This is a genomic window from Bradyrhizobium sp. SZCCHNR1051, from assembly GCF_032489615.1.
Lineage (GTDB): Bacteria > Pseudomonadota > Alphaproteobacteria > Rhizobiales > Xanthobacteraceae > Bradyrhizobium.
In genome coordinates this window covers 112516-155837 of sequence record NZ_JAUEYJ010000024.1, presented here as the reverse complement: position 1 = coordinate 155837, position 43322 = coordinate 112516, and the positions used below count along the sequence as shown (strand labels likewise).

The following is a 43322-nucleotide window of genomic DNA, read 5'->3' as shown; positions in this document are numbered from 1 at the left end:
CTCCAACAGCTCGCTGAAATTGTGGCGGTGAGCCGACAGGAAGGAAACGATGAGAGCCTGCTCCAGTTCGACGAGCACCGTGCGTGGCAGCTCTGTCGCCGCCGCATCCAACTGATGAGCGAGGAACATCGCCAGATCGCGCAAGACCAGAGCGTTCGGCTGCACCGCAGCCGCTATGGGATCAAACTTGAGGACACCGGCTGGCTTTGCACCGAGCAGCGTCGTCAATGTCTGCTCCAACGCCCTCGCGCTTATTCGAAGAATGAGCTGCTCATAACCTGGCTCGAACACAATCTTGTTGGGCTCGCCCGGCGCAACTATGCAGGACTGCCGCTCGGTTACCGCGATCGCCGTGCCATTCAGAATGGTCACAGCGCTGCCTTTAAGGCCAATTTGCAGGCGCGCGAAGTCGCTCTCCGGGAACTCGACGACTGACCTTGCGCCGCCATATGCACAAAAGCCGAGGCCGATGCTCGCAAGCTGAAGGTAGTTGCCCACCCCCTGGAAGCCATCTGCGTTGGAGACTGCGAATCCAGTTGCCCCGTAGACCGTACGCAACGCGTGCTCCATCGCCTCCGGATCGTCTGTACGAATGACGGGAGCGCGGCTCAGCAGGCTCACGGATCGGTCGAGGTTCATCGGAGGATCGGTCCCCACTCTTATATGGCTTTTGCCAAAATATTGGAGCGTACGTCTTCGGGGCTGATCCAAGTCAACCTCCGAAACACTTTCGTCAGGCGGCAGGCGCCGCAGTTCCATCAGGTTCCCGTTTCTCACATGTTAATTCGAAAGGGTAATTGGCTAGTGATGCAGCTAATTCTGAGCAAAGTTTGCAGAGACTGGACTTGAGAATGACTTCAAAATCGCTGCGCGACGCGCTTCAATCTCGTTGAGATGAACAGGCCGCAGGTCTTCTCTGCGGCCGCAAGAGAGGAGACGAACGTGGCGGCACGGGACCAGTATTTCAGCCCGACGACGTGGAACTCATGAGGTCCGTGCTGGACGAGGCGGTGATCATCCTGCCCACTGACACACCGCCAGTGTCTCACGTTTCCTATGGGACACAGTCCTCATGATTGGCTCTCAAGCTTGAGCGGGCGTCGTTCGCGTGCTGCTCGACGGCTTTGAGGGAATGGGGATCAGGTGATCAAGACAAGCGCCGCCCAACCGTCGACGCTGGGCGCTTGAGATACTCGATATTGCAAAGCAGGTCACCGAAGCGATGAACTTATGACCTTGTCACAACGCGAGCCTGGCAACGTCCACACGCCTGTCGATATGAGGCGATATGAAGTGAGTCCTTATCATGCTTATCAAGACGGTCACGTTGCATTCTATTACTTATCTTGTAGGGATTACCAGTTCAGTGGCAGTGCACCAGGTCATCCCCTCGCCGGGCACAGCGATCATCTTCCAGTCTGGCACGACTGCAATACGTTATCAGCAGGTCGCCAATCGCTCGACCAAAAGCGATAAGTTGCCAATCAGGCACGCAAATCGTCAACTCAACGTGCCAGGTTCTAAATTCGGAACCGACTGCAAACCGCCAATTGATGTCCCTGGGCGCTGCTTTGCAGACGCCGAAGGGATCCGCAAGGTCGAGTTGTCCGCTCCCGGCCCCCTTCGTGGCATACCGATTGCTTTGAACCAAATCGGTCCTGATGCGACGGGTCTGGTGTAGTCGTGGTGCAGAAAAAAATGACCGATATTCGAAGCGGCGACCTGTCCAATCAGGCTGTATTGAAATCGCTAAGTAGACTCCGCGCAGCAAAGCTGCGCCTCGATCGGCCGACGTCGCTCCAATCGACAGAGGCCACCCTGTTGTCGCAGATCGCGCTTTGCGACGTTCTATTGGACGAAATTCAGTCGATCGCTTGCAGCCTAAAGCGGCCGAGGCCGTACCCCGGTGAGCCGACGGCTGGTCGGAACCGGGCACGGCTGTGGTACCGTTCCTCAAACATGGGGTGCAGCGCCGGCACGCGGCGCAGCGATGCCGCCTTCCACCGCTGGAGACGGGGCCGCGTGCCGTCGATTGACGAGGCCGGTGCGGCCGATGGGTCCCAGGGTCCCCCACGCGCATCGCGGCCGCTCGCCGCAGAGTCTCGCAGCCTCCCAAAACTCCGCTGTCTTCCCGGCGTACGCAGGGACCCATAACCACGGGGGATTGGTGACATGAGATGGCCCGACGTCCGCAGCCCAACGGCCTTTACGGAGGATAGGTCCCGGGTCGGCGCCCCGCCGCCGCTTCGCGCCGTCGTGGCTTGCTCGGGACGACAACGGAGGTTGGCGGGAGAGCGGAGACGCGGATCAGTCGTCACGTAGCCCGGATGAGCGCAGCGACATCCGGGTTCACCGACACGGCACGTGAGACCCCGCATGTCGCTGGCGCCGACGCGCGTCCCGCGCGCCGGCTATCGCTCATGCGGGCTACGCGCCGCACCCAGACAGATCCGCCAGATCCGCGCGAGAAGCGCACCATCTCTCCCCCGTCATGGCGCGCGCAATGAAGCAATCCAGACTGCCGCCGCGGGACGATTCTGGATTGCTTCGCTGCGCTTGCAACGACGATTGGCGCGACGGTCCCGTGCATCAAGCTGTCATTCGCACCGGGCGGTGGGCACGTCGCTGCGCGGCTTTCGCCGCGTAGCGCCTACACGACTACAACTACACATTCTCCAGATGGCACGCCACCCACTGGTCCTCGCCCTTCAGACGCAGCTCGGGCGCCTCCACTCGGCAGCGGTCGAATGCGAGCGGGCAGCGGGTGTTGAAGCGGCAGCCCTTGGGCGGGTTGACGGGGCTGGGAACATCGCCCTTGAGAATGATCGGGGTGCGCTCGGCGCCGGGCTCGGGAATTGGGACGGCTGAGAGAAGCGCCCTGGTGTAGGGATGGCCGGGGGACGCGAAGATCTGGCGGCGCGGGGCGAGCTCGACGATGCGGCCGAGATACATCACGGCGACGCGGTGCGTCATGTGCTCGACGATGGCGAGGTCGTGGCTGATGAAGAGGAGCGCGAGGCCGAACTCGCGCTGCAAATCCTGCAGCAGGTTGACGATCTGCGCCTTGACGGAGACGTCGAGCGCCGACACCGCCTCGTCACAAACGATCAGGTCGGGCTTGGCGGCGAGCGCGCGTGCAATGCCGATGCGCTGGCGCTGGCCGCCGGAGAATTCGTGCGGGCGGCGGTTCACGGCGTCGCGCGGCAGCCGGACGATCTCCATCAGCTCGGCAATGCGCGCATCGCGCTCGGCCGCAGTCTTGGCGAGGCCGAAATTGTTGATCGGCTCGGCGAGGATGTCGCGGATGCGCATCCGCGGATTGAGGCTGGAGAACGGATCCTGGAACACGACCTGCACGCGGCGGCGCATCTCGCGCAGGCGGTGCGGGCCGAGATCGTCGATGCGCAGGCCGTCGAGCACGATCTGTCCGGCCGTGATGTCGAACAGCCGCAGGATGGCGCGGCCGACGGTCGACTTGCCGCAGCCGGATTCGCCGACCAGCGACAGGGTCTCGCCGCGCGCGATCTCGAACGACACGCCGTCGACGGCGTGCACCCGGCTCTTGGCTCGGCCGAACAGGCCGCTGCGGATCGGAAAATGCTTCTTGAGGTCGTTGACCTGCAGCAACGGAGCGCTCATGCGGCGGCCTGCTCCTTGGCGGCGAAGTGACAGGCAGCGATGTGGTGCGGCGCCTTCTGCTCCAGCCCCGGCGCATATTGCCGGCACACATCGGTGGCGAGCGCGCAGCGGCCGGCGAACACGCAGCCCTCGATGCGCTGCTTGAGGTCCGGCACCTGGCCGGGAATCTCCGCGAGCCGCTTGATCTCGCCCGATAGCGACGAGCCGAGCTTGGGCAGCGCGCCGAGCAGGCCCTGCGTGTAGGGATGGCGGGGGCTGCGGAACAGCTCCCTCACCGGCGCTTCTTCGACCTTGCGGCCGGCATACATCACCATCACCCGCTCGGCGACCTCGGCGACGACGCCGAGATCATGGGTGATCAGGATGATCGCGGCGCCGACGCGCTGCTTCAGTTCCAGCATCAGCTTGAGGATCTGCGCCTGGATGGTGACGTCGAGCGCGGTGGTCGGCTCGTCCGCGATCAGGAGCTTTGGATTGCAGGCCAGCGCCATCGCGATCATCACACGCTGGCGCATGCCGCCCGACAGCTGGTGCGGATATTCGCGCACGCGCCGTGCCGGCTCAGGGATGCCGACCAGGGTCAGCATCTCCACCGCGCGCGCTTCCGCCTGCGCCTGGTCGAGCCCCTGATGCAGCCGCAAGGTCTCGCCGATCTGGCGGCCGACGGTGAGCACGGGGTTGAGGCTGGTCATCGGCTCCTGGAAGATCATCGAGATGTCGTTGCCGCGAAGGCTGCGCATTTCGCGGTCGGAGAGCGTCAGGATCTCCCGGCCCTCGAGGCGGATGGAGCCGGCGATCTTGCCGGGCGGCTCCGGGATCAGGCGCATCATCGACATCGACGTGACCGACTTGCCGCAGCCGGATTCACCGACGATGGCGAGCGTCTCGCCGGGATTGACGTGGAACGACACGCCGTCGACGGCGCGGTTGATGCCGGTGGGGGTGCGGAAATGAACCTGCAGGTTCTCGACCTCGAGCAATGGCATCATTTGAGCTCCCGGCGATCTCTGACTGCGCTGCTCATGGACTCTTCGCCATGCGCGGGTCGAGCGCGTCGCGCAGGCCGTCGCCGACGAGATTTACCGCGAGCACCGTCACCGACAGGAACGCCGCCGGGAAGAACACGATGTAGGGCTTGACCTGCCACAGCGCGCGGCCTTCGGCCATGATGTTGCCCCAGGACGGGATGGTCGGCGGCGTGCCGGCGCCGATGAAGGAGAGGATGGCCTCGGTGATCATGGCGCTGGCGCAGATATACGTCGCCTGCACCAGCATCGGCGCGGTCGTGTTCGGCAGGATGTGGCGCAGGATGACCATCGGCGTGCGCGTGCCCGAGGCGACGGCGCCATCGACATAGGGCTGCTCTCGCAACGACAGCACGACGCCGCGCACCAGCCGCGCCACGCGCGGGATCTCGGCGATGGTGATGGCGAGGATGACGTTGCCGACGCTGCCGCGCGTCAGCGCCATCAGCGCCACCGCCAGCAAGATCGGCGGGATCGACATCAGCCCGTCCATGCAGCGCATCAGCACGCCGTCGGCCCAGCGCACGAAGCCGGCGACGAGGCCGATGGTCAGCCCGATCAAGGAGGCGCCAAGCGCCACCGCGAGGCCAACCGTGAGCGAGACACGGGTGCCATAGAGCACGCGGGAATAGATGTCGCGGCCGAGCGCATCGGTGCCGAACCAGAAATCCGCCGACGGCAGCCGCGTGCGCTTGGCCGGCGCGATCGCGGTGGGATCGACGGTGAAGAGGAATGGCGCGAACACGCCGATGATGACGAGCAGAAGCAGCAGTGCGCCGCCGATCGCCACCGTCGGATGGTTGCGCAGGAAGCCGATGGCGCCGCGCCGGATCTTCGGCGCAACCATCAGGTCGGGCAGAACAGGCGCGAGGACGAGGCCCGGCGGCGGCGATGTGGATGTCGTGGCGGTCAATAGCGGATCCTCGGGTCGACCAGGGTGTAGGTGATGTCGATCAGGAGATTGACGAGCACGTAGACGAAGCTGAACAGCAGCACGATGCCCTGGATCACCGGATAGTCACGGCGCAGGATGGCATCGATGGTGAGCCGGCCGAGACCAGGGATCGCGAACACGCTCTCGGTGACGACGGCGCCGCCGATCAGAAGCGCGATGCCGATGCCGACCACGGTGACGATCGGCACCGCGGCATTCTTCAGCGCATGAATGAACAGGATGCCGCCCTGCCCCAGCCCCTTGGCGCGGGCGGTGCGGATATAGTCCTGCTGCAGCACCTCGAGCATGGCGGCGCGGGTGATGCGCGCGATCAACGCGATGTAGACGCAGCCGAGCGCGATCGCGGGCAGGATCAGGTTCTGCAGCCACGGCCAGACGCCTTGGGCCAGCGGCGTGTAGCCCTGCACCGGAAGCCAGTCGAACTTCAGCGCGAACACGTAGGCCAGGATGTAGCCGACCACGAACACCGGCACCGAGAAGCCGAACACGGCAAAGGCCATGATGATGCGGTCGATCCAGGTCCCTGCCTTCCACGCAGCGATGACGCCGAGCGGCACCGCGACGATGATGGTGAGGACCAAAGTCACCATCATCAGTGACAAGGTCGGCTCGATCCGCTGGGCGATCAGGGCCGACACCGGCAGGTTGGTGAAGATCGAGGTGCCCAGATCGAAGTGCAGCAGACGCCATACCCAGCTGCCGAACTGGACCAGAAATGGCTGGTCCAGTCCGAGATTGGCGCGGATGCGCTCGACGTCGGCCGGACTCGCCTGGTCGCCTGCGATGACAACGGCCGGATCGCCCGGCGCGATGTACAGCAGGCTGAAGACGAACAGCGCGACGATCGCCATCACCGGCAGCGTCGACAGGACTCGTCGGAGCGCATAAGCGAGCATGAGACGTCTTTCGCTTTACGCCGTCTTCGACACGCCCCAGAACAGCGGGATCGGCCCCTTGGTCACGCCGGAGACGTTCTTGCGCCACGCGGTGTAGCCGAGGAAGAAGCCGGTCGGCGCGAACACGACGTCGTCGAGCGCGGCCTTGTTGATGCGCGCGGCAACCGCCTTCTCCTCGTCGAGCGACTTGGCGGCGAACCAGTTGGTGATCTCCTTTTCCACGGGCTCGCTGGTCGGCCAGCCGAACCAGGCCTTGTCGCCATTGGCGCGCAGCGCGGTGTAGGCGGCCGGGTTGATGCAGTCGGCGCCTGCGTGCCAGGTGTGGAACATGTGCCAGCCGCCTTGCGAAGGCGGCGTCTTCTGCGCGCGGCGGGCGCCGACGGTGCCCCAATCGGTGGCGACGAAGTCGACGGTCATGCCGAGCTTCTTCAGGAGATCGGCGGTAACGTCGCCGAACGCCTTGGTGATCGGCTGGTCCTGCGCGACGACGCAGGTGATCGGCTCACCCTTATAGCCGGCCTCCTCGAGCAGCTTCTTGGCCGCCGCGAAATCGCGTTTGCCTTTGAGGATGTCGCCGCCCGCCTCGGTATAGAGCGGCGTGTCCGGCGTGAAGAAGCCGGGCAGCGGCTTCCACAGCGCGTTGTCGTCGCCGACCAGAGCGCGCATATAATCTTCCTGGCTCATCGCCATCAGGATCGCCTGGCGCGCCTTCACGTTGTTGAACGGCGCATGCAGGTGGTTCATGCGGAACGAGCCGACATTGCCCAAGGGATCGCCGATGTCGACGCCGATGTTCTTGTTGCCCTTCAGCACCGGCACGAGATCGGTGATCGGGTTCTCCCACCAGTCGACCTCGCCGTTCTGCAACGCGGCGGCCGCGGTCGCGGGATCCGGCATGATCACCCATTCGACGCGATCGACCAGCACCTGCTTGCCGCCGGCGAGCCACACCGGCTTCTCCTGGCGCGGCACGTAGTCGGTGAACTTCTCGAACACGGCCTTGGCGCCCGGCACCCACTCGCCCTTGACGAACTTGAACGGGCCAGAACCGACATATTCCGACATCTGCTTGAACGGGTCGGTCTGCGCAATGCGCTCGGGCATGATGAAGGCGCAGGGCGCATTGCCCTTGCCGAGCGCGAACAGCATCTTCGGATAGGGCTGCTTCAACACCCATTTGAAGGTCTTGTCGTCGACGGCCGTGAGCTCGTTCTGCAGCGCCTTCAGCATCAGCCCCATCGGATCGCGCGCCGACCAGCGCGTGAGGCTGGCGACGACGTCCTTGGCGAGCACCGGCTCGCCGTCGTGGAATTTCAGGCCGGGACGCAGCTTGAAGGTCCAGGTCAGGCCGTCGTCGGACACCTGCTCGGATTCCACCATCTGGCGCTGCGGCACGAACTGGTCGTCGATGCCGTACAGCGTATCCCACACCATCGCGGCCGCGTTGCGCACGACATATTGCGTGCCCCAGATCGGATCGAAATTGGCGAGATTGGCCTGCGGCACAAAACGCAAGGTGCGCGCGGCAGCGCCTTGTGCGATCGCCGGCGCCGCAAACCCCGTCAGCGCCAAGCCACTCGCGCCCGCCAATCCCTTCAATACCGTTCTGCGATCCATGTTCTCTCCTGATGCAACTTGCCTGAGTTCAATTGCCGAAATTGTAAGCAAGGCCCATGCCATGCGCGCGAAGGGGATTCATTTGAACGCAAATGAGGCATGAGGCGCAAGGGCGCAGGTGCCGTAGGGTGGGCAAAGGCGATGCGATAATCCCTCCACGTCCGAGGTCACCGTGGCGCCGTGCCCACCATCGCGCCGCACACTCCGCCGCAAGACGGTGCACACGGCGCCATTGCGGTCTCACATTTGGAAACAGCACGGCTGCGCCTTTGCCCACCCTACGCAGTGTGCCAGCTGGCCGCATCACGGCTTGCGCACCGGCGAGCCATCCGCCATCAGCCGCTCGCCCTTGCGTTCGACGATCATGCCATAGGCTTGCGGCTGGCGGTGGACGTCGAAATTGAAGATCGTCTGCTTATAGGATCTGCACAAATCGAGGTCACAGCGCGCCAGCGCGATCTCGTCGCCCTTGGTGGCGCAGGCCGCCACGATCTCGCCCGAGGGTGCGATGATGCAGCTGCCGGCGATGTGGTCGATGCCCTCCTCGATGCCGCCCTTGGCGACGCCGATCACCCAGGTGCTGTTCTGATAGGCACCGGACTGCATCACCAGGCGGTTGTGGAACAGCGAAAGGTCGTCATGCTCCGGTGCGGGCGGATTGTGCACCGGCGTGTTGTAGCCGATCAGCACCATCTCGACGCCCTGCAGCCCCATCACGCGATAGGTCTCGGGCCAGCGGCGGTCGTTGCAGATCGCCATGCCGATGACGCCGCCAAAGGCGCTGGCGACGCCGAAACTTTTGCCCGGCTCGAAATACCGCTTTTCCAGATGTTGGAACTTGCGCCACGGCTCGTGCTCGGCATGTCCCGGCAGATGCACCTTGCGGTATTTCGAGACGATCGCGCCGGTCTTGTCGACGAGAATGGCCGTGTTGTAGCGGTGCACGATGTCGTCTTCGACCGTCAGCTCGGCGTAACCCAGGCAGAAGCCGATGCGCAGATCCTTTGCGAGCGCGAACAAGGCCTGCGTCTCCGGCCCCGGCATCTCGCGCTCGAAATAGAGGTCGATCTCGGCCTGATCGGCCATGTACCAGCGCGGGAAGAACGTCGTCAGCGCCAGCTCGGGATAGACGATCAGGTCGCAGCCATTGGCGTGCGCCTGCCGCATCAACGCCATCAGTCGCGCAACCACCGCGGTGCGTGTTTCGTTCTTGGCAATCGGGCCGAGCTGACCAATGGCAACGTTGACGAAGCGCGGCATGTTTCCGTTCCTTATTTCGGAACTAAGTGATCGTTCCGTGGCGCGCAGCTCTTGCACCGATCATGCCATGCCGGCTCAATCGCGCAAGCCCGGCGCGTAGCCGAACGCCACGGCCGGCTCGGCCGCGGTCTCGACCCACACGCTCTTCACCTGCGTGTATTCGTAGAGCGCCTCGACGCCGGAGGAGCGGCCATGGCCGCTGTTGTTGTAGCCGCCGAACGGCGAGGCGACGTTGATGGTCTTGTAGGCGTTGATCCAGAACGTCCCGGCCTTGACCTGTGCTGCGACGCGATGCGCGCGCGCGACATCCCTGGTCCACACCGCGCCCGCGAGGCCGAACTCGCTATCATTGGCGATCGCGATCGCCTCCGCCTCGGTGTCGAAGCGGATCGCGGCGACGACCGGACCGAACACCTCCTTGCGCGCGATGCCCATGGCGTTGGTGACGTTCTTGAGCACGGTCGGCTTGACGAAATATCCGCCGTCCTGCGCCACGCCAGTTGCGCCAGCGACGACCTCGGCCCCCTCGGCCGCGCCTTCACGGATCATCGACAGCACGTGATCATATTGCTTGGCGTTGTTGATCGGACCGATCTCGGTGTCCGCCGACAGCGGATCGCCGCATCTGATCTTCGCCGCGCCTTTCGCGACCAGATCGACGAAGCGGTCATAGACCGCGCCCTGCACCAGCAGCCTGGAGCCGGCGACGCAGCTCTGTCCGGCGCCGCCGAAGATCGCGGCCTGCGCGCCGACGGCGGCGCGTTCGAGATCGGCATCGGCGAACACGATGTTGGCGGACTTGCCGCCGAGCTCGAGCACCGACGGCAACAGCCTGCGCGCCGCAGCCTCGCCGATCAGCCGCCCGGTCGGCACCGAACCGACAAACACGACCTTTTTGACCGCAGGCTGCGCCAGCGCCGCCTGCCCCGTGGTGTGGCCGAAACCCGCGAGCACGTTGACGACGCCCTTCGGCAGGCCCGCGCGTTCGGCGATGCTTGCCAGCGCCAGCGACGTCAGCGGCGTCAGCTCCGAGGGCTTGAGCAGCACGGCGTTGCCCATGCTGATGGCGGGCGCGATTTGCCAGCCCGCGGTGAAGACTGGCGCGTTCCACGGCGTGATCTGCAGCACCACGCCCATCGGCTCGCGACGCGTGTAGTTGAGATGGCTCGAAGGCACCGGGATGACGTCGCCGTGGAATTTGTCGGCCCAGCCGGCATAGTACTCGAACATCTCCGCGACCTTGGCGACTTCGCCCCTGGTGTCGCGGATCGGCTTGCCGGCGGACAGTGATTCCAGATGCGCCAGCGGCTCGGCCGCTGCGAGGATCGCCCGTGCCACCGCCTGCATCACGCGGCCGCGGCCCGCGGCGGTCAGATTCGCCCACTCCGCCTGCCCCGCCACAGCAGCTGCCGCCGCCTTGGCCGCCACATCGGCCCCGGCATCGGCATAGGTGAACAGCAATCTGCCGGTGGCGGGATCATTCACCGAGACCGTCGCGCCATCGCCGACGATGAGGTCACCGCCGACATGGGAGCCAACGGCCTCCAAGTCAGGCCAGAACGGTAGCGTCGCGGCGCGCAGGCGGGGATCGATGAAATGGGTCATGGCGGCAGGCTCACGGCTTCGCCATCGAACCGAGCCGCAGCTCGACGATGCGGTTGAAATCATCAGTGTCGGCAATGCTGGCGGCGCTGTCCGCCCAGATGCGCGCGGTGTCGGCGGCCATCGGCAGCGACAGTCCGAGCTCACCGATGAGCTGCGCCGCGAGCCTGACGTCCTTGCGCATCAGCTGCATGGTGAAGCCGGAATCGAAGGCGCCGTTGAGAATCCAATTGGGCACGTTGACGAGCGTGACGCCGGAGCGGCCCGAGCCGGCATTCAGACCTTCCAGCAGCCGCTCGGCATCGACGCCCGCCGCATCGGCGATGCGCAGCGCCTCCGCGGCGGTGAGCAGGTGCGCGGCGCAGAGGAGATTGTTGACGATCTTGGCGACGTTGCCGGCGCCGACGCCGCCGACATGGACGCGCTTGGCGCTCATGCGATCCAGCACCGGCATCACACGCGCCAGATCCGCGTCGTCGGCGCCGATCACCATGGTCATCGTGCCGCTCGCCGCGCCCTTCGGTCCGCCGCTGACGGGCGCATCGACGAAGCCCATGCCGCGCGCCTTGAGAAGGGCTGCGAGCCGGCGCGAGGTCTCGGGATGCGAGGTCGAGGTGTCGACGATGATGACACCGGCCCTGGCCTGCGCGAGGATGCCGCCGGCGCCCTCCACGACATCGGCGACGATGCCGGCGGTCGGCAGCGACAGGATGACGATGTCGGCGGCGGCGATCACGCCGCCAATGCCGTCGGCAATCGCGATGCCCTCGGCCGCCAGCGCCGCGCGCGTCGCGGCGAGCGCGTCATAGCCGGTGACGGCAAAGCCGGCGCCCTTCAGCGTCAGCGCCATGCCGCGCCCCATCTTGCCAAGTCCGATGATGCCGATCGCCGTCACGTGGCCTCCTGCCAGGATTTGCCTCGGCAGCGTAGCCGCACCAATCCGGAGCAGACATCAGCGCCCTCCGCCGCTAGTGTTGCCCTGAGGTCAACAGTTTCCGAAGCCATGTCCGCCCTGCTCGATCACCACCGCCTGCACTATCTGCACGAGGCGATCCGCCTCGGCTCGGTACGCGCCGCCGCGGAAGCGCTCGACGTCAACGCGTCGGTGATCAGCCGGCAGATCGCACTGCTGGAGAAGGAGCTCGGCCTGACCCTGCTCGAGCGGCTCAGCCGCGGCATCCGCGCCACCGAGGCCGGCGCGCTGCTGGTCGAGCGCTTCCGACAATGGCAGGCCGACCAGGCCGACACCGTCGCGAAGTTGCGCGAACTGCAGGGCCTCAAGCGCGGCCATGTCGACATCGTGCTCGGTGAGGGTTTCGTCAGCGACCTGATGTCCGGCCCGCTCGGCCGGTTCTGGCAGCGCCATCCCGACCTCACCATGGCGTTCGATCTCGCCGGCACCAACGAGGTCGTCAATGCCGTTGCCGAGGATCGCCATCACATCGGGCTGGTGTTCAATCCGGGCGCCGATCCCCGCATCCGGATCGCCACCGCGAGCCGGCAGCCGCTGTGCGCGATCATGCCGCCGGATCACGCGCTGGCGCGGCTCGGCCGTCCCTTGCGCCTGCGCGAGCTCGCCGACCACCCGCTCGGACTGATGCATCCGAGCTACGGCACGCGCCAGATCGTGGCGATGGCGGAGGCCGCCGAACGTATCGCTCTGTCGCCGAAGCTGACCACCAGCTCGATCAACGTGCTCCGCCACTTCGTCAAGAGCGGCCTCGGCCTGACGCTCTTGCCCGCCTTCTCGATCGCCGCCGATCTTGCCGACGGCTCACTCGCTGCCGTGCCGGTCGACAACCGCCTGCTGGCCTCGAGCGAAGCCTGCGTCATCACCCGGCGCGGCCGCGAGCTGCCGCATGCCGCCGGTCACCTGCTGCGCTTCCTGAGTGGCCAGATGCGGGCGTTCCGGGTCGGCGGAGCCGCCGGCAAGACCAGGACGCGCGGCGCCGGACGTTGATCCGCGCAGATCACCGCGGATCGTTTTCCGTTGCGCTCGCACGTGGGTTGCGATTGGATGTTGCAACCTCGGGAATCGACCTCATGCGCAACGTTCTCGCGATCGCGTTCGGCCTGTGGGCGGCGACAGCGGCCCAGGCCGAGACCTGCCAGTTCATCGGCAACCAGATCCTGTGCGACGACGGGACCTCGGGGCAGCGGATCGGCAACAACACCTATTGGAACGACGGCTCCTCGTCACAGCAGATCGGGCGCTTCACCTACAACAACGACGGCAGTAGCTCGCAGCAGATCGGCAACCACACCTACTACAGCGACGGCACGTCGGCGCATACGATCGGAAACACGACCTATTTCAGCGACGGCAGGACGTGCCGACGGATGGGCAACCGCGTCTCTTGCGACTAGGCGATTCGGCCAATGTGACCGACGCTGCAACGGCTTCTCGGAGCTGGAAATATTTGAAATAAAGGGAATTGAACCCTTGCATCGGGGCACGTCGGCTCCGGTCGACGGTCGTTCAACTGGCGTTTCACGAAGGTAGCCATCATGGAGTTCCGCTTTTCTTCAACGATCGAAGACGAGGCCTCACACGTCCGCTTCCAACTTGGAAATCTCGAATTCTTTCGAACCGAGAAATATGATGTGACCTGGCCAGATGCACTCAAAGCGGAGATCGAGCAAGGTATAGCTCAGTTTTCAGATGAGAGACTGCGCGACGCGATCGTGCGTCACGACTTGCCGGGCGCCAGTTTGGAGCGCGTCGTGCAGCCATGGCGGCGGGTGGAGGATCGATTTGCTTCCGATTTCGTTGCGCAGCTTACGCGACAGTTGCCAAAGGTCGTGCGCGTCCATGTCACCAAGTTTGGTCCGGGCGGGTCGCACAATGGCGCATCGATGGCGCCGCGGTTGGTCGTAAGCTATCCGGAAATGAAGGGATTGGATTTCAACAGCGTTCTCGTCCATGAGTTCATCGAAGTCTTGCTTTGGACAAGGTTCCGCAGCGAAGAAGCCAGACTGGGAAAGAGAGCCGCTCATGCCATCAAGGAAGCTGTCGTCGACAAGTTCTGCTCCTGCGACAACCTGATACCCGTCGTTGGGAGCTACAGAAGACAAGCGAGCTATTCCCAACTGCCTCCGGATTGGGAAGGTTGGCTACCAGCTAAAGGGCTGACGTGGAGTTCGTAGCGACCAGGCCAAATCTAGTGCGGCGTCATGCTGGCTGGCGTTGACGCAGCGGTGGTGACGGCTAACAAGTAAGAGGTCACAGTTCGGGCCGGCAAACAGTCAACCACCCGACGAATTCACTCCACGACCAAACCTTGACCGAAAACCCGGCGCGATGAATTCTTGCGGCGAGCCGGGTTTCGTTTGTTACCAAAACATCAGACTCGTCCGCAGCCGTTGCAGCTATCAGCGCGTCTTCCGCGTGCTTCGTATTTCCTGCCATGTGCGCGACGATTGAGGCGTTGACTGCATTGCGGCCCCAACTGCATTCATCCCACTCTGAAACGTCCCAAATTGCGCCGGTTGTCGATACCTTCCCAGCCAGTCCGTATATCTCCAACAAAGCAGCGCGCTTCGGCTCTGGAGCCAGCGACAGCTCATCGCGCTGAACGTGGGTGCTAACGAGCGTCAATTGACCGTCCGCGATGCGCTCCTGAATCGCTCCGATCACAACCTGATCGGCCGCAACCAGATCATGCACATTACTGTCCAGCATGATTCTCATGGATCAGTGTTCTATTTGAAAATGAATCGTCAGGTAAAATGGTTGCCACCATACTTGCCACCAAAGAGAACCTACCTTTGGCTAAGTGGCTGAAAATACTGGAGCGGGTGAAGGGAATCGAACCCTCGTATTCAGCTTGGAAGGCTGCTGCTCTACCATTGAGCTACACCCGCATCTCGGCGTTCCCTAACATGGTCCGCGGCGGGTCTCAACCTCTTCGGGGCGGGGTTTCGAAGCGGATGGGTCCCGGATCTGGCCTGATGGAACGGCCCGAAGCGATGGCAGCGCGCGACACCGAGACCGCGGCACGCCGGCGGCGGCCCGGTTCCGTAATCTGCCCCCTACCCTCGCCGGCCGGACCGTCCTATATTGGCGTGACCATCAACAACGAAAGGAGGTGATCCAGTGTCTTTCACCAAGCGCTGTCACCTCGCTGGGATCGCCCGCTGAGCGGCTCTTCATGAGCGACGTTTAAGGGCGTGATTCGTCAGCGGATTGCGCCATCGCGGCTTGGCAATGGGGCGGTCTCGGCCCTGGACCAGCGAGTTCAAGAACGGAAGCGCGGCGGGTCTCACGGCTCGCCGCGTTTTTTATGGCACCTCCGCCCGTTCCCCGGCGGACGGTGCCGGGGGCGCCGGCTCACTGCGGACGAACCGCCGCGCCAGGAAGCCGCCGAAGCCGAGCATCCAGAAATACTGCACGTACTCCGGTGCAAGCGCTGCGATCACGATGCCCGGCACGAACACGATGACGGGAAAGATCGCGCCGGCGATCTCGGCATGGCGGCCGCTTGGAAGCGCGAGCCACCACAGCGCGGCGTTCAGCGACGCAATGATCGTCAGATGCAGGCCATAGAGGACGGCCACCGCGCTGCTCAGCCTGTAGCCGCCGTAGAGCCCGTTGGTCACCGGCAGCAGCACGATCGACAACAGGAAGAACAGATTCAGGATGACCACGGGCCGGCCCGCAAACGGCTGCCGGGCCAGCCGCCGGTGGTGGCTGATCCAGAACACGCCGGCGATGATGAAGCTGAGGACCAGCCCGGCGAGACGGCCGGAATAGGTATGCGCCAGGTCGATCCAGCCGGGCATATGCGCGAAATTGGGCTTCGGCAGGTCGTAGGCGAGAAGCGTCATCGCCACACCGAAGATGGTGTTGGACAGCGATTCCAGCCGGCGCATCTCGAACAGGTGGGACTGAGGCTCTGTCATGTCGAATCGGAAGCGACCGCGGCGGGGAACGGAGATAAAGACTCACGTTCTATAGCAGCTCCGGCGCCGCACCGCCCGACCTCGCTGCCGCCCTTGGGCGGCAGCGGTCACTTCACTCGCCACCCTCCAGACCACAATCGGCGATCGAGCGTCAGCCCTCACCGGCACGCATAGATGTGGCCATCGAAGCCGCGATAGCTGCGCGTCGCCGGGTTGTAGCTGCGGAACTGGACGCAGGCCGGCACACCCGCTGTGCGCAGCCGGGGCTTGTCCTCCGGATGCAGCCGGGCCGCGGTCGGGGTTGCGGCCGCAGGCCTCGCCATCACGATCATCGGCCGGCTGGCGACCATGCGCGATGTCCTGCCGCCATCCTTGACCGCTGCATCCCTGACGGCGACCACAACGGCCTGCGCCTGGGCCGCCTTGCCGGATGACGGCTTGCCCGATGAGGCCCTGGCTGGGGATGGCGTCGTCGCGGGCGGATTGGCCGCGGCCGTCTTGGCGGAGGACGGCTTGGCAGAGGACGGCTTGGCAGAGGACGGCTTGGTCGCTGCTGCCGCCGTCGACGGCGATTTCACGGACGGCTTGGTCAGGGACGGCTTGCCGGCGACTGGCTCTGCTGCGGCGGCCTTCGGAGCCGCATCCTGCTTGTCCGTAACTGCGGCCTGCTTCGGCTCAGCCGAGGCGGTGGATGTCGTCGCTGCCGCCTCCGCAGCCGCGGCAGGCTTGACCTCGGGACCGGCCGAAATGTCGGCGCTGGCAGCCTGGCTCGGAACGGACGGTCCGGGATTGACCGACGCGGTCTTGTCGTCTGCAGGGATCTTGTCCTCGGCAACGGGCGCCTCGGCCGGCTTCTTGATCAGTTTCTTGCATTCCAGCGGGAACACCAGCTCGCCCGACGCCGTCAACCCGATCGGCTCGCATCCGCCGAACGGCCCGCTGTCCTTGCCCTGATCCTTGGCCACCTCGCCTGCGGATGGTGAGGAGCCGCCCGGCTCGGCGCTTCGCGCAAGCGAACCGCCAACTACAATCTGAAATAGAACAACGCCGCACAACAATCCGGCCCGGCCGGCCTTCCGCCCCAATGTACGCATGACACGCTCGCTCGACGCATGAACTCCGACAAGGCCATCACGCCATTGAGGCAAGTCTGTGAAGGCAAGCCGCGGATTCCCGCTGCGATGTCAATTCGATGGCATTGTGTCCTGTTTGCACGACCGGACAGTGTTTGGCGTCCCGCATTGCAGTTGCAATTGGAGCGTGCCAGGGTCCGTCGCACGCGCCGCGGCTCGGCCATTCAAGACGGCAGCGCATACGAGCTTGCGGACGGCCATCTTGAGTTCGACTGACTATCGTCCCGACATCGACTGCCTACGTGCCTTCGCGGTCACGTCGGTGATCGCGTTCCATTACGACATCTCGCCGTTCCGCAGCGGCTATGTCGGCGTTGACGTGTTCTTCGTCATCTCGGGCTTCCTCATCACGCGGATCATTCATGCCGAGGCGCAGGCCGGCACGTTCTCGTTCGCGGCCTTCTACCGGCGCCGCGCCCGGCGCATCCTGCCCGCGGCGTTCGCGATGGTCTGCGCCACACTGCTCGGTGCGAGCCTGATCCAGCTGCCGCGAGAGACGGTGTCAACCGCCCATCAGGCGCTGGCCGTCCTGACCTTCTGCTCCAACATCCTGTTCTGGTTGCAACAGGGCTATTTTGACGCCGCGGCCATCACCAAGCCGCTGCTCCACACCTGGTCGCTTGGCGTCGAGGAGCAGTATTATCTGCTGTTTCCAGCGCTGGCGCTGGCCGTCTTTGCACTCCGTCGCTCGCTGATGCTGGCGAGCCTCGGCGCCGTCTGCGCGGTCTCGCTCCTGCTCTGCGTGGTCCAGACCCGGATCCAGCCGGCGGCCGCGTTCTATCTGCTACCGGCGCGCGCCTGGCAGCTCGCGCTTGGCGCGCTGCTTGCCGTCGAGTCCGTTCCGGCACTCCGCGGTCAGTGGATGAGGATCGCGGTGGCCGCGCTGGGATGGATCGCGCTCGGCGCCTCCGCCAACGTGTTCTCGCCGCGCACGCCCTATCCCGGCGTCGCCGCGCTGCTGCCCTGCCTCGGAGCGGCCGCAGTGATCTGGGCCAATCCCACCCCGAGCAAGGCCGTGCTGACGGCCTTCAAGCCGATGATCATGGTCGGGCTGTGGTCCTACTCGCTCTACCTCTGGCACTGGCCAGTGGTCTCGTTCGCGGCCGCCATCTGGGGCCCGCCGAGCTCGATCATGGACAAGCTCGCGCTGCTCGGCGCCTGCGCAACGCTGGCGCTGACGAGCTTCTATCTGATCGAGCAGCCCGCCCGACGTGCCGCATGGCCGGTCACCGCACGTGCGCTCATGGCGATCGGCGCGACCGCGATCGGGGCCTGCGCGATCATGATCTGGTCCGCGGGTTTCCCCGCGCGCTTCTCGCCGCAGCAGCGGGCCTTGGTCGACTTCCTCAGCTACGACCACAAGACCGTCTATGAGGAGGGGACCTGCTTTCTCTACCCGGGCCAGACGTTCGACATGTTGCAGCCTGCCTGCCTCGCCGAAGGGACGCGCCCCAACATCCTGCTGTGGGGCGACAGCCATGCCGCACACCTCGCTCACGGCCTGAAGCGCGCGCTGCCTCAGGCTACGCTGTTGCGCGCGACGCTAGCGCAATGCGTTCCCCACGACGAGCCGGGACAATCGGCCGCCTGCGCCGACTTCAATGGCCGGCTGCCCGGACTGGTGCGCGCTCTCGCGCCCGACATCGTGATCCTGTCTGGCAACTGGACGCGCACGGCCATGGCGCCCACCGCACGCGAGAACCTGCTCGCCACGATCAACGCGATCACGCGGGCCGGCAGCCGCGTGGTGGTGATCGGGCCGAGCCCGCAATTCGATCGTCCACTGCCGGATCTCCTCATCGCGGCATCACGCTTCGGCATCTCCCCGGACGGGCACATGTTGGATACGTTCAGCGGCATCGACGGCTTTCTGCAAGCCCTGCTAAAGGACTTCCCGCAGACCGACTACGTGTCGCTGCTCACTCTTCTCTGCCCCGGCAAGGATTGCGTTCTGCAGACATCCAGCGGCGCACCGCTTGCCTGGGACGACGGCCATTTCACCGCACAAGGGTCCGAGCTTGCCGCCGCGCGCATCGTCGCGGCCTCGCCCACACTCGCGCCCTTCGCGCCCAAGAGCGAATAGCGCCACCTAATCGTCCGACAAGAACCTCGCGAACACCGGCGCGGCGCGCTCGCCCATGCGCTGGGCCCCTGCCACGGTGAAATGGCCGGCATCCTGGAACAGCCACACGCCACCCTCCACGACCGGGCAATCCTGGTCGCAATAGACCTCCGAGGGCCTGAGCAGCGTCACCTTGGCCAACGGCCTGATCGCCTCCGACAGGACGGCATCGATGATGCGGTTGGTCGCCACCGCCTCGCCCTTCGGCACGGCATCGCACGGCTTGGCGGGCGCATGCCAGCGCGGCCCCGGCAGCATGCGTAGCTGATCGAAGGCGCAATTCACCGGACGGACCTGGCCGCCGACGACGAGGAAATGCCGGCCCGGCCGGTCGAGCAGACGGATCGTCTCGGCAAGATGAGCGGCGACCGCGGCGTTGCGGGCCTGCGCTGCCGGCCCATCGCCGAGATCGAGATAATGCTGCCACGCCTGCCCGATCACCACGAAATCGGCCTGCGACTGCCGGATCCGCGGCAGCTCGCTGTCGCGCAACTCTGCGCACACCTGGGCCCGAGGTCCCTCCGCGGTGAGCCCGGCGAGGGTGGGACATCCGCTCATGGTGGAGACGTGCCCGATCATGCCGCGCGCCTTCAGCGTCGCATCGAGCGCGGCGACATATTGCTGGACATAGGAATCGCCGAGCAGCTCGACGCCGCGCGTGCCGTCGAGATCGCCGAACGCGCAGAGACGGCCGAAGGTGCGGCCGCATTTGTTGAGGCCGAAGCCCTGCAGCTGGAACAGCGCGAGCTGGTCGTCGGGCAGTCGCGACACGACGCCATTGGCGCGGAACGTCACATGGGTGAGCGCGGCACCGACGATGAGCACGGTCGCAAAGCTCGCCACCTGCGCGCCCCTCGGCCACGGCAGCCGCCGCAGCGGCCGCTCGACGATGACGAACGTCAGCGTGGTCAGCACCGCCATCAGCGCGAGCTGCGCCGCCAGTCCCGCCGCGGTCTGCGCCGCATCGCCGAAGATGAAGCGGACGAAGAAGATCACTGGCCAGTGCACGAGATACAGCGAATAGGAGGCGGCGCCGACGACGCGAACCGGGCGGACCATCACCAGCGATGTCGGCGCGTTGGCCGCGATGATGACAGCGGTGGCGATGCAGGGCAGCAGCGCGGCGACGCCCGCAAGGGACTGATAGCGGCCGATCACGAGGAGGCTGCCGGCCAGGACGACATCGCCACAGGCGGCGGCGAGCAGGCGTGCGCGCGGCGACGCTGCCAGGCGGGCCTCGAGCGGAATGGCGAGCGCGCCGAGCGCGAATTCGAACACCCGGAACGGCGTCAGGAAGAACACGGCCTCTGGATCGCGCGGCAACCAGAGTGCGGTCGCGGCAAAGGACAACAACCCGATCGCGGCAATGGCACGGAACACATGCCGACGCGTACCGGCCCACATCAGGAGCAGCGGCGCCAGCGCGTAGAATTGAACCTCCGCCGACAGCGACCACAAATGCAGCAGCGGCAACTGATCCGCGCTCGGCGCGAAATAGGCGCTGGCCTCGCGCCAATATTGGATGTTGGCGATGGAGAGCAGCCCGTGGGTCGCCTCCTTGGCGAGCTGGCGCAGGGCCTCCGGCGACAGGAACAGCCAGCCGACCGCGAACGTCGCCGCTGTCGTCGTGACCAGCGCCGGCAGGATGCGCCGTGCCCTGCGCAGATAGAACTCCGACAGCGAGAACCGCTGCGCGGCGACGTCGCGCAGGATCTGCCCGGTGATGAGATAGCCGGAGATGACGAAGAAGATGTCGACGCCGGCATAGCCGGCCTCGAAACCCGTGATCTTCAGATGGAAGAGAATGACGATGACGACAGCGATCGCCCGAAGGGCATCGATGTCAGCCCGATGACTGCGTTCCAATGTCGTCCACTCCGCGCATTCCTCGAGGCGGACGAGTTGCGCAGACACGAATGGCAACAGCGGGAAACAGTCATGACGTCATCGGACCCATCCGATGACACCGCGCCGGCGATGCCGTGGCGGACGTGAAGGAAGTTTGCTGAAGTCGGCCGCAAGTTCGGCAATCCGTTGAACGATCAGCTCGAATACGGCAATCTGGCGGCGCTGAGGGACCATGCGGGGCTGAGGACGGTGATGAACCTGTTGCGAGGAGAATGGCGGGCAGCGTTCGCGGGAATAGCCGTCGCGGCGCTGCTGGCGGCGGCCACCTCAGCCGCGGCGCAAGCCCAGACGCCTGCTCCCGCGCCCGGTCCCGCTCAGACCACGGTCGAACGCAATGCCAAGGGCGTCGCCGGCAAGCCGATCCAGGTCGGGATCTATCTCAACGTCCAGCCCGACTGCTCGTCCGGCCCCCTTCCCTCCATCCGTCTGCTGACGGCGCCGGGCAACGGCACCGTCACGATCAAGCGCGGCAAGGTCAGCGCGACCAACTACAAGCAGTGCCTCGCCCTGGAAGTGCCGGGCTTCATCGCCTTCTATCAGTCGAAGGCCGACTTCGCCGGCACCGACACGGTCACGCTCGAGGTCAAGTTCCCGCAGGGCCGCACCGAAGTGCAGCGGATCATGATCAACGTCGGCGTCGGGCCGGCGGGGCAGAAGATCTGAGCCGCAGCGCATCGGCGACGCCGCCTCCATGAGAAAAGGGCCACCTCATGGGCGGCCCTTTGCTTCTGCTTGTCCCAAGCCGGCCGGGTCAGACGTGGACCTGCGTCTGGGCGTGGCTGTTGTCGATGATCATCTTGATCACGTCGTCGCCGGCCGTGAGGTTGCCGCCGGTGTCCTTGATCGTCGCGACGTTGGTCCAGCCGGAGCCGGCGTTAATCTGCAGCGTCAGGTCGCCGTTGTTCAGAACGCCACTGCCGTTGGCCGAGGCCAGGCTGGTGTGCCCGCCGCTGTCGACGAAGCGCACCGCGTCGGCATGGTTGCCGGACACGCTGGCCAAGAGGCCCGAGAGGTCGATGACGTCGCCGGAGGTCCCGGTCTGGAAATCCAGGATGGTGTCGAGCCCGCCGCCGGCGAGATCACCGGTGTTCCACTTGAACGTGTCGGACCCGCCGTTGCCGGTCAGCTTATCCGAGCCGGCGCCGCCGATCAGGACGTCGTTGCTCGAGGAACCGTTGATGACATCGTCATAGGCCGAGCCGATGACGCCTTCCATGTTCTTGTAGGTGTCCTGGCCGATCCCGGACAAGGTCGGGCCGGTGGTGTTGCTGCTGCTCTGCGTCAGCGTGAAGGTGATGCCGGCCGTCGCATCGGAGAAGTCGAGCAGGTCGATGCCGACGCCGCCATCGATGGTGTCGTTGCCGCCACCGCCGCGGATAATGTCGTCGCCGTCGCCGCCATTGATCGTGTTGGCAGCACTGCTGCCGATCAGGATGTCGTCGCCCGAGCCACCGGTCACGCGCTCGATATTGGCGATTGAGCCGAAGCCGGTGGCCGTGCCGGCTCCGAGATTGACCGTCACGTCCTCGCCGGTGATGTAGGTCAGCGTATCGCCGTTGTGGCCGCCGAGATCGGCGGTCACCGCCTCGATATTGCTGAGCTTGGTCCCGTTGACGTCGGTGATCACGCCGCCGGCAACCGTGACATAGATCAGATCCTGCGACGACGTCCCCTCGATGACGAACGTGTCGGCGCCGATGCCGCCGTCGACCGTGTCGACGCCGTCGTTGACGCCCCAATAGAAGGTGTCGTTGCCGGAGCCGCCGATGGTGACGTCGTTGCCGCTGCCGCCGCGGATGGAGTCGTTGCCGGCGCCGCCGTTGATATAGTCGTTGCCGGAGCCGCCGAGCAGCGTGTCGTTGCCACCGAGGCCGTAGATGCCGTCATCGTCGGCGCCGCCGTTGAAGTTGTTGCCGCCGCTCGACCCGATCATCACGTCGTAGCCGTTGTTGGCATTGGCCTCGAGCGTGTTGTCGACCGTGGCGGTGATCGCGTCGCCGTCGTTGGCACTGTAGCCGGACAGCCACGGCGCCGAGCCGACCACCCACGACTTGTCCGACAGCGAGTTGATGGTGAGATTGAGCGCACCATTGTCGAGCGCGTTGAAGGCGAGATAGGTCGACACAGACGACACCGAATCGGTGGCCGTCACCTTGTAGACGTACAGGCCCGCATCGCTGTTGTTCGGATCGCCGGTGAACTGGTTTCCGGTCCGATGGATCCAGCTGTCGTCGCCGGTCGAGCTGTAGACGAGGCTGTAGGTGTAGGTGACCGTCCCCGTTCCGCCTGAGAACAGCGTTGCCGCATTCAGGCTGATCACGTTCGGCGAGTCGGTGTTCTGCGACAGCGCATAGCGTCCGTCGGCGCTCGTGGTGTCCACGACGGCCAGCGGCGCCGGCTCGTTCGTGCCGTTGATGGTCACGTCGATGACCTGGCTGGCCGTGCCGTCGACCGACTTCACGGTCAGCGTGTCGTGCTTGACGTCGCCATTGTTGAGCGCCTGGACGTTGGCCGCCGAATTGTTCAGCGTATAGCCCCAGGCCCCGGTCACCGCGTTGAAGGTGAAGGTGCCATACGTCCCCGCCAGTGAAGCGGGCGTCTGGAACTGGGCTTCCCCGCTATCGACGTCGGTAGCCGTCAGGGTCCCGCCGGCCGTCAGCGTGCCGTCCTCCTTGACCGTCCCGCTTGCCGTGCCCGCGATCGACGCCGCATCGTTGACGCCGTTCACCGTGACGGTGACGGTCTGCGTCGTCGTCCCGCCGTGACCGTCGTCGATCTTCACCGTGTAGGTCTGATCGATATGGTCGCTGGCGCGCAGCGACTGGATGTCGGCGTCGTTGACGGTGAACGTCCAGTTCACCTTGTGGCCGGTATTGTCGACCGTGGCGTTGAACGAGCCGTAGTAGTTGCTGCCGGCCGGTGTCGTGTAGGTCACGGTCTGGGCATCGCCGTCTACGTCGGTGAAGGCGATCGCGCCGGACGCCCGCTCCACGCCCGGTGTCACGACCGTGCTGGGTTGCACCGAGATGTCGTCGATGACGGCACCACCTGCGCTCGCGAACTTGATCGTCGTCGACGTCGAGGTCGCCGTGAACTGGTAGGTCTGCTCCGTCCAGCCAAAGTTCCAGGCACTCGTCGTCAGAAGGGTCGTTCCGTCGACACCCGATGTCACGGCCGTACCGTAGGTCATCACGTAGAAGTCGACGGTATAGGTCATGCCGACGACGGTGCTGATGGTCTGGCTCATCGAGCTCGATGCGCCGTAGAAGTCGGCCGAGCCGCCGTCGGTGCGGCCGCCCACGACGGTGACGGCATGGGCGCCCCCGACCGTCCACGCATCCAGGGTGTAGAAGTTGCCGTTGTAGTAGCCGAACGAGCCGTTCTGGATCAGGTTGCCGCTCGGCGCCGCATAGGAGGCGTCCTCGGTGACGCTTGCCGTGGTCGTTCCGGCTCCGAAGGTCGGCGCGTGGTTCGGCGCCGTGACCGAGCCGGTCTGGCCGCTGGTCACGTTCTCGGCAAAGCCCTGGCCGTCGGTATAGGTGACGTTGGCCGAGATCTTGTGGCCGACGTCGTTGGACCCCAGCGTGTAGGTCGAGCCGGTTGCGCCGTTGATGACGGCGCCGTCCCGCAGCCAGTGATAGACGACGTTCGACGCGGCGCCATCCGGATCGCTGCCGAGATTGGCGGTCAGCGTCTGGCCCTGCGTCGCCGTGCCCGACACCGTCACGCTCGCAGCGCCGTCATTGACCGGCGTGATGGTCAGCGTGAAGGCGTCCGAGACGGCATATTCGCCGTCGCTGGCGTAGACCGTGACGTTGACCGTGCCCGCGAAATTGGCCGGCGGGGTGCCGCTGAAGGTGCCGGTCGTGGCGTCGAAGTGCAACCACGTCGGCAGGTTGCTGCCGTCGCTGAGGTTCGCCGACAGCGTCAGCGGGTTCGCGGTGCCATCGAAGCGGCCATCGACATCGGCAAACGTGTTCGACGGGATGGTGAAGCTGAACGGCTGATCTTCCGCCGAGCTGCGGTCGGCCAGCGCGTTCTGCAGGACAGGCGCATCATTGTTGCCGAGGATCTGGATCGTCACCGTCTTGGCGGTGCCGTCCTCCGTGTAGACCGTGAAGCTGTCGGTCAGCGTGGTCTCGCCTTCCTTCAGCGCCTGGATTCTCGGGTCGTTGTTATAGATGCCGTAGGTCCACCTGCCATCGCTGCCGATGTCGTACCAGCCGTAGCCGTTGGCCGTGTTCGAGGACGTCGCCTGCCACACATCGTTGTGCCCGTCGACGTCGGTCGCATTGAGGTCGCCGCGGGCGATGCCGTAGAGCGGGCTGCTCTGGCTGTTGGCGATGCCGCCCTCCTCGGCGATGGTGCCGGTGGCGTCGCCGCTGATCACGGCCGCGTCGTTGACGCCGGTGACCGTGATCTTGAGCGTCGCCGTGTTCGACACCGCGCCCGACGGATCCTTGTCGGTATAGGTGAAGGTGTCCACCGCGGGCACGCCCGCCGCCAGCGCATCGGCCTTGTCGGCGACATAGGTGTAGGAGCCGTCCGAATTCAGCGTCAGATGGCCGTAGGCGCCCTCGATCGAGGTGCCGACGCCCGCCCCCTGCGTCACGCTGCCGGTGCCGGCCACGACGCCGGACACGACGAGCGAGCTGACGGGGTTGTCGATGTCGCTGTCGGCCACCGAGCCGCCGGTCGAGCCGCGGATGACGCCATTCGCAACTGAGATGTTGAGCGTGTCATCCTCGAGCACCGCATGGGTGTCGGAGTTCGCCACCGGCGGGTGGTTGGCGGGGATGACCTCGACGCTGACCGTCTGGGTGGCACTCAGATTGCCGCCGCCAACATTGCCGTTGTCGTTGATGGTGATCGTGACCGATCCCGGCTGGTCGCTGTTCGGCGTGAACACCGCCGATGCCAGATAGGTATTCAGATCGTTGATCTTGAACCCGCTCATCGCGAGCGTCTGCTCAGCGTTGAAGACGCCGAGCGACGGAATGGACAGCGTGCCGCCGGAGATGTCGAACCTCACGGACTCGACGACATTGCCGTCCGCGTCGGAGAAGGTGATCGCGTTCGCGCCGGTGAAAGCGAACGACGCGCCTTCATCGGCGGTCACGTGCGTCGGGGCATGGATCTCCGGTGCATCGTTGATCGGCACCACGTTGACCGTCAGCGTGCCGATGTCCGTCTGTCCGACCGCATCACGCACCGTGTAATCCACGGTATCCGCGCCATAGAAGTCGGCCTTGGGCTTGTAGACATAGGTGCCGTCGGCATTGAAGTGAATCGTGCCGCCCTTGGCCGTCGTGAAGTCGCCCGCCACCACGCTCAGCGTGTCGCCAGTGTCCGGGTCGCGGTCGTTGTGCAGAACGCCCTGCGTCGGATCGGACACGGTTAACGTCGTGTCCTCGTTCACACTGGCCGTGTCATCCACGGCCGTGGGAGCATCCTCGATCGGGTTGATGTTGATCGTGATCGTCTGCGTCGCGCTCAGATTGCCACCGCCGACATTGCCGTTGTCGTTGATGGTGATCGTGACCGATCCCGTCGCATCGTTATCGGCTGGTGGCGTGAACACCGCCGACGCCAGACAGGCGTTCAGATCGCTGATCTTGAACCCGCTCATCGCGAGCGTCTGGCTGGCGTTGTAGACGCCGAGAGACGGGATCGCGAACGTGCCGCCGGAGATGTCGAACCTCACGGACTCGACGACATCGCCGTCCGCATCGGAGAAGGAGAACGCGTTCGCGCCGGTGAAGGCGAATGGCGTATCCTCGTTCGTCGTCACCTGCGTCGGCGCATGGATCTGCGGCGCGTCGTTGACCGGGGTCACCGTGACATCGATCGTCTGCAGTGCGGTGTTGACGACGTCGGTGTGGACGTTGCCGTCCGACAACGTAGCCTGGTCGGTGACCTCCGCGACCACCGACAACGAGAACGTGCCGTTGTAGTTCGCGGGCGGCGTGATCTGCAGCGGGTGGCTGTCGAACGCGGCGATCGCGGCGGCGCTATCGATCACCCACTTGCCGGCGTCAGCGCCGGTTCCGGCATGGCCGACCGAGAAGGTCGCACCGGCCGGATAGCCCGAAATCAGCAGCCGCAGGCTTTCGGAGCCGTCGGTGTCGGTGACGGCGGCACTGATGAGCTTCAGGTTGATCGTGGTGTCCTCGGCACCCGAGGCCGGGCCGAGATCCATGAAGCCCAGCGTCAGCGCGTCCGCCTTCGGTGCGACGTCGACCGTGACATGCGCGGTCGCGGTCCCGCCATCGCCGTCGCTGACCGTGTAATCGAAGCCGGCGACGCCCGAGAAGTTCTTGTCCGGCGTGAACACCGGATTGCCGTTGGAGAGCGAAACGGTGCCGTGCGTCGCGTTCGACACGCCGGTGACGGTCAAGGTGTTGTTGTCGACGTCGGTGTCGTTGTTGAGCAGGCTGAGCAGCGCGTTGACGGTGAGCGGGCTATCCTCACTCGCCTGGACCGCGTCGTCATGAGCCACCGGCGGCGTGTTGAAGACGCCCGTGAGCGAACGGGTGCCGTCGGTGAAGGCAAAGCTCTCGTAATTCGTGAACGTATCGGTCAGGCCGTTGTGGGTGACCTGCACGCCGATCAGCGTCACGCCGTCCGTCGCGAACACCTTGGTGTAGGTCGCATCGGCGAACTTGAAACCGAACTTCACCGTGTCGGTGTCAGAGCCGCCGTCGGACACAACGCTGGTGTTGCCGGCAAACCGGACGAGATCCAGCGTGTCGTTCCCGGAGCCGCCGTTGAACACGATGGTCGACGGCGCGATCGCCGTGCCGCTGATATCGGTGATCGTCACCGTGTCGCTGGCGGTGCCGCCGGCGATGGTGATGCGCTCGATCTCGTCGGCGCGGATCGTCGCGCCGTTCGAACCGTCATAGCGCACCAGAATGTCGGTGGCGTTGCTGGCGGACGGATCGTTCAGCGTCGGATTGATCTCGGTACCGGTCGAGGTCTTACCGATGGTGAAATTGCGCGCATTTCCATCGCCCGTGATCGCGAGCACGTCGTAGTTCGGAAAGGTCGTGCCAGACTCCGAGCCGCCGTCGATGACGTCGCTGCCGTCGCCCACCGTGTAGAGGAAGGTGTCGTTGCCAGCGCCGCCGAACAGCCGGTCGCCACCTCCTCCGCCGATGATGATGTCGTTGCCGGCGCCGCCAAACAGGGCATCGCCGCCCACGCCGTTGCCGCCGACCAGAATGTCGTCGCCATTTGAGCCGTGGGCCTCGGTCACGCTGCCGAGCTTGTCGGTGCCGACTACCTTGTCCGTCACCGCGGCGCGGTCGGTCACGCTGTGAGCCCCGACCGTCTCGCCGAGGACCGTCGCCGCGCTGTCGCCGAGATTGACGAACACCGGCGAATTCGGCGCGTCATAACGCGTCGTGGTCACGGTGCCGGCGGCATCGACCCGGACGGTGAAATTGTTGGTGAAGACGTCGTGATCGCGGTCCTCGACCGCGAAGGCGAAATTGAGGTCGAGATACTGGTCGGCGGCGCTCGAGGTCCCGATCGGCGCGGGATGATCGAGCGGCTGCAGCAAGGTGAAGTTGTAGGAGCCGGTGCCGGTCTCCGACAGCGTCACCGTGAACACGGCCGCATCAGCCGCGTTGCCCGTCACCAGACCATTCTGGCCGATGTAGCTGCCACCGCTCATGCGATAGGCGGTCAGCGTCGTGTGATCCGCCGACATCACATAGGTCAGGCCGAAGCCGAGCGATGTCAGTCCGGAGAGCTGGTGGTCGGCTGCATCGTAGACGCGCACCGGCGACGCGCCGAAGAACGTCACCGACGGCCCGGGGCTGTCGCCATCGGCCCCATAGGTGATGCGCAGATCGACCGCGCCGGTCGAGACGCTGCCGGCTGCCTCCGAGATCGCGACGGTGTCGACGTCCTGCGACTGCGGGCTGTCATCGTTGACGGTGATGATGATCTGATCGTGCAGCGCAACGGAATCGCCGTCGGAATCGGTGGCGGTCACCGCCGTCGACAGGTCGAGCGTCAGCGTGTTGTCATGGCCGGTGCCGACGTGGTCCAGCGCGCCCTTCAGACGGAACGAATACTGGCCGGTGTTGGCATCGACCTGGAATTCGAAGATCGTGACGCTGCCAGCCTTGGCGATCAGCGTGTTGTCGACCCCCATGCTGTAGGTCAGCGCCACGCCGCCCGACGTCAGCGACAGCAGCTCGGGCGCGAGGTTGGTCTTCTCGACCGTATAGGTGCCGGGCTTGTCGGCGCCGAACGACACCAGCGAGCTCAGATTGCCGGTGAAGTAGGAATCGTTGCCGTTGCCGTCGCCATTGAGGTCGCCGCCATGGTTGCCGGTGGCGGTCACCACCGTTCCGTTCGGCAGCTCGCTCTCGTAGACCGCGGCTCTCAACACCGTCGCGGTCGCAACGGGGGTATCGTCGTCGATCGTCACCGCGAATGACGAGCTGGCGCTGTCGCCATCCGCATCGGTGGCGGTGAAGCCGAAGGTCAGCTTGACGTCGTTCTCGTTCTGGCCGGCCGGATGATCGACGTGCTTCAGCAGCGTGAAGCTGTAGCTGCCTGCACCGGAATCATCGAGCGAGACCTTGAACACCTGGCTGGCCACCGACGGCGGGTTGCCGTTGGTCGGATTGCTGCCGGTGTAGCCATAGACCGTATTGCCGACGACCCAGAGCTTGACCTGGACGCCCTCGACCGTCAGCGAGCCCGCGTCCGACGTGGCGTTCTGGCCGTTGGTGATGCCGCTGAACGCGACCGCGCGGCTCACGCCGCCGCTGTTGTTGTCGTCGGCGCCCCAGGAGATCGCCAGCGAGCCGTTGGCCGTGACATTGGCACCGGCGACGTCGCCGGTGGCCGCTCCGGTGTTGCCGCCGGAAAGCCCCTCCTCGTCGACGGTCCCGGCATCAGACGTGCCGATCGCGGGCCGGCCGTTGTCGTCATTGATGGTGACGGTGAAGTTGCCGCCGGAGGCGGTATCGCCATCGGCATCGGTCGCGGTGAAGCCGAGCTTCAGCGACAGTGCATTGGTCTGGCCCGAGCCGACGTGATCGACATTGTCCAGGAGCTCGAAGGTGTAGCTGCCGGAGCCATCGTCGGACAGCGTGATGTGGAACACCTTGCGGTCATTCGTCGTGAGCTGGCCGCCATTGTCGTTGGCGACGCCCCAGATCTCGGTGTCCGACACGCGGATGAACTGCACCGCCGTGCCGTTCGACGTCAGCGTCGGGCTGCCTGCGCCGGCGGTCTTGACCACGTCGCCGGTATGGATCGCGCTATCGAATGCGACGCTGCGATTGGCCGCGCCCGAATTGCTGTCGTCGGCACCCCAATTGATGTTGAGCGCGACATCGGCCGCGGTCTGGGTCTGAAACACCTCCGCGCCAGCAGAGCCGGTGGCGTTCTCGGTCAGCGTCGCGGCGGTCGGCGAACCGAGCACCGGCACGTCGTCCTTGACCGAGACGGCGAAGCTGTTGCTGGACGTGTCGCCGTCGCCATCGGTCGCCGTGAAGCTGAACGACAGCTTGACAATGTTCTCGCCGCTGCCGGCGGGATGGTCCAGAGTGCCGAGCAGCTTGAAGTTGTAGGAGCCGTCGTTCTGGTCACTCAGCGACACTTCGAACACGCGGGCGCCGTGGGCGAGATCGCTGCCGGTGTAGCCGACGAGCACGCCGTTCTCGAAGGTGTACTTCACCGTCTGGCCATCCGACGTCAGCGTCAGATTGCGGCCCGAACTGTCCTCGGCGTCGACATTCGCGCCCGCGCTCGTGTAGCGGAAGGTGACCGAGCGGTCGCCGAGCCCGCCGCCCGAGGTCTTGTTGCTGTCGTCGGAGCCCCAGCTGATGTTGAGGTCGCCGCTGACCGCGGTCGGCTCCTTGGAGGCATCGGTGCCGCCCGGCAGATCGTCCTCATCGACGGTCTTGGCGTCGCCGGCCACAGCGACCGGCGTGGTGTCGAGCACCGTGACCTTGAAGCTGCTGGTGACGCTGTCGCCGTCGGAATCGGTGGCCTTGAAGCCGAACGTCAGCGGCAGGCTGTCATCGTTCTGGCCGGACGCCGGGTGGTCGATGTTGTCGTACAGCGTGGACTTGTAGCTTCCATCGCCGCTGTCGGACAACTGGATGGTGAAGACGGTGCGGTGATCCGCGGTGACCGCCGTCAGCAAGGTGCCGTCGCTGGAGATCGTGTAGCTGATCGCCGAGCCGTCGGAGGTCAGGCCCGTGGCGCCGGCGACAGTGGTGAAGGCCACCGCGCGGTTGTGCCCGACACCCGTATTGTTGTCGTCGGCCCCCCAGGAAATGTCGAGGCTGCCGGTCTGGACCGTCGAGTTCGACGCGTCTGGATGGCTGGTGTCGTAGCCGTCGGTCGGCAGGCTGGCCTCGCTGACGGTCTCGTCCTCGGCGCAGCCGACGGTCGGCACGTCGTCGGTCACCGCCACCGTGAAGCTGCTCGCGGCGCTGTCGCCGTCGGAATCGGTGGCCTTGAAGCCGAAGCTCAGCGCCAGGCTGTCGGTGCCCGACTTGCCATGGTCGAGGTTGTCGAGCAGCGTGAACTTGTAGCTGCCGTCGCCGTCATCGCTCAGCGTGACGGTGAAAACGGTGCGATGATCGGTGGTGACCGCGCTCAGCGTGGTGCCGTCGGACGAGACCACGTAACTGATCGCATAGCCGTTCGACGTCAGCCCGTCCGGGGCGGTCGTGTCGAAGAACGCCACCGAGCGGTTGTTGGTCGCGCCGGAATCGTTGTCGTCGGCGCCCCAGGAAATCGCGAGGCGGCCGGTCTGCACGGTGGAGTACGGCGAATCCGGGAACAGGACGTCGTAGAGATCGGTCGGAAGGTTGGCTTCGCTGACGGTCTCGCTCTCGGCGTGCCCGATCGTCGGGACGTCGTCGATCACGGTGACGGTGAACGTGCTGCTGCTTGAATCGCCGTCGGAATCGGTCGCGGTGTAGTCGAACGTCAGCTTGACGACGTTGCTGCCCTGCCCGGCCGGATGATCGAGATTGCCGAGCAGCTTGAAGGTGTAGGTGCCGGTACCGTCGTCATCGAGCGAGACTTCGAACACGCGCTGCCCGAAATTGAGGCTGTTGCCGGTGTAGCCGACCAGCACGCCATGATCGAAGGCGTATTTCACCTGCTGACCGTCCGAGGTCAGGCCGCTGAGGCCGACATCGCTGCCGTTGGTCACATGGACATCGGCGGCGGCGTTGGACGTGTTGGCGAAGCGGACCGAGCGATCGGCGGCGCCGCTGTCGTTGTTGTCGGCACCCCATTTGATGTTGAGCGCGCCGGTCACCTGAGGATCGCGGCTGCCGCCATCGTGGCCGCCGAAATCGTGACCGCCGAAATCGGGGCCGCAATCGCCGCCACCGGCGTTGAGACCGGCTTCGCTGATGCTCTTGGCCGCCCCGGTATGCGCCTCCGGGCTGTCGTCGTTGACGCTGACCTTGAACGTGCCGCTGACCTGATCGCCGTCGGAATCGGTGGCGACGTATTTCAGCGTCAGGGCGATGCTGTCCTCGGTGTTGGGCACCGGGTGATCGAGATTGTCGAGCAGCGTGAAGCTGTAGGATCCGGAATCGAGGTCGGACAGCCTCACCGTGAACACGGCGGCATTGGCCTTGTTGCCGGTCCAGTTGCCGTTGCCGTCGATGTAGTGCTGTCCGTCGAAGCGGTAGGCCGTGATCAACGTGCCGCCTTCGCTGACGCCGTAGGTCAACGCGACGCCGTTCGAGGTCAGGTGCTGCGCGGCGAGCGTGGTAGTGGCGTCGGATGCGAAGGTGACGGCGCGGTCGCCGTTCACCGGTGACGCACCGGTGATCCCGACATTGCCGAGATTGTTGGCGCTGTCGCTGCCCCAGGAGATGCCGAGATCGCCCGTTGCGACCGTGTTCTGGCCGGGGACGTCGCCAGGCCCGCCCGCGAGCCCGATCGGGAGCCCGTCCTCATCGACCACGCCGGTCGCCATCTCTCGGTTCAGCACCGGCGCGTCGTCGTTGATCTTGACCTTGAAGGTGTTGGAGACCGCATCGCCATCCGAATCCGTGGCGACGAAGCCGAGGGTGAGCGTGACGTCGTCCTCGGTGTTGTGGGCCGGATGATCGATGTTGTCGATCAGCGTGAAGCTGTAGGACCCCTGCCCCTGGTCGGACAGCGACACCGTGAACACTGCAGCCTTGGTCAAGTCGCCGGTGGCATGGCCCTCGCCGTCGACGTAGGTGTGATGCGCTTCTTCGTAGCGGTAGGCGGTCAGCATCGTGCCGCCGGCGGACACGGTGTAGGTCAGCGCGACGCCGTTCGACGTCAGATGCTGGGCGGTAAGCGTCGAGACCACGTCGACGGCGAAGGTGACGGCGCGGTCGCCGTTGACCGGCGCACCGTTGATGCCGCCGTCGACATGGCTGTTGGCACTGTCGGCGCCCCAACGGATGCCGAGGAAGTCGGTCACCGTCAGATTGGCGCCCGCAGCGTCGTTGCCATCCGCGTAGGAATTGCCGGGATTGCCGAGACCATCCTCGTCGACCACGGAGTAGCTGACGCGCTCGCCAAACACCGGGGCGTCGTCGTTGACCTCGACATTGAAGCTGCCGTGGATTGCGTCGCCGTCGGAATCGGTGGCGACAAAGCCGAAATACAGCCCTTGACTATCCTCGCTGCCGTGGACCGAGTGGTCGAGATTGCCGGTGAGATTGAAGGTGTAGGAGCCGTGATCCTGGTCCGACAGCGAGACGGTGAACACCGTGGCGCTGGCGAGGTCCTCCGTCGGCTCACCGTTCGCGTCGACATAGGTCTCGTGGGCGGCGTCGTAGCGATAGGCCGTCAGCAGCGTGCCGTTCTCGGAGACGTGATAGCTCAGCGCAATCCCGTTCGACGTCAGCCCCAGCTCCTCGAGCGAGGGAACCGTGTCCGCGGCGAAAGTGACGGCGCGATCGCCCTTGACCGACGCGCCATCAATGCCGCCGTCGACATGGCTGTTGGCGCTATCGGCGCCCCACAGGATGGCGAGCGTCTTGGTCACCGTCAGATCGGCGCCGGCGACGTCGCTGCCTTCCACGTAGCTGTCGCCGGCATTGCCGAGGCCGTCTTCGTCGACCACGCCGGCGCTCGGCGCATCGCCGAACACCGGCGCGTCGTCGTTGACTTTCAGGGTGAAGCTGTCGGTCACCGCGTCACCGTCGGAATCCGTGGCGACGAAGCCGATGTTGAGCGTGATGTCGTCCTCGGTGCCGTGCACCGGGTGATCGAGATTGCCCTTCAGCTCGAACGTGTAGGAGCCGTGATCCTGATCGGACAGCGCCACGGTGAACACCGTCGCGCCGGCCGAATCCGTCGGCTTGCCGTCTGCGCCGACATAGGTCTCGTGCTCGGCGTCATAGCGATAGGCGGTCAGCAGCGTGCCGTTGTCGGACACGACGTACGTGAGACCGAAGCCGTTCGAGGTGAGATTCTGGGCGTCGAGCGTCGCGACCACGTCGGCCGCGAAGGTCACGGCGCGGTCGCCGTTGACCGGCGTGCCATCGATGCCGCCATCGACATGGCTGTTGGCGCTGTCGGCGCCCCAGCGAATGCCGAGCGTATCGGTGACCTTCAGGTCTTCGCCATAGGCGTCGCCGTCATCCTTGTAGCTGTTGCCGGCGTTGCCGAGGCCGTCCTCGTCGACCACAGAATAGCTCGGCTTCTCGCCGAAGCTCGGTGCGTCGTCATTGACCTTCACCGTGAAGGTGTCGGTGATCGCATCGCCATCGGAATCGGTGGCGACGAAACCGATGTTGAGGGTGATGTCATCCTCGGTGCCGTGCACCGGGTGATCCAGGTTGCCCGACAGCGCGAAGGTGTAGGAGCCATGACCCTGGTCCGACAGCGACACCGTGAACACCACGGCGCCCGACAGCCCCTCGCCTTCCAGCGGCTTGCCGTTGGCATCGACATAGGTCTCGTGCGCGGCATCATAGCGATAGGCGGTCAGCACGGTGCCGTTCCCCGACACTTCGTAGCGCAGGGTAAAGCCGTCGGAGGTCAGATCCTGCGCCTCGAGCGAGGCCACCACGTTTGCGGCGAAGGTCACGGCGCGGTCGCCATTGACCGGCGTTGCGTTGATGCCGCCGTCGACATTGTTGTTGGCGTCGTCGGAGCCCCAGCGGATTCCGAGCGTATCGGTGACCGTCAGGTCTTCGCCATAGGCATCATGGCCGTCGGCGTAGCTGTTGCCGGCATTGCCGAGACCGTCTTCGTCGACCACCGAATAGCTCGGCTTCTCGCCGAAGCTCGGGCCGTCATCGGCGACATTGACGGTGAAGGCGCTGTTGACGGGGTCGCCGTCGGCGTCGGTCGCAACCACCATGAAGGTCAGCGGCAGCGACGCGTCGTTGGCGCCGTTGTGGTCGATATTGTCGGACAGGGTGAAGGTGGCGCTGCCGGAGCCGGTGTCGGACAGCGACACGGTGAAGATGGTGCGCGCGCCCTCACCCTCACCTGCGGTCGCAATGATCTCGGTGCCGTTGGCCGACAGCGTGTAGGAGATGGCCTCGCCGTTCGAGGTCAGGCCCAGCGCCTGCAAGGTCGCGATCTCGGACGCGTCGAACACCAGCGAGCGGTCGCCGTCGACCACGGTCCCGTTGGAGCCGCCATCGACCTTGCTGTTGCCGTTGTCGGCGCCCCAGCCGATGTTGAGGTCCACGCTCGCGGTGGTCGGCTCGAAGCCGTCGCCGCCCACGACCTTGGCGACGAGCTCGCTCTCGCCGCCGCCTTCGCTGGCGCCGCCGGTGTGCTCGGCGACATTGATCGCCTCGACGGTGCCGGCGACCGGCGAATCGTCGTTGACGCCGATCACGATCGTCACCGGCGCGGTGTCGCCGCTGCCGTCGATGGCGATGACGTTGATGGTGAGGTTCAGCGTGTCTTCGGTGCCGAAGACCGGATGATCGAGCGGCTGCAGCAGCGTGACCATATAGGTCCCCGCGATCGTCGCGTTGGCGTCGAGCGTGACGGTGAAGACCTGGTTGGCGACGATCGAGGGATCACTGCCGATATAGCCGATCAGCTCCGGCTGGCCGTTGACGGTGGTGATCGCAAAATGCACCTCCTGGCCGCCGGACGTCAGCCCGGCAAGACCAGGCTGTGACGCCGCAAACGCAAAGGCGCGACCGATCACGTCGGTGCCGAAGTCGACGTTCAGCGAACCGGTAAAGCTCGTCGCCACGCCGCCGATGTCGCCGCTGCCGCCGGGCCGGCCTTCGGACAGGCCGTCCTCGTTGAGCACCACGCTGTCGGCGACGCCAGCAATCGGCGTCGGATTCGGCGTGACCGGATTGTCGCCGAATTTGGTGTTGGTGTCCTCGGCTCCCAGCAGCCCAAGCGGCGTGCCGCCGATCAGCGCATCGATCTTGAACGTCCCGAAGTTCGCTCCGGCAGGCACGCCCGGCGCACCGGGCGTTCCCGCGGCGGGCAGCACCGACTGGTCGGTGGTGATGGGAAACAGCTCGGCGAACTGATCGCCATTGATGATTCGGTCGGGGCCGACCTCGAAGCTGACGTCCTTCAGCGGGGCGCCGTTGGTATCGAAAACCGGATCGATGGACACCGTCGACTGATTGTCGAACAGGATGATGAGGCGGTTGCCGATCTTGATGAAGGTCAGCCGCTCGCTGGCGATGTCGCTAAAATCGATCTGGCTCTGACCGTCGAGATGAACCGTAATGGCTTGGTTGCCCGGCGGTTTGCCGATCTTGAGGTGCTTTGCAGAGGCGCTGGATGGCTGCGAGGACGTGCCGGTCAACTGGGCCAGCAGGACAGGAGCATTCATGCGCCAAAACCTCCAAATATGGGGCGCTTTGGTGGCGCCCCCATTTCTATCGTTAAACTATTATTAAACGAGAATACGGGTCAATATTACCGGTTCTTGTTAATCAGACTTTAGGGACTTTGGGTAAATGCAGTCAAGTGCAGCGGCATTTACGAAGGTAAATTAGTCCGCGCCTATGCTTCCGCGCTACGCATGGCGCAGCCGGAAAGACAAGATTAAATCGGGTTTTGGCCTGGAGAATTACTACTGATCCGCAGTTGTTCCGCGCGCAATACTTGCGGAACACAACGCACGCTGTCGTGAATATGAGCTGAGCGCCATGAAATGGCCGAAATGGAACTCCGCCTCTCGCGAATTATTTGCGAAAGGCGGAGCCTATTCTTGAAAGAGGTTGTGCAGCGGCAGAATGCCTCAGATGCGGCCGACCACGCAGGCGACCGGTTCATATTTGCGCAAATACAACAGCGCCTGGTCACCGATGCCATCGAGCCACACGCCGCGGCCCGCGTAGCGATAGCCGTCGCCCATCGGAACGAGACGGACCGGAATCGCGTGGCGAGGATGGAGGTAGAGTTGCGCGGTGACGATCTCGCCCGGCGCGAGCACGGGACGAGAGCGCAGCACGTAACTGCCGCCATTCTCGCAGGCGATCGCAAACGCCGCGCCCGGCAGCACCACGGCGTCGGCCCGCGCGATGCCGATCATCCCACCGATCGCCGACAGGACCACTGCCCCGCAAACCATGACTTGCTTGATATTCACCGCGGCCCCCTGCTCGCCAGCTTCCCGGCGTGCATTAAGACCGCAAACGGCGCCGGCTACAAGTCGTTCGGCTGCGACATTCAGAGCAGCAACGGCCGGCCCGGATCACGGCCGCCGCCGATGTCGGCTTCGGCCGCCGGCGTGACGTCGCTCTCGCTTTCGTGGTGCGGCCGCTCGGCATAGGGCGCCGCGAACAGGCTGACGCCGCGGTGATCGATTGCAAACAGCGGCATGAAGGACTGCAGATCTCGTCCCTCCATCAGAGCGGCCCGCCGATTGTCGAGCACGAACCACTTGCCCTCGAGCCGGACTGCGACGACGGCGTGATCCTGCCGCACGGCGAGGTCCCGGACCAGAAGCAGCTTGAGATCGGATTCCGGCGTTCCCGCCGCCAGCAACAACGCATATTTCGCGATCGCGTAGTCCTCGCAGTCACCGAGGCCGCTGCGCAAGGTCTGCAGTGGCGAACTCCAGACGTCCGGCAGGCCGTGTTGCTGATCGTCGCTGACGTAGCGCACCGCCTGGTTGACGCCGCGATTGATGATTTCCGCGCGCGCACGACCTTCGCTGGCGGCAGCCGCCGACCGCATCAGCGCGACGAAGAAGCGCTCCGACGCCGAGCAGCGCGCGTCATCGCCGTTGCAGCGCTCGGTCGACATCCGCTCGCTCGCCATCGCAGCCTGGATGCCGCGCCATTTCACCCACAGCACGCCTTCGGGTGCGCGGAACGTCATCAGGCCGAACGGCTCGTCGCTGGGATTGGCGACCGCCGGCTCCTGCGGGGCGTCGCTGACTGATCCGGCGCGCCCGGCCGGGTCGGTCGATGCCACTTCCACAGGCCCGGAGGCCGCGCGACGCAGGCCGTCGTGCTTGGCGAGCACGGCATTGATGGTGAAGAAACGGACGGGCGGCGGCACCGGCAGCGCGCTATCCGCAGTGCCCTGCGGAGATCTACGATTTGAAGTCTCGGCAAACGCAGCGCCGGCACAACCGGCCACGACCGACAACACAAGCGCAAGCCCCAGCGCGCGCGGGAGAGCCCGCGGCCGATCGATCCGCAACATCAGTGACGCCCCGTATGCTCCGGGGCATCGGCCGACGTCATCGCGTCGATCCCTGTCCCGGTTGTTATCGGATCAGGGATAGGGCCGGCGCGGCTTCGGGCCGGTTAAACCGCGGTGATGTTCGCGGCCAAGCTGCGAACGCGACTAATCGCGGCCGACCAAATCGCGTCGCATTTGAACGATTCAGAATTTGGTAACGCAGGCCGGCTCGCTCAGCCGCGGATCAGCGCAGCGACTTCTGGGATCTCACATACTTTTCGCGGAGAACCGGGTATCGCTGCACTCACACGAGCTGGCCGCGCCTGCGCTCAGCGCTCGCGCAGCGCCTCGTCGCGCAGCATGCGAGCAGGCTTGACCAGATAGTCCAGCACCGATTTCTTGCCCGTCAGGATCTCGACGGTCGCGACCATGCCCGGGATGATCGGAAGCGGCTGCTGGGCGGTACCGAGGTGGTTCTTCTCGGTGCGCACCATCACCCGATAGAAGGTCTCGCCACGCTCGTTCTTGTCGCCCTTCTCGTCGGTGATGGTATCGGCGCTGATGCGCTCGACGCGCCCGTGCAACGAGCCGTACACTGAGGAATCATAGGCGCTGAGCTTGACCACCGCCTCGTGGTTGGGACGGATGAAGGCGATGTCCTGCGGACGGATGCGGCCTTCGACCAGCAGCGTGTCATCGAGCGGCGTGATCTCCATCAGGCTGGCGCCTGGCGCGACCACGGCGCCGATGGTGGTGACGTTGAGCCTGTTGACGATGCCGCGCACGGGCGAGCGCAGCTCGGTCCGCCGCACCCGGTCCTGGGCCGATTTGATGTTCTCTTCGAGCACGGCGAGATCGCCGCGCGACTTGGCGAGATCGTCCTCGGCCTGGGCGCGAAACGCCGTGACGATGTTGAGCCGGCGAGCGCGCGCCTCCTGCACTGCGGCCTCGGTCTTCACGATGCTCGCCTGCACCACCGCGAGCTGCCCCCGCATGTCGGTGGCCTGGCGGTCGGCGCGGAGCATCTCGATCTCCGGCACCACCTTCTGGTCGAACAGCTTGCGGGTCAGCCCCAATTCGCGATTGAGCAGTGCCAACGTCTCCGAGAAGCGCTTCTCGGTGGCCCTGAGCTCGTCGATCTCCTTGCTCTTCTGCTGCTCCTGCTGCTGCACGACGTCGATGTCCTGCGCAAGCTTGCGCGCATGGGCGTCGAACACGGCGCGCTCGGTCTGCACCGCGCGCGGGGCGTCCGCGACGAGCTCCTCGGGAAACTCGACCGGGCTGCGGCCCTCGGTTTCCGCCGCCAGCCGGATCACCCGCGCCGCCATCGCGCCGCGGCGCTCGCGGATCTCGCCGAACTGCGACGCAAAATTGGTGTCCTCGATCCGCGCCAGGGGCTGATCCTTTTCGACGATCGCGCCTTCCTGCACCAGGAGATCGGCGATGATGCCGCCTTCCAGCGATTGAACCACCTGGGTCTGGCGCGACGGCACGACCTTGCCATTGCCGCGCTTGACCTCATCGAGCACGGCGAAATGCGCCCAGATCAGGAAGGTGAAGAACAGGCCGAGCGAGGCCAGCAGCAGCATCCGCGCCGTCTTCGGCGTGCGCAGCTCGACGGCAGCCCTGATGTCGTTGGAGAACGCGAAATCGCTGAGCGCCATGTCACCGCGTCCCCTGGACCGGCTTCACCGCGTGGCTCGCGGCCGGCGCCGCCGCGGGCTGCTGCGGACGCAGCATGGTGAGGATCTGCGCGGTCGGACCGTCGGCGACGATCTTGCCGGAGTCGAACACCAGGATGCGGTCGACCAGCGACAACAACGAAGGCCGGTGGGTCGAGACGATGATGGACATCTCGCCTTTGGCCAGCGACTTCAGGCGCTCGAGAAATTCGCCCTCGCTGCGGACGTCGAAATGTGCAGTCGGCTCGTCGAGGAATAGCACGCGCGGCTTGCGGATCAGGACGCGCGCCAGCCCGATCGCCTGCTTCTGCCCGCCCGACAGGCTGCGGCCGCCTTCGGCGATCATCATCTCATAGCCCTGCGGGTGGCCGGCGATGAAGGTTTCGACGCCGGCGAGCCGCGCTGCCTCGAGCACCTCCTCATCGGTCGCCGCTGGGCGGCCGAGCGTGATGTTGTCGCGCAGCTTGCCGTAGAACAGGTCGGTGTCCTGCAGCACGAAGCCGATGCCGGCGCGCAGATCGGCCGGGTCGTACTGCTGGATGTCGATCCCGTCGATCAGGATGCTGCCTTCGGTCGGCGGATAGAACGCAGTGGCGAGGCGGCCGACGGTGGTCTTGCCCGAGCCGACCCGACCGATGATGCCGATCTTCTCGCCCGGCTTGATATCGAAGGAGACGTTGTCGAGCGCCTTGGTCTGGCTTCCCGGATAGGAGAAGCTGACGTTCTTGAACTGGATGCGGCCCTGGTTGATCTCACGCGCGACGTAGATCTTTTCCGGCGGACGCTCACGGTCCAGGGACATCAGCCGGTCGATCGAGCGCAGCGCCGACGTCGTCTGGGTGAAGCGCGTCATCAGGCCGGCGATGCCCGCGATCGGACCGAGCACGCGACCCGACAGCATGTTGGCCGCCACCAGCGCGCCGACCGAGAGCTTGCCGTCGAGGATCAGGAACACGCCGACCACGACCAGCAGCAGGCTGCATAACTGGCTGGCGACGCTCGCCGCGGTCATGGCCATCGACGCCCAGAACTGGACGTCCTCGCTGGAGCGCGCCTGCGCCGCCACCGAGCGCTCCCACACCGTCTGCACCCGGCTCTCGCCGGCCACCGCGCGGACCGTCTCCATTCCGTTCAGCGATTCCACCAGAATGCCGTGACGCGCGGCGGACTGCGCCTGCATCTGCCGCATCGCGCGTTCGAGCGGCCGCTGGATCAGCAGCCCGACGGCGATCATCACCGGCAGCATCAGCAGCGGAATCCATGCGATGGGACCCGCGATGATGAACAGTACGATGATGAACACGACCGCGAACAGCATGTCGGTCGCCGACACCACGGTGCCGGAGGTGAAGAACTCGCGAACCGAATCAAAGTCGCGCAGCTGGTTGGCGAGGATGCCGACCGATGGCGGCCGCTTGTCCATCTTCAGCGACATCACGTGCTCGAAGATGTTCGCGGCAAGCACCACGTCGATCTTCTTGCCTGTCATGTCGATGATGCGGCTGCGCACCACCTTGAGCAGGAAGTCGAATCCGATGGCGAGGAGAAGGCCGATGCCGAGTGCGACCAATGAGGGGATCGCGCCGTTCGGGATCACGCGGTCGTAGACGCTCATCGTGAACAGCGGCGCGGCCAGCGCCAGGATGTTGACGATGAACGCGGCGATCGCGACATGGCCGTAATTGGCGCCGAAGCGGCTGACCACCGACCAGAACCAGTGCGTCTTCGGCACCTCGCCGGCTGCCGCCACGCGCGGATCGGCGACTGTGGCGGGCCGCACTAGATAGGCGAAGCCGACATATCGCGCCGCGACCGCCTCGAAGCGCTCGATCGCCGGCTGTTCACGACGCGAGGGATCGACGATGGTGAGGCGGCCGGCGGCCTCGTCGATCGTCAGCAGGATGCGCGTGGTGCCGTCGTGAAACATCAGCACGCAAGGCAGCACCAGCGCGGGGATCTCGCTCAGCGGCCGTTCGACCAGTTGCGCCTCGAGCCCGGCCCGCTGCGCGGCGCGCTCGTAGAGCGCGATGCTGAGCACGCCGCTGTCGAGCGGCAGTCCGGATAGCAGCGCGCTGCGGCTCAAGGCGCGGCCATGATGAGCTGCGAGGTAGAGCAGACTGTCGCTGAGAGGATCAGTTGCTGCTGCGGCTGCGCTCATCTGCGGCATCACGTGGGCCGTCTCTTCGAGCTCGAACCTTGTCGGACGAATATTCAACGACGCCTCGAAAACCCATCTGGCCCACCGAGCAGCGCGGACCTGCACCCATTGCTTCTTGCTAATAATTTGCCTTAGCCCAATTCTTTGGCTCGCACCTGACTTTTTCAAGATTTTTGCAGGTGCTTCTCGACAATCTCAGCGCAAAGTAAATGCGTATGGTGAAAAGCCGGCGCGACATGCACCGGCTTTGTTAGTCTCACCTATTTCGGCGCGTGCCCGTTGGGGCTCTGAGCGAATCCGCCGTACTTTCCGGACGCGACGAATAGCGTCGTATCCTCAGGATCGCTCGAGGCCCACCGATCGCCAAAGGTAATCGGCGCAGGATGCTTCGGCGTACCAGCATGCAGGCCGAACATCGGCACCGGACCGGCGGAGCTCAGCGGCTGCGGTCCGGGCGCAGGCGCGCTCAGCCGAACAGGCGCCAGGCTATAGCCGATGAAGCCGCTCGGCGTGTCCACCGGCTCGGTCTCCGGAGGATGCCCGGTCTTCAGGTAGTTGAGCATCTGGCCCATCGCGGCGAGCAGCTGATAGTCAGCGAACACAACCACACCGCGCGCCGACACCAGCGACACGTTGGCATTGAAGTACTGGTTCTGCGAGTTCAGGAGATCGATCAGCGTGCGCTGGCCGAGTTCGTATTCCTTGTTGTAGGCGACGAAGGTGCGACGGGCCGCTTCGACATCGCGTACGAGGGCGGCGACGCGATCGGCGGTGATGATCCGGGCCGCCCAGGCCTTGTCGATCGAC

25 protein-coding genes and 1 tRNA gene (1 of these 26 running past the window's edge) are annotated in these 43322 nt (G+C 65.3%); 6 read left to right on the top strand and 20 right to left on the bottom strand.

Annotation, left to right across the window (positions count from 1 at the left end; all coding sequences use genetic code 11):
• Positions 1-639: cupin domain-containing protein (locus QW868_RS27140; protein ID WP_410051333.1), on the bottom strand; the 639-nt coding region annotated here is incomplete at its 3' end.
• A gap of 667 nt (positions 640-1306) precedes the next feature.
• Here QW868_RS27140 and QW868_RS27135 point away from each other — a divergent pair.
• Positions 1307-1681, top strand: a complete 375-nt coding sequence (locus tag QW868_RS27135) for a hypothetical protein (RefSeq protein WP_315776652.1) — start codon at positions 1307-1309, stop codon at positions 1679-1681.
• Positions 1682-2664: 983 nt separating this feature from the next.
• On the opposite strand, the gene QW868_RS27130 is transcribed toward QW868_RS27135, so the two are convergent.
• The 8 genes from QW868_RS27130 to QW868_RS27095 all read right to left on the bottom strand — a co-directional run bounded on the left by QW868_RS27130 (position 2665) and on the right by QW868_RS27095 (position 11889).
• Positions 2665-3639 carry an oligopeptide/dipeptide ABC transporter ATP-binding protein gene (locus QW868_RS27130; protein ID WP_315737560.1) on the bottom strand — a complete coding sequence of 325 codons (975 nt, stop codon included), beginning with the start codon at positions 3637-3639 and terminating at the stop codon, positions 2665-2667.
• Complete coding sequence (locus tag QW868_RS27125; RefSeq protein ID WP_316177228.1) at positions 3636-4625, bottom strand: ABC transporter ATP-binding protein; 990 nt, start codon at positions 4623-4625, stop codon at positions 3636-3638. The genes QW868_RS27130 and QW868_RS27125 overlap by 4 nt, the downstream gene beginning before the upstream one ends.
• A 34-nt stretch (positions 4626-4659) precedes the next feature.
• Positions 4660-5577, bottom strand: a complete 918-nt coding sequence (locus tag QW868_RS27120) for an ABC transporter permease (protein WP_315754138.1) — start codon at positions 5575-5577, stop codon at positions 4660-4662.
• Positions 5574-6515, bottom strand: coding sequence for an ABC transporter permease (locus tag QW868_RS27115; protein ID WP_315737558.1), 942 nt, complete (start codon positions 6513-6515; stop codon positions 5574-5576). The genes QW868_RS27120 and QW868_RS27115 overlap by 4 nt, the downstream gene beginning before the upstream one ends.
• A 15-nt stretch (positions 6516-6530) precedes the next feature.
• Complete coding sequence (locus tag QW868_RS27110) at positions 6531-8132, bottom strand: ABC transporter substrate-binding protein (RefSeq protein ID WP_316231953.1); 1602 nt, start codon at positions 8130-8132, stop codon at positions 6531-6533.
• A gap of 303 nt (positions 8133-8435) precedes the next feature.
• A complete protein-coding gene (locus QW868_RS27105) occupies positions 8436-9392 on the bottom strand; it encodes an N-carbamoyl-D-amino-acid hydrolase (RefSeq protein WP_316231952.1) in 957 nt (318 codons plus the stop codon).
• Between the two features lie 75 nt (positions 9393-9467).
• The gene (locus tag QW868_RS27100) at positions 9468-10997 is read right to left on the bottom strand and encodes an aldehyde dehydrogenase family protein (protein ID WP_316231951.1); all 1530 of its coding nucleotides are present in this window, start codon (positions 10995-10997) and stop codon (positions 9468-9470) included.
• A 10-nt stretch (positions 10998-11007) separates the two neighbouring features.
• Positions 11008-11889: an NAD(P)-dependent oxidoreductase gene (locus QW868_RS27095; protein ID WP_315737554.1), complete on the bottom strand. Its 882-nt coding sequence runs from the start codon at positions 11887-11889 to the stop codon at positions 11008-11010.
• A gap of 108 nt (positions 11890-11997) precedes the next feature.
• On the opposite strand from QW868_RS27095, the gene QW868_RS27090 reads away from it, so the two are divergent.
• The 3 genes from QW868_RS27090 (at position 11998) to QW868_RS27080 (ending at position 14141) form a co-directional block, all read left to right on the top strand.
• Positions 11998-12954: a LysR family transcriptional regulator gene (locus QW868_RS27090; RefSeq protein ID WP_315737553.1), complete on the top strand. Its 957-nt coding sequence runs from the start codon at positions 11998-12000 to the stop codon at positions 12952-12954.
• Between the two features lie 83 nt (positions 12955-13037).
• The gene (locus QW868_RS27085) at positions 13038-13361 is read left to right on the top strand and encodes a hypothetical protein (protein ID WP_315754125.1); all 324 of its coding nucleotides are present in this window, start codon (positions 13038-13040) and stop codon (positions 13359-13361) included.
• Between the two features lie 141 nt (positions 13362-13502).
• Positions 13503-14141 (top strand): hypothetical protein, encoded by a 639-nt coding sequence (locus QW868_RS27080; protein ID WP_315737551.1) that lies wholly within the window; start codon positions 13503-13505, stop codon positions 14139-14141.
• A 76-nt stretch (positions 14142-14217) separates the two neighbouring features.
• Here the strand turns inward: QW868_RS27080 and QW868_RS27075 are convergent, their stop codons facing one another.
• The 4 genes from QW868_RS27075 to QW868_RS27060 form a co-directional block, all read right to left on the bottom strand.
• The gene (locus tag QW868_RS27075) at positions 14218-14685 is read right to left on the bottom strand and encodes a hypothetical protein (protein WP_315737550.1); all 468 of its coding nucleotides are present in this window, start codon (positions 14683-14685) and stop codon (positions 14218-14220) included.
• Positions 14686-14784: 99 nt separating this feature from the next.
• Positions 14785-14858: transfer RNA gene (locus QW868_RS27070), tRNA-Gly, on the bottom strand.
• 417 nt (positions 14859-15275) lie between these two features.
• Positions 15276-15896, bottom strand: coding sequence for a TMEM175 family protein (locus QW868_RS27065; RefSeq protein ID WP_315737549.1), 621 nt, complete (start codon positions 15894-15896; stop codon positions 15276-15278).
• Between the two features lie 158 nt (positions 15897-16054).
• Positions 16055-16861 (bottom strand): hypothetical protein, encoded by an 807-nt coding sequence (locus tag QW868_RS27060; protein ID WP_316231950.1) that lies wholly within the window; start codon positions 16859-16861, stop codon positions 16055-16057.
• Between the two features lie 370 nt (positions 16862-17231).
• Here QW868_RS27060 and QW868_RS27055 point away from each other — a divergent pair, with 370 nt between their 5' ends.
• Positions 17232-19112 (top strand): acyltransferase family protein, encoded by a 1881-nt coding sequence (locus tag QW868_RS27055; protein WP_316231949.1) that lies wholly within the window; start codon positions 17232-17234, stop codon positions 19110-19112.
• Between the two features lie 6 nt (positions 19113-19118).
• Here the strand turns inward: QW868_RS27055 and QW868_RS27050 are convergent, their stop codons facing one another.
• Entirely contained in the window at positions 19119-21017 is a 1899-nt protein-coding gene (locus tag QW868_RS27050) for an acyltransferase family protein (RefSeq protein ID WP_316231948.1), read from the bottom strand.
• A gap of 168 nt (positions 21018-21185) precedes the next feature.
• Between QW868_RS27050 and QW868_RS27045 the strand changes: the two genes are divergently transcribed.
• Positions 21186-21722 carry a hypothetical protein gene (locus QW868_RS27045; protein ID WP_410051332.1) on the top strand — a complete coding sequence of 179 codons (537 nt, stop codon included), beginning with the start codon at positions 21186-21188 and terminating at the stop codon, positions 21720-21722.
• An 88-nt stretch (positions 21723-21810) separates the two neighbouring features.
• On the opposite strand, the gene QW868_RS27040 is transcribed toward QW868_RS27045, so the two are convergent.
• The 6 genes from QW868_RS27040 to QW868_RS27015 all read right to left on the bottom strand — a co-directional run.
• Positions 21811-36870 carry a VCBS domain-containing protein gene (locus QW868_RS27040; RefSeq protein ID WP_316231947.1) on the bottom strand — a complete coding sequence of 5020 codons (15060 nt, stop codon included), beginning with the start codon at positions 36868-36870 and terminating at the stop codon, positions 21811-21813.
• 411 nt (positions 36871-37281) lie between these two features.
• Positions 37282-37632 carry a hypothetical protein gene (locus QW868_RS27035; RefSeq protein WP_316231946.1) on the bottom strand — a complete coding sequence of 117 codons (351 nt, stop codon included), beginning with the start codon at positions 37630-37632 and terminating at the stop codon, positions 37282-37284.
• An 80-nt stretch (positions 37633-37712) separates the two neighbouring features.
• Positions 37713-38549 carry a transglutaminase-like cysteine peptidase gene (locus tag QW868_RS27030; protein WP_316231945.1) on the bottom strand — a complete coding sequence of 279 codons (837 nt, stop codon included), beginning with the start codon at positions 38547-38549 and terminating at the stop codon, positions 37713-37715.
• Between the two features lie 455 nt (positions 38550-39004).
• The gene (locus QW868_RS27025; RefSeq protein WP_316231944.1) at positions 39005-40339 is read right to left on the bottom strand and encodes an HlyD family type I secretion periplasmic adaptor subunit; all 1335 of its coding nucleotides are present in this window, start codon (positions 40337-40339) and stop codon (positions 39005-39007) included.
• Position 40340: 1 nt separating this feature from the next.
• A complete protein-coding gene (locus tag QW868_RS27020) occupies positions 40341-42524 on the bottom strand; it encodes a type I secretion system permease/ATPase (protein ID WP_316231958.1) in 2184 nt (727 codons plus the stop codon).
• 251 nt (positions 42525-42775) lie between these two features.
• Positions 42776-43322, bottom strand: partial view of a TolC family outer membrane protein gene (locus QW868_RS27015; RefSeq protein WP_316231943.1) — the final stretch only. Its footprint extends 983 nt past the window's final position; only the last 547 of its 1530 coding nucleotides appear in the window; its start codon lies off the right edge, out of view — the gene reads right to left on this strand; the stop codon is at positions 42776-42778.

Bases quoted from the DNA above. Each gene is read 5' to 3' on its own strand.
- QW868_RS27100 (WP_316231951.1), bottom strand. From the start codon at position 10,997: ATGACCCATTTCATCGATCCCCGCCTGCGCGCCGCGACGCTACCGTTC.
- QW868_RS27115 (WP_315737558.1), bottom strand. From the start codon at position 6,515: ATGCTCGCTTATGCGCTCCGACGAGTCCTGTCGACGCTGCCGGTGATG.
- QW868_RS27020 (WP_316231958.1), bottom strand. From the start codon at position 42,524: ATGCCGCAGATGAGCGCAGCCGCAGCAGCAACTGATCCTCTCAGCGAC.
- QW868_RS27065 (WP_315737549.1), bottom strand. From the start codon at position 15,896: ATGACAGAGCCTCAGTCCCACCTGTTCGAGATGCGCCGGCTGGAATCG.
- QW868_RS27130 (WP_315737560.1), bottom strand. From the start codon at position 3,639: ATGAGCGCTCCGTTGCTGCAGGTCAACGACCTCAAGAAGCATTTTCCG.
- QW868_RS27025 (WP_316231944.1), bottom strand. From the start codon at position 40,339: ATGGCGCTCAGCGATTTCGCGTTCTCCAACGACATCAGGGCTGCCGTC.
- QW868_RS27085 (WP_315754125.1), top strand. From the start codon at position 13,038: ATGCGCAACGTTCTCGCGATCGCGTTCGGCCTGTGGGCGGCGACAGCG.
- QW868_RS27135 (WP_315776652.1), top strand. From the start codon at position 1,307: ATGCTTATCAAGACGGTCACGTTGCATTCTATTACTTATCTTGTAGGG.
- QW868_RS27110 (WP_316231953.1), bottom strand. From the start codon at position 8,132: ATGGATCGCAGAACGGTATTGAAGGGATTGGCGGGCGCGAGTGGCTTG.
- QW868_RS27090 (WP_315737553.1), top strand. From the start codon at position 11,998: ATGTCCGCCCTGCTCGATCACCACCGCCTGCACTATCTGCACGAGGCG.
- QW868_RS27075 (WP_315737550.1), bottom strand. From the start codon at position 14,685: ATGAGAATCATGCTGGACAGTAATGTGCATGATCTGGTTGCGGCCGAT.
- QW868_RS27125 (WP_316177228.1), bottom strand. From the start codon at position 4,625: ATGCCATTGCTCGAGGTCGAGAACCTGCAGGTTCATTTCCGCACCCCC.
- QW868_RS27105 (WP_316231952.1), bottom strand. From the start codon at position 9,392: ATGCCGCGCTTCGTCAACGTTGCCATTGGTCAGCTCGGCCCGATTGCC.
- QW868_RS27040 (WP_316231947.1), bottom strand. From the start codon at position 36,870: ATGAATGCTCCTGTCCTGCTGGCCCAGTTGACCGGCACGTCCTCGCAG.
- QW868_RS27080 (WP_315737551.1), top strand. From the start codon at position 13,503: ATGGAGTTCCGCTTTTCTTCAACGATCGAAGACGAGGCCTCACACGTC.